The organism is Solirubrobacter soli DSM 22325 (assembly GCF_000423665.1).
In the GTDB taxonomy this organism is placed as follows: domain Bacteria; phylum Actinomycetota; class Thermoleophilia; order Solirubrobacterales; family Solirubrobacteraceae; genus Solirubrobacter; species Solirubrobacter soli.
Window position 1 is genome coordinate 1 of record NZ_AUIK01000036.1, and the last position, 54,379, is coordinate 54,379.

Annotated in this window: 59 protein-coding genes (1 of these 59 cut by a window edge); 37 read left to right on the plus strand and 22 right to left on the minus strand. The window is 71.1% G+C overall.

Annotated features, from left to right (window positions below; translation table 11 throughout):
• The 4 genes from G569_RS0126820 to G569_RS51820 form a co-directional block, all read left to right on the plus strand.
• The coding region (locus G569_RS0126820) for an extracellular solute-binding protein (protein ID WP_028065723.1) at positions 1-768 on the plus strand (768 nt) is incomplete at its 5' end.
• 63 nt (positions 769-831) lie between these two features.
• Complete coding sequence (locus tag G569_RS0126825) at positions 832-1,773, plus strand: carbohydrate ABC transporter permease (RefSeq protein ID WP_028065724.1); 942 nt, start codon at positions 832-834, stop codon at positions 1,771-1,773.
• On the plus strand, positions 1,770-2,699 hold the full coding sequence (locus G569_RS0126830) for a carbohydrate ABC transporter permease (RefSeq protein WP_028065725.1): 930 nt from the start codon (positions 1,770-1,772) through the stop codon (positions 2,697-2,699). The genes G569_RS0126825 and G569_RS0126830 overlap by 4 nt, the downstream gene beginning before the upstream one ends.
• On the plus strand, positions 2,696-3,523 hold the full coding sequence (locus tag G569_RS51820) for a carbohydrate ABC transporter permease (RefSeq protein WP_211233091.1): 828 nt from the start codon (positions 2,696-2,698) through the stop codon (positions 3,521-3,523). The genes G569_RS0126830 and G569_RS51820 overlap by 4 nt, the downstream gene beginning before the upstream one ends.
• Here G569_RS51820 and G569_RS51825 read toward each other — a convergent pair.
• On the minus strand, positions 3,520-4,371 hold the full coding sequence (locus G569_RS51825; RefSeq protein WP_053227028.1) for a phytanoyl-CoA dioxygenase family protein: 852 nt from the start codon (positions 4,369-4,371) through the stop codon (positions 3,520-3,522). The two genes, G569_RS51820 and G569_RS51825, sit on opposite strands and share 4 nt — an antisense overlap.
• Here G569_RS51825 and G569_RS0126845 point away from each other — a divergent pair.
• From G569_RS0126845 to tatC, 7 genes are all read left to right on the plus strand, one after another.
• The gene (locus G569_RS0126845) at positions 4,370-5,170 is read left to right on the plus strand and encodes an IolE/MocC family protein (RefSeq protein WP_028065726.1); all 801 of its coding nucleotides are present in this window, start codon (positions 4,370-4,372) and stop codon (positions 5,168-5,170) included. The two genes, G569_RS51825 and G569_RS0126845, sit on opposite strands and share 2 nt — an antisense overlap.
• Positions 5,170-6,075, plus strand: coding sequence for a hydroxyacid dehydrogenase (locus G569_RS0126850; protein WP_037499486.1), 906 nt, complete (start codon positions 5,170-5,172; stop codon positions 6,073-6,075). Before G569_RS0126845 ends, G569_RS0126850 begins: the two co-directional genes overlap by 1 nt.
• Before the next feature lie 29 nt (positions 6,076-6,104).
• Positions 6,105-6,332 (plus strand): hypothetical protein, encoded by a 228-nt coding sequence (locus G569_RS51830; RefSeq protein WP_037499436.1) that lies wholly within the window; start codon positions 6,105-6,107, stop codon positions 6,330-6,332.
• Between the two features lie 131 nt (positions 6,333-6,463).
• Positions 6,464-7,138, plus strand: a complete 675-nt coding sequence (locus tag G569_RS51835; protein WP_053227029.1) for a ferritin-like domain-containing protein — start codon at positions 6,464-6,466, stop codon at positions 7,136-7,138.
• A gap of 13 nt (positions 7,139-7,151) precedes the next feature.
• On the plus strand, positions 7,152-7,802 hold the full coding sequence (locus tag G569_RS51840; RefSeq protein ID WP_053227030.1) for a ferritin-like domain-containing protein: 651 nt from the start codon (positions 7,152-7,154) through the stop codon (positions 7,800-7,802).
• 20 nt (positions 7,803-7,822) lie between these two features.
• Positions 7,823-8,002 carry a twin-arginine translocase TatA/TatE family subunit gene (locus tag G569_RS0126870; protein ID WP_245602564.1) on the plus strand — a complete coding sequence of 60 codons (180 nt, stop codon included), beginning with the start codon at positions 7,823-7,825 and terminating at the stop codon, positions 8,000-8,002.
• Between the two features lie 4 nt (positions 8,003-8,006).
• Positions 8,007-8,912: a twin-arginine translocase subunit TatC gene (gene tatC, locus G569_RS58985; protein WP_053227031.1), complete on the plus strand. Its 906-nt coding sequence runs from the start codon at positions 8,007-8,009 to the stop codon at positions 8,910-8,912.
• Here tatC and G569_RS0126880 read toward each other — a convergent pair.
• Genes G569_RS0126880 through G569_RS0126890 form a run of 3 tightly spaced genes read right to left on the minus strand, consistent with a single transcriptional unit; the run spans position 8,900 to position 11,060 of the window.
• Complete coding sequence (locus G569_RS0126880; protein WP_028065729.1) at positions 8,900-10,117, minus strand: RNA polymerase sigma factor; 1,218 nt, start codon at positions 10,115-10,117, stop codon at positions 8,900-8,902. The genes tatC and G569_RS0126880 overlap by 13 nt on opposite strands.
• A complete protein-coding gene (locus G569_RS0126885; RefSeq protein ID WP_028065730.1) occupies positions 10,114-10,437 on the minus strand; it encodes a YciI family protein in 324 nt (107 codons plus the stop codon). The genes G569_RS0126880 and G569_RS0126885 overlap by 4 nt, the downstream gene beginning before the upstream one ends.
• Positions 10,438-10,439: 2 nt before the next feature.
• Positions 10,440-11,060 carry a dihydrofolate reductase family protein gene (locus G569_RS0126890; RefSeq protein WP_028065731.1) on the minus strand — a complete coding sequence of 207 codons (621 nt, stop codon included), beginning with the start codon at positions 11,058-11,060 and terminating at the stop codon, positions 10,440-10,442.
• A 115-nt stretch (positions 11,061-11,175) separates the two neighbouring features.
• On the opposite strand from G569_RS0126890, the gene G569_RS0126895 reads away from it, so the two are divergent.
• Positions 11,176-11,916: an aminoglycoside phosphotransferase family protein gene (locus tag G569_RS0126895; RefSeq protein ID WP_028065732.1), complete on the plus strand. Its 741-nt coding sequence runs from the start codon at positions 11,176-11,178 to the stop codon at positions 11,914-11,916.
• Between the two features lie 10 nt (positions 11,917-11,926).
• Here the strand turns inward: G569_RS0126895 and G569_RS58990 are convergent, their stop codons facing one another.
• The gene (locus G569_RS58990) at positions 11,927-12,613 is read right to left on the minus strand and encodes a YciC family protein (protein ID WP_053227032.1); all 687 of its coding nucleotides are present in this window, start codon (positions 12,611-12,613) and stop codon (positions 11,927-11,929) included.
• Positions 12,614-12,677: 64 nt separating this feature from the next.
• Between G569_RS58990 and G569_RS0126905 the strand changes: the two genes are divergently transcribed.
• Positions 12,678-13,235 carry a dihydrofolate reductase family protein gene (locus G569_RS0126905; protein ID WP_037499439.1) on the plus strand — a complete coding sequence of 186 codons (558 nt, stop codon included), beginning with the start codon at positions 12,678-12,680 and terminating at the stop codon, positions 13,233-13,235.
• 131 nt (positions 13,236-13,366) lie between these two features.
• On the opposite strand, the gene G569_RS0126910 is transcribed toward G569_RS0126905, so the two are convergent.
• Together G569_RS0126910 and G569_RS51855 are read right to left on the minus strand one after the other, a co-directional pair.
• On the minus strand, positions 13,367-14,938 hold the full coding sequence (locus G569_RS0126910; RefSeq protein ID WP_028065734.1) for a hypothetical protein: 1,572 nt from the start codon (positions 14,936-14,938) through the stop codon (positions 13,367-13,369).
• Positions 14,931-15,662: an ABC transporter ATP-binding protein gene (locus tag G569_RS51855; RefSeq protein WP_211233094.1), complete on the minus strand. Its 732-nt coding sequence runs from the start codon at positions 15,660-15,662 to the stop codon at positions 14,931-14,933. The genes G569_RS0126910 and G569_RS51855 overlap by 8 nt, the downstream gene beginning before the upstream one ends.
• A gap of 114 nt (positions 15,663-15,776) precedes the next feature.
• On the opposite strand from G569_RS51855, the gene G569_RS51860 reads away from it, so the two are divergent.
• From G569_RS51860 to G569_RS0126930, 3 genes are all read left to right on the plus strand, one after another.
• Positions 15,777-16,394, plus strand: coding sequence for a hypothetical protein (locus G569_RS51860; RefSeq protein WP_064750460.1), 618 nt, complete (start codon positions 15,777-15,779; stop codon positions 16,392-16,394).
• Between the two features lie 42 nt (positions 16,395-16,436).
• Positions 16,437-18,017 (plus strand): HD domain-containing phosphohydrolase, encoded by a 1,581-nt coding sequence (locus G569_RS0126925; RefSeq protein WP_028065735.1) that lies wholly within the window; start codon positions 16,437-16,439, stop codon positions 18,015-18,017.
• A gap of 93 nt (positions 18,018-18,110) precedes the next feature.
• The gene (locus G569_RS0126930; RefSeq protein WP_037499446.1) at positions 18,111-18,971 is read left to right on the plus strand and encodes an alpha/beta fold hydrolase; all 861 of its coding nucleotides are present in this window, start codon (positions 18,111-18,113) and stop codon (positions 18,969-18,971) included.
• 3 nt (positions 18,972-18,974) lie between these two features.
• Here the strand turns inward: G569_RS0126930 and G569_RS0126935 are convergent, their stop codons facing one another.
• The 4 genes from G569_RS0126935 to G569_RS51865 are packed head-to-tail and all read right to left on the minus strand — an operon-like array spanning position 18,975 to position 22,738.
• A complete protein-coding gene (locus G569_RS0126935) occupies positions 18,975-19,997 on the minus strand; it encodes a hypothetical protein (protein WP_028065737.1) in 1,023 nt (340 codons plus the stop codon).
• A 37-nt stretch (positions 19,998-20,034) separates the two neighbouring features.
• A complete protein-coding gene (locus G569_RS0126940) occupies positions 20,035-20,904 on the minus strand; it encodes a DUF1963 domain-containing protein (RefSeq protein ID WP_028065738.1) in 870 nt (289 codons plus the stop codon).
• A 26-nt stretch (positions 20,905-20,930) separates the two neighbouring features.
• Positions 20,931-21,590 carry a response regulator gene (locus G569_RS0126945; protein WP_037499506.1) on the minus strand — a complete coding sequence of 220 codons (660 nt, stop codon included), beginning with the start codon at positions 21,588-21,590 and terminating at the stop codon, positions 20,931-20,933.
• The gene (locus G569_RS51865) at positions 21,587-22,738 is read right to left on the minus strand and encodes a sensor histidine kinase (RefSeq protein WP_053227034.1); all 1,152 of its coding nucleotides are present in this window, start codon (positions 22,736-22,738) and stop codon (positions 21,587-21,589) included. Before G569_RS51865 ends, G569_RS0126945 begins: the two co-directional genes overlap by 4 nt.
• A gap of 100 nt (positions 22,739-22,838) precedes the next feature.
• On the opposite strand from G569_RS51865, the gene G569_RS0126955 reads away from it, so the two are divergent.
• Both G569_RS0126955 and G569_RS0126960 read left to right on the plus strand, forming a co-directional pair.
• Positions 22,839-23,444, plus strand: coding sequence for a hypothetical protein (locus G569_RS0126955; protein WP_157592336.1), 606 nt, complete (start codon positions 22,839-22,841; stop codon positions 23,442-23,444).
• Positions 23,445-23,491: 47 nt separating this feature from the next.
• The gene (locus G569_RS0126960) at positions 23,492-24,022 is read left to right on the plus strand and encodes a cysteine hydrolase family protein (protein ID WP_028065741.1); all 531 of its coding nucleotides are present in this window, start codon (positions 23,492-23,494) and stop codon (positions 24,020-24,022) included.
• Positions 24,023-24,049: 27 nt separating this feature from the next.
• On the opposite strand, the gene G569_RS0126965 is transcribed toward G569_RS0126960, so the two are convergent.
• The 3 genes from G569_RS0126965 to G569_RS0126975 all read right to left on the minus strand — a co-directional run bounded on the left by G569_RS0126965 (position 24,050) and on the right by G569_RS0126975 (position 25,479).
• On the minus strand, positions 24,050-24,604 hold the full coding sequence (locus G569_RS0126965) for a P-loop nucleotide/nucleoside kinase family protein (RefSeq protein WP_037499450.1): 555 nt from the start codon (positions 24,602-24,604) through the stop codon (positions 24,050-24,052).
• 87 nt (positions 24,605-24,691) lie between these two features.
• Positions 24,692-25,189, minus strand: coding sequence for a GNAT family N-acetyltransferase (locus G569_RS0126970; protein WP_028065743.1), 498 nt, complete (start codon positions 25,187-25,189; stop codon positions 24,692-24,694).
• Between the two features lie 8 nt (positions 25,190-25,197).
• Positions 25,198-25,479: a YciI family protein gene (locus G569_RS0126975; protein ID WP_028065744.1), complete on the minus strand. Its 282-nt coding sequence runs from the start codon at positions 25,477-25,479 to the stop codon at positions 25,198-25,200.
• A gap of 56 nt (positions 25,480-25,535) precedes the next feature.
• Here G569_RS0126975 and G569_RS0126980 point away from each other — a divergent pair, with 56 nt between their 5' ends.
• Positions 25,536-26,105, plus strand: a complete 570-nt coding sequence (locus G569_RS0126980) for a hypothetical protein (protein ID WP_028065745.1) — start codon at positions 25,536-25,538, stop codon at positions 26,103-26,105.
• 1 nt (position 26,106) lies between these two features.
• Here the strand turns inward: G569_RS0126980 and G569_RS0126985 are convergent, their stop codons facing one another.
• The gene (locus G569_RS0126985) at positions 26,107-26,547 is read right to left on the minus strand and encodes a hypothetical protein (RefSeq protein ID WP_028065746.1); all 441 of its coding nucleotides are present in this window, start codon (positions 26,545-26,547) and stop codon (positions 26,107-26,109) included.
• Positions 26,548-26,664: 117 nt separating this feature from the next.
• Between G569_RS0126985 and G569_RS0126990 the strand changes: the two genes are divergently transcribed.
• Complete coding sequence (locus G569_RS0126990) at positions 26,665-27,765, plus strand: PKD domain-containing protein (RefSeq protein WP_084285620.1); 1,101 nt, start codon at positions 26,665-26,667, stop codon at positions 27,763-27,765.
• Here the strand turns inward: G569_RS0126990 and G569_RS0126995 are convergent.
• Positions 27,758-28,594, minus strand: coding sequence for a sugar phosphate isomerase/epimerase family protein (locus tag G569_RS0126995; RefSeq protein WP_028065748.1), 837 nt, complete (start codon positions 28,592-28,594; stop codon positions 27,758-27,760). The genes G569_RS0126990 and G569_RS0126995 overlap by 8 nt on opposite strands.
• Before the next feature lie 33 nt (positions 28,595-28,627).
• On the opposite strand from G569_RS0126995, the gene G569_RS0127000 reads away from it, so the two are divergent.
• Complete coding sequence (locus tag G569_RS0127000) at positions 28,628-29,548, plus strand: aldo/keto reductase (protein WP_028065749.1); 921 nt, start codon at positions 28,628-28,630, stop codon at positions 29,546-29,548.
• A complete protein-coding gene (locus tag G569_RS0127005; RefSeq protein WP_037499454.1) occupies positions 29,545-30,864 on the plus strand; it encodes a GH1 family beta-glucosidase in 1,320 nt (439 codons plus the stop codon). The genes G569_RS0127000 and G569_RS0127005 overlap by 4 nt, the downstream gene beginning before the upstream one ends.
• Here the strand turns inward: G569_RS0127005 and G569_RS51870 are convergent.
• Entirely contained in the window at positions 30,836-33,118 is a 2,283-nt protein-coding gene (locus tag G569_RS51870; protein WP_037499457.1) for a glycoside hydrolase family 3 N-terminal domain-containing protein, read from the minus strand. The two genes, G569_RS0127005 and G569_RS51870, sit on opposite strands and share 29 nt — an antisense overlap.
• Here G569_RS51870 and G569_RS0127015 point away from each other — a divergent pair.
• Genes G569_RS0127015 through G569_RS0127040 form a run of 6 tightly spaced genes read left to right on the plus strand, consistent with a single transcriptional unit; the run spans position 33,117 to position 40,475 of the window.
• Complete coding sequence (locus G569_RS0127015; RefSeq protein WP_037499460.1) at positions 33,117-34,550, plus strand: alpha-N-arabinofuranosidase; 1,434 nt, start codon at positions 33,117-33,119, stop codon at positions 34,548-34,550. The two genes, G569_RS51870 and G569_RS0127015, sit on opposite strands and share 2 nt — an antisense overlap.
• Complete coding sequence (locus G569_RS0127020; RefSeq protein WP_028065752.1) at positions 34,526-35,494, plus strand: U32 family peptidase; 969 nt, start codon at positions 34,526-34,528, stop codon at positions 35,492-35,494. Before G569_RS0127015 ends, G569_RS0127020 begins: the two co-directional genes overlap by 25 nt.
• Complete coding sequence (locus G569_RS0127025) at positions 35,491-36,639, plus strand: mandelate racemase/muconate lactonizing enzyme family protein (protein ID WP_028065753.1); 1,149 nt, start codon at positions 35,491-35,493, stop codon at positions 36,637-36,639. The genes G569_RS0127020 and G569_RS0127025 overlap by 4 nt, the downstream gene beginning before the upstream one ends.
• Complete coding sequence (locus G569_RS0127030) at positions 36,640-37,713, plus strand: zinc-dependent alcohol dehydrogenase (protein WP_028065754.1); 1,074 nt, start codon at positions 36,640-36,642, stop codon at positions 37,711-37,713.
• Positions 37,710-39,599, plus strand: coding sequence for a GMC oxidoreductase (locus G569_RS0127035; RefSeq protein ID WP_028065755.1), 1,890 nt, complete (start codon positions 37,710-37,712; stop codon positions 39,597-39,599). The genes G569_RS0127030 and G569_RS0127035 overlap by 4 nt, the downstream gene beginning before the upstream one ends.
• A gap of 60 nt (positions 39,600-39,659) precedes the next feature.
• Positions 39,660-40,475 carry a hypothetical protein gene (locus tag G569_RS0127040; protein WP_028065756.1) on the plus strand — a complete coding sequence of 272 codons (816 nt, stop codon included), beginning with the start codon at positions 39,660-39,662 and terminating at the stop codon, positions 40,473-40,475.
• A 9-nt stretch (positions 40,476-40,484) separates the two neighbouring features.
• Here G569_RS0127040 and G569_RS64760 read toward each other — a convergent pair whose 3' ends face one another.
• Complete coding sequence (locus G569_RS64760; protein WP_053227035.1) at positions 40,485-40,769, minus strand: MFS transporter; 285 nt, start codon at positions 40,767-40,769, stop codon at positions 40,485-40,487.
• A 2-nt stretch (positions 40,770-40,771) separates the two neighbouring features.
• Positions 40,772-41,413 (minus strand): MFS transporter, encoded by a 642-nt coding sequence (locus tag G569_RS61525; RefSeq protein WP_211233096.1) that lies wholly within the window; start codon positions 41,411-41,413, stop codon positions 40,772-40,774.
• Positions 41,414-41,568: 155 nt separating this feature from the next.
• Here G569_RS61525 and G569_RS0127050 point away from each other — a divergent pair, with 155 nt between their 5' ends.
• From G569_RS0127050 to G569_RS51890, 5 genes are read left to right on the plus strand one after another with little or no spacing between them, the layout of a single operon-like run.
• A complete protein-coding gene (locus G569_RS0127050; protein WP_028065757.1) occupies positions 41,569-45,201 on the plus strand; it encodes a nitrate reductase subunit alpha in 3,633 nt (1,210 codons plus the stop codon).
• Positions 45,201-46,769: a nitrate reductase subunit beta gene (gene narH / locus G569_RS51880; protein WP_084285623.1), complete on the plus strand. Its 1,569-nt coding sequence runs from the start codon at positions 45,201-45,203 to the stop codon at positions 46,767-46,769. Before G569_RS0127050 ends, narH begins: the two co-directional genes overlap by 1 nt.
• A complete protein-coding gene (narJ, locus tag G569_RS51885) occupies positions 46,766-47,383 on the plus strand; it encodes a nitrate reductase molybdenum cofactor assembly chaperone (RefSeq protein WP_037499466.1) in 618 nt (205 codons plus the stop codon). The genes narH and narJ overlap by 4 nt, the downstream gene beginning before the upstream one ends.
• Positions 47,380-48,075, plus strand: a complete 696-nt coding sequence (narI, locus tag G569_RS0127065; RefSeq protein WP_028065758.1) for a respiratory nitrate reductase subunit gamma — start codon at positions 47,380-47,382, stop codon at positions 48,073-48,075. The genes narJ and narI overlap by 4 nt, the downstream gene beginning before the upstream one ends.
• Positions 48,072-49,208, plus strand: coding sequence for an MFS transporter (locus tag G569_RS51890; protein WP_037499470.1), 1,137 nt, complete (start codon positions 48,072-48,074; stop codon positions 49,206-49,208). The genes narI and G569_RS51890 overlap by 4 nt, the downstream gene beginning before the upstream one ends.
• Here G569_RS51890 and G569_RS64055 read toward each other — a convergent pair.
• Positions 49,133-49,672, minus strand: coding sequence for a hypothetical protein (locus tag G569_RS64055; RefSeq protein ID WP_169542251.1), 540 nt, complete (start codon positions 49,670-49,672; stop codon positions 49,133-49,135). The genes G569_RS51890 and G569_RS64055 overlap by 76 nt on opposite strands.
• A gap of 10 nt (positions 49,673-49,682) precedes the next feature.
• Between G569_RS64055 and G569_RS0127080 the strand changes: the two genes are divergently transcribed.
• Positions 49,683-50,591, plus strand: coding sequence for a DMT family transporter (locus G569_RS0127080; protein WP_169542252.1), 909 nt, complete (start codon positions 49,683-49,685; stop codon positions 50,589-50,591).
• Here the strand turns inward: G569_RS0127080 and G569_RS0127085 are convergent.
• Together G569_RS0127085 and G569_RS51895 are read right to left on the minus strand one after the other, a co-directional pair.
• Positions 50,542-51,219, minus strand: coding sequence for a hypothetical protein (locus G569_RS0127085; protein WP_028065761.1), 678 nt, complete (start codon positions 51,217-51,219; stop codon positions 50,542-50,544). The genes G569_RS0127080 and G569_RS0127085 overlap by 50 nt on opposite strands.
• A 72-nt stretch (positions 51,220-51,291) precedes the next feature.
• Positions 51,292-53,349 carry an ATP-binding protein gene (locus G569_RS51895; protein WP_053227037.1) on the minus strand — a complete coding sequence of 686 codons (2,058 nt, stop codon included), beginning with the start codon at positions 53,347-53,349 and terminating at the stop codon, positions 51,292-51,294.
• A gap of 53 nt (positions 53,350-53,402) precedes the next feature.
• On the opposite strand from G569_RS51895, the gene G569_RS0127095 reads away from it, so the two are divergent.
• The 3 genes in view from G569_RS0127095 to G569_RS51900 are tightly spaced (each overlapping or abutting the next) and all read left to right on the plus strand, a layout consistent with a single transcriptional unit that may run on beyond the window.
• Entirely contained in the window at positions 53,403-53,684 is a 282-nt protein-coding gene (locus tag G569_RS0127095) for a hypothetical protein (RefSeq protein WP_028065762.1), read from the plus strand.
• The gene (locus G569_RS0127100; protein ID WP_028065763.1) at positions 53,681-54,328 is read left to right on the plus strand and encodes a DUF4386 family protein; all 648 of its coding nucleotides are present in this window, start codon (positions 53,681-53,683) and stop codon (positions 54,326-54,328) included. Before G569_RS0127095 ends, G569_RS0127100 begins: the two co-directional genes overlap by 4 nt.
• On the plus strand, positions 54,325-54,379 hold the 5' portion of the coding sequence (locus G569_RS51900) for an MFS transporter (protein WP_037499474.1). Its footprint extends 1,358 nt past the window's final position; only the first 55 of its 1,413 coding nucleotides appear in the window; the start codon lies at positions 54,325-54,327; its stop codon lies off the right edge, out of view. Before G569_RS0127100 ends, G569_RS51900 begins: the two co-directional genes overlap by 4 nt.

Consider the following 54,379-nt stretch of genomic DNA (forward strand, 5'->3'; position numbering starts at 1 on the left):
TTCCCGAAGTCCTACCTGGTCAACATGCCGGGCGGGCAGACGGGCCAGTGGATGGGCCTGTTCTGGCAGGCGGGGGCGCGGCCCTTCACGTCTGATCCCAACAACATGACGGTCAACCTGACCGATCCGAAGATCAAGCAGGTCACGGAGTTCTGGGACAAGCTGTATGCCAACGGCTCGATCTCGCACGACGCCGACTTCAACGACGCCTGGTATCAGGGCTTCTCGAAGGGCAAGTACGCGGGCTGGCTGTCGGCCGCGTGGGGCCCGATCTTCCTGCAGGACTACACCAAGTCCTCCAAGGGCGAATGGGTCGCGCAGCAGCTGCCGCAGTGGGAAGAGGGCAAGACCGTCTCCGGCAACTGGGGCGGCTCGACCCTCGCCGTCCTGAAGGACTCGCCGAACAAGGCCGCCGCGGTCGAGTTCGCACGCTGGATCTTGACCGAGAAGCAGCCGGTCGAGATGTTCTCCTATGACCGGTTCCTGTTCCCGCCGCAGAACAGCATGCTCACCAACGACACCTGGCTGACCAAGAAGTATCCGTTCTACGGCGGCCAGGCGGTCAACAAGACCTACGCACTGATGGCCAACGCCGTCGACAAGAACTGGCAGTGGCCGCCGATCCTCGAGTACGTCGCCACCCAGGGCGACGACATCAAGGGCAAGTCGGTCGATCAGGGCAAGGGCGCCACCGCGGCACTGCAGCCGTGGCAGGACGCCGTTGTCAAATACGCACAGGAGCAGGGCATCAAGGTCGCAGGGCAATAGCGGAACTCCCGGCCCGCCCGCGCGCCGCGCGGGCGGGCCCTCCGCGCGGACTGAACCTCACACATGGCTCAAGCAACGGTCACGAGTTCGTCGGCGGCACGCATCCCCGGCGGTCGCCGGAAGGGCAAGTCGCTCAATCGCCACGGCTTCGCGGGCTTCGCGTTCACGCTGCCGTTCATGGTGCTGTTCCTCGCACTGTTCATCGCACCATTGATCTACGCGCTGTACCTCAGCCTCTACCGCGAGCAGCTCGTCGGCGGCAACTCGTTCGTCGGCCTGGACAACTACAAGGACGGCCTGTCGGACACGGCCTTCACCGACGGCGTCAAGCGGGTGGCGCTGTTCATGATCGTGCAGGTACCGATCATGCTCGCGCTGGCGCTGATCTTCGCGCTGATCATCGACTCTGGGAAGGTCATCTTCGCCCGCCTGTACCGCGTCGGGTTCTTCGTGCCGTACGCCGTGCCGACGGTGATCGCCGCGCTGATGTGGGGCTTCCTGTATGGGCGCGACTTCGGCCCGATCGCCGACGTCGCCAACAAGATCGGCGCGAACCCACCGAACTTCCTCTCCGACCAGTTGATGTTGTGGTCGATCGCGAACGTCTCGACGTGGACGTACACGGGCTACAACATGATCATCTTCTACGCCGCGCTGCGCGCGATCCCGGCGGAGCTCTACGAAGCCGCCGCGGTGGATGGTGCCGGCGCGTTCAGAACGGCGCTCTACGTGAAGCTGCCGCTGTTGCGCCCGGCGATCCTGCTCTGCACGATCTTCTCGGTGATCGGCTCGTTCCAGCTGTTCGCCGAGCCGCGCGTGTTCTATGACATCGCTCCGCAGGTGATCGGCAAGTCGTACACACCGAACCTCTACGTGTACAACCTCGCGTTCGCCGACCAGCGGCTCAACTACGCGGCCGCGCTCTCGTTCATGCTCGGAGCCGTGGTGTTCGTCGTCTCGTTCGTGGTCATGCGGATCTCGACTCGTCAGGGGCAGCAGCTATGAGCGTCCCGACCGTCGCGCCTGACGTCGGCGCCCCCACCAAGACCCGCGTCCGGCGCCGCGCCATGGCGCAGCGCAAGCCCGGCCAGAGCGGCGGGTTGGTCTTCCCGTCCATCTTCATGGTCGCGTTCCTCGTCTACTTCCTGATGCCGCTGTTCTGGCTGGTCGTGGCGTCGACGAAGTCGCTCGACGACCTCTTCAGCTCGTTCGGGCTCTGGTTCGCGGACTTCAACTTCATCCAGAACGTCAAGGACACGTTCGCGCAGGACAACGGCGTGTTCTGGGACTGGCTGCGCAACACGTTCATGTACTCGATCGTGAGCGCGGTCGGCGCGGCGCTGCTGGCGGCGCTCGCCGGCTACGGGTTCGCCAAGTTCTCCTTCCGCGGCAAGAACCTGCTGTTCTGGTTCGTGCTCGGTTCGGTGATGGTGCCGACGACGGCGTTGGCGATCCCGACGTACCTGATGTTCTCCAAGCTCGGGTTCACCAACAACCCGCTCTCGGTCATCCTGCCGTCGCTGGTCTCGCCGTTCGGGATCTACCTGATGCGCATCTACGCGGAGGCCGCGGTGCCGTCGGACCTGATCGAGGCGGCGCGCATCGACGGCGCGGGCGAGTTCCGGATCTTCCGGCAGATCGCCTTCCGCCTGTTGGCACCGGGCTTCGTGACGGTGCTGTTGTTCACGTTCGTCGCGACCTGGAACAACTACTTCCTGCCACTGGTGATGCTGTCCCAGCCGAAGTGGTATCCGCTCACCGTCGGCCTGCAGCAGTGGAATTCGCAGGCCACCGCCGGCGGCGGCGCGACCTCGGCCTTCAACATCGTCATCACCGGGTCGCTGATCTCGATCATCCCGCTGATCCTCGCCTTCGTCTTCCTGCAGCGCTACTGGCAGAGCGGCCTCGGTAGCGGCGGCGTCAAGGGGTGAGACGCAGCTCTGGGCGTGGAGGCGGCACGTTCGCCTCCACGCTCTTCATGCTGGCCTTCCTGGTCTACTTCGCGCTGCCGTTGTTCTGGCTGGTGGTGGCGTCGACGAAGCAGACCAGCGACCTCTTCAACGGCTTCGGCTTGTGGTTCGCGTCCGAGAACCACTTCGTCGACAACGTGCGGCGGTTGTTCGAGATCCGGACGTTGGACGGCGGCACCTACGTGGTGTGGCTGCGCAACTCGTTCTTCTACTCGGTGACGAGCGCGGTCATCGCGGGCCTGTCCGCCGCTCTGGCGGGCTACGGGTTCGCCAAGTACTCGTTCCGTGGGCGCGGGGCGTTGTTCTGGCTGATCCTCGGGTGCGTGATGGTGCCGACGCAGGCCTTGGCCGTCCCGACCTGGCTGATGTTCGCCGAGATCGACCTGACCAACAGCCCGCTGTCGGTGATCCTGCCGTGCTCGGTCTCGCCGTTCGGGGTGTATCTGATGCGGATCTACGCCGAGCGGGCGATCGACTCGGCGCTGATCGAGGCGGCCCGCTTGGACGGTGCGGGCGAGTGGCGGATCTTCCGCTCGATCGCCTTCCGCCTGCTCGCCCCGGGGATGGTCACCGTGATGCTGTTCGCGTTCGTGCAGACGTGGAACAACTACCTGCTGCCGTTGCTGATGCTTTCGGAGTCGAAGTGGTATCCGCTGACGATCGGGCTGACGCAGATCGGCTACGAGTCGATCGTGGGCTCACTGATCGCGATCGTACCGATGATCGCGGCGTTCGTGCTCCTGCAGAAGTTCTGGCAGAGCGGGCTCGCCGCCGGGTCCAGCTAGCAGATGCGGCCTTCTTTGGCCTGCAGGCCGTGACCGATCGGGTCTTCGCCGACCCACCTCGGATCGATCGGCTGGTTCGCCGGTTGGTAGCGGGAGTCGGTCGAGAGGCGCAGCGGGTCGAGCTCGTTGTCGGTGCCGGCGTGGACGGTGCGCATGGTGAAGATCAGGACGTCGCCCATGCGGTAGTGCGCGGTCAGCCAGCGGGTGCTCCAGTCGTCGGCGAGCTGGTGCGGGTCCTCGGTGATCTCGCCGTTCCAGTCGGTCTGGTCGCGCCAGTGCTCCCACCTCATGGCGCCGCTCGTGACCTTGTCGGCGTTGGGGCCGTTCTCGCAGTAGCTGTCGACGTCCTGCCGGAGGTAGTCGGCGAGCCGTTCCTGCGAGAGCTTGTGGCTGTTCTCGAGGACCATCAGCCCGCCGGCGCGGATCGGGAGGTCGCCGAACGGGATCCAGGCGGTGAGGACGTCGGGGGTGCCGCGGCCCATGAAGACCGTGTCGCAGTGCGGCGGGATGCCGTGACTCGGCGGCTGGTGGCGCAGCCAGATGAAGTCGTAGCTGCGGGCCTCGGTCGCGAAGAGGTCGTCGAAGAAGCCCATGATGCGCGGGCCGTGGATGACCTGCTGCATCGCCGCGCTGCGCATCGGATAGGTCTGCGTGAGCTCGGGCTGCGCGAGCAGGTCCTCGCGGCCCCTGATGACCTCGTCGCGGTCGAGCAGGCCGCGGATGAAGAGATAGCCGTCTCTCTTGAGGTTGGCGTCGAGGTCGTCGTGCGGGCTCGACTCGGTGAGGAGCCCGAAGTCGGTGAGCCGGCGCCCGCGGGCGGCCGGGCCTAGGCTGTCGATGACCGCCATGCCGACACCGTACCTCAGCCTCGGTCTCTGCTCGGTGACGCTGCGCGCATGTTCGATCGACGAGGTCGTGGCGGTCGCTTCGGGCGCGGGGTTGGAGTGCATCGAGTGGGGCGGCGACGTGCACGTCCCGCCGGGCGATCTGGACGCCGCGCGGCGGGCGCGCTCGGCCACGCTGGCGGCGGGTCTCCGGGTCGCGTCCTACGGCTCCTACTGGCGCTGCGCGGGCGATTTCGCGCCGGTGCTCGCGTCCGCGCGAGCGTTGGGCGCCCCGCGGGTGCGGATCTGGGCGGGACAGACCGCGTCCGCAGACGCCTCACCGACGCAGCGCGACGAGATCGCCGCGGCTGCGCGCGCCGCCGCGGCGCTGGCCGCCGCCACGCCGCCGCCAGCCGCCGCCACGCCGCCGCCCGCCGCGGCCACGCCGCCCGCCCCCGCGGCCTCGCCGCCCGCCCCCATCGCCCTCGCGTTCGAGCTCCACGGCGGCACGCTCACCGACACCTTCGACTCCGCGCTCGCCCTCGTGGAGGCGTCGGGGGTTCCCTGCTACTGGCAGCCGCCGCAATCGATGCCCGACGACTCGGCGCTCGCCGGGCTGCGCGCGCTGCCGGGCGTCCCGGCGGTGCACGTCTTCTCGTGGTGGCCGGGCAGCACGCGGCTGCGGCTGCGCGAACGCGCCGCGTTGTGGCGCGCGGTCTTCGAGATCTTCAGGAGCGGCGACGCGCTGCTCGAGTTCGTGCCCGATGACGATCCGGCGCTGGTCGCGGAGGAGGCGGAGGCGTGTCGCGCGTTGCTGTCGTGATGATGATGCGGGCGGACCTGCCCGCGCGGCTCTTCGACGAGGCGCGGCTCGCCGCCGTCGCCGACCTGGTCGCCTTGGAGCACGCCGAGGTCGTGCTGAGCGGGTGGGGCTGCCCGCCGCTGGACGCGATGTTGCTGGCGCAGGCGCCGGAACTGCGGGCGATCGTCCACGCCGCCGGCGGCGTCAAGGGCCATGTCACCGACGCCTGCTGGGACCGCGGGCTGCTCGTCTCGACCGCCGCGGGGGCGAACGCCGAGCCCGTCGCCGAGTACACGCTCGCCCGCATCCTGCTCGCCAACAAGGCCACCGACCGGCTGGCCCGCGAGTACCGCGCCCGCCGCTCCTCGATCGACCTGATCGGCGAGTTCCCCGGCATCGGCAACCTCGGCAAGACGGTCGGCATCATCGGCCTCTCGCGGATCGGGGCGAGGGTCGTCGAGCTGCTCCGCCCGTTCGACCTCGAGGTCCTGGTCAGCGACCCGTACGTCGAGGGCAGCGTCGAGCTCGACGACCTGCTGCGCGCGAGCGACGTCGTCAGCCTCCACGCCCCGAGCCTCCCGGAGACCCGCCACATGCTCGACGCCCGCCGCCTCTCGCTGATGCGCGACGGCGCCACCCTCATCAACACCGCCCGCGGTGCCTTGATCGACCAGGACGCCCTCGTCGCCGAGCTCGTGACCGGCCGCATCGACGCTGTCATCGACGTGACAGAACCCGAAGTCCTCCCCGCGGAGTCGCCCCTGTACGACCTCCCGAACGTCGTCCTCACCCCCCACGTCGCGGGCGCGATGGGCGTCGAGGTCAGCCGCCTCGGCAACTCCGCCCTCGCCGAGCTCGAGCGCTACGCCCGCGGCGAGCCCTTCGCCCACCCGGTCACCCGCGCCGACCTCGCCCGCATCGCCTAGCGGCGCGGCAATCGGGCACACTTCGACGCATGACCATGCGAACCCTTGATCTGCAGCGACGTGCGGCGGGCGAGCGAGCGGATGAGTTGCTCGATCGCCTGCAGATCTCGGTTCCGGAGGACCGGCGCGTGCGGTGGAACGAGTCGGGCCATGCGCGAATCGAGCTGCCGCACGAGCGTGACGACGCGCGTGAGTACCTCGCCGCCCAACTCGCCGCGCTCGGTGACGACTGGGCGGAGCACATCGTGATCCTCTGACGCTCAGTCGAGGGCGCGCGGTACCCCTCTTGCGCGACGGTTGAAACGTCGCCGCACCGCTCGGTGTCGTGGAACCGACGTTCTCATTTGCAGGGTGATCCGGTCGTCGTGGTCGGGGCGCAGCACCCGGCATGTCAGATGAACTCAACATCGTCGACTTCGATGGCGATGAGGCCGTGGCAGAGGCCGTGGCGGGGTTGGACGAGCACGCGAGCACGCGCTCGGGGCTGTTGAAGGCGGGCGCCGGAGCGCTGGCCGGGCTGGGCGCGGTCTCGCTGTTGCGTCCGGGTTCCGCGGCGGCGCGCTCAGGCGGCTCGAAGGCCAACGACATCAAGATCCTCAACTACGCGCTGACGCTCGAGTACCTCGAGGCGGCGTTCTACGCCGAGGCGCTGCGCGTCGGCGGCTACACGGGGGCGGTGGGGACGTTCGCGTCCACGGTCGCGGCGCACGAGGCCACGCACGTGGCGACGATCAAGGGCGTCCTCGGGGCCAAGGCCGTGAAGAGCCCGAACTTCGACTTCAAGGGCACGACGCGCAAGTGGAGCACGTTCCTGCGCACCGCGAAGGTGCTCGAGGACACGGGTGTCGCCGCCTATCAGGGGCAGGCGCCGCTGATCCATCAGAACGCGGTGCTGGCGCCGGCGGGCGCGATCCTCGCGGTCGAGGCCCGGCACGCGGCGTGGGTGCGGGACCTGCTCTACGCCGGCAAGTCGGTCAAGCCCGCGCCGGAGGCGTTCAGCACGCCGATGTCGATGTCACAGGTCCTCAGCGCGGTCAAGAAGACCGGCTTCATCAAGGCCTAAGCGGAGGAATCTCATGGCACGAATCGATCTCACCGATGTGGTCGCCTTCGACACCGACGGGGCGCTGCAGGAGACGGCCGAGCGCGCGGAGCGACACTCCCGGCGCGGGTTCCTGAAGGGCACGGGGCTCGCTCTCGGCGGCGCAGTCGCCGCGGGCGCGGGCTTCCCGGCGCTTGCCGGCGCGGCGTCCAAGGGCGACGTCGCGATCCTGAACTTCGCGTTGACGCTGGAGTACCTGGAGTCCAACTTCTACGCGTCGGCGCTCAAGCACGCCGGCCTGAGCGGCGAGCTGGAACGCTTCGCCCGGCTCGTGCACCAGCACGAGGTCGCGCACGTGGCGGCGCTCAAGAAGGCGCTCGGCAGCGCAGCGGTCAAGCACCCGACGTTCGACTTCGGCGCGACGACGCGCAGCCCTGGCGCGTTCACGGCGACCTCGATCAAGCTCGAGGACACGGGCGTGATGGCCTACCAGGGCCAGGCGCCGTTCATCAAGAGCCAGGACGTGTTCAAGGCGGCGATCTCGATCCACCCGGTCGAGGCGCGCCACGCGGCCTGGATCCGCCAGATCGCGCACCAGTCCCCGGCGCCCGCGTCGTTCAATCCGGCCCTGACCAAGAGCCAGGTGCTCGCGGCGGTCAAGGCAACCGGCTTCATCAAGGGCTGACCATGCCGAACATCGGACCGATGGAGCTGATCGTCGTGCTGGCGATCGCGCTGATGGTGCTCGGCCCCAAGCGACTGCCGCAGGCCGGCAAGTCGCTCGGCCGCGGGATTCGCGAGTTCAAGGGCGCGATCACCAGCGACGACCGCGACCACGACGAGGACGAGGACGAGGCCAAGCCTGAGCGCGAGCGGGTCGCCTGACGCGATGTCCGCGTTCCCGCTACGCCCGGTCGCCTTTGGCGACGAGCTGTCGCTCACGGACCACCTGAGCGAGCTGCGCACACGTCTGTTCGTGTGCGTGGCCGCGCTGGTGGTCCTGTTCGGCGGCTGCCTGTGGCAGAGCCGAGCGCTGCTGACGGTGCTCGACCGGCCGTTGGCGTCGATTGACACCCCCACGCCCGCTCAGGCCCCGTTGCGGACCGCCCTGGACCGCAGCGCGCGGGCGTTCTCGGCACTGTCGCACGCGCAGACCCTGAACCCCACCGACCGCCGCGCCGTCGTCGTCGCCGCGCAGTCGCTGAGCAGCGCGACTCGCTCGCTCGGCGAGCGCAAGCCGATCACGATCGGGCTCGGCGAGCCGTTCTCAACCTCGGTGACAGTGGCGTTCGCGTTCGCGCTGATGCTGGCCTCGCCGCTGCTGTTGTGGCAGCTGTGGGCGTTCATCGCCCCCGCGGTCGCGCCGGAGGACCGACGCGCGGTCCGACCGCTCCTCGCGCTGGCACCGGCGCTGCTGATCGGCGGCGTGGTGTTCGCGTACGAGCTCGTGCTCCCGCCGGCCGTTCGTTTCCTGCAGGGCTTCAACAGCGGCGCCTTCGACGCGCTCGTGCAGGCCAAGGACTACTACCACTTCGAGCTGTTGACGATGCTCGCGCTCGGCGCGATCTTCCAACTGCCCGTGGTCATGCTCGTCCTCGGACGAGCCGGGCTGCTCAGCGCGCAGACCCTGCGCACCCAGCGCCGCTACGCGATCGTGGGCCTCGCGGCACTCGCCGCGGCGCTGCCCGGTACCGACCCGGTCACGACGATGCTCGAGATCGTCCCGCTGATCGGGCTGTACGAGCTCAGCATCGTCCTGCTGCGCATCAGCGAACGGCGACGCTACGGCAGCTGATCGCGGCGGCGGGTCAGGGAAGCGGTCTCGGCGGTGTTGCCCGCGAGCTCGATGGCTCTGTCGTAGGCCGCGCGCGACTCATGCCCGCGGCCCAGCCGGCGCAGCAGGTCGGCGCGGGTGGCGTGGTAGGCGTGATAGCCGGCCAGCTTGTCCTCGAGACGGTCGACGTCCGCCAGTGCCACCTGCGGGCCGTCGAGCTCGGCGACCGCGATGGCCCGGTTGAGGGCGATGATCGGCGAGGGGTCGAGGCGGACGAGCTGGTCGTAGAGGGCGAGGACCTGCGACCAGTCGGTGTCACGCATGTCGCGGGCGGACGTGTGCACGGCGTTGATCGCGGCGAGGATCTGGTAGCGGCCCGGTGCCACCCCGGCGGCGAGGCGCTCGCGTACCAGCCGATGCCCCTCGGCGATCAGCTCGACGTCCCACGCCCCGCGGTCCTGCTCGTCGAGGGCGACGAGCTCGCCGCCGGCCGACACCCGGGCGGGGCGGCGGGCCTCGGTGAGGAGCATCAGCGCCAGGAGCCCGGCGGCCTCACCGTCGTCCGGCAGGAGCGCACGGACCAGGCGGGTGAGCCGGATCGCCTCGGCGGTCAGGTCGTGACGCACGGGATCGGTGTCCGGGCCGGTCGCCAGGTAGCCCTCGTTGAACACGAGAAAGAGGACGGCGAGGACGCCGGAGACGCGTGCCGGGAGATCCTCGGCGTCCGGCACGCGATAGGGGATCCGAGCCGCTTTGATCTTGGCCTTCGCGCGGGTGATCCGCTGCCCCATGGCGGCCTCGGTCACCAGGAACGCGCGGGCGATCTCAGGCATCGTGAGCCCGCCGACCATGCGCAATGTCAGCGCCAGGCGGGCATCCATCGCCAGCGCCGGGTGACAGCAGGTGAAGATCAGCCGGAGCCGGTCGTCGTCGATCGGGCCGAGCGGTTCGGGCGGGTCGTCGTCGTGCACCATCCGAGCCTCCCTGTGCTTGTCGTCGCGCTTGTTCTCGCGCCGGATCCGGTCGATGGCCTTGTTGTTGGCGGTTGTGGTCAGCCACGCGCCGGGATTGGGCGGCACCCCGGCGGCCGGCCACCGCTCGACGGCGGTCGCGAACGCCTCGGCCGCCGCCTCCTCGGCGATGTCGAGGTCACCGAATCGTCTCGCCAGGGCGGCGACGACCCGGGCCCACTCCTCCTGGTGGGCCCGGGTGATCGCCTCGCTCACAGGAACGGCCGCACCTCGACCTTGCGATTGCAGGCCTTCGACCCCTCGGTGGCGAGCTTGAGCGCCACGTCGAGGTCGGGGGCCTCGATGACCCAGAAGCCGGCGAGGTACTCCTTGGACTCCAGGAACGGCCCGTCGGTGACCACTGCCTCCCCACCCCGGTTGTCGATGACGGTGGCCGTGTCGGGGAAGGCGAGGCCGCCGGCGAAGACCCAGTGGCCGTCGGCCTGGAGCCGGTCGTTGAAGACGTCGATCGACGCCATCTCCTCCTCGGTGCCGAGTGACGTCTGGTCGTGGATCACGCTGAGCAGGTATTGCATCGTCACACCTTTGCGTACTGCGGGCGGCCGGCGGGCCGGAAGACCTGCATCACCACGCCCTGCGAGTCGACGCGCGACCCGACGAGCTCGAGCGCGAGGTCCGGGCCGGTCTCCGGGAACAGCCGCGCGCCCTGGCCGACGACCACGGGAACGACCATCAGCGTCAGCTCGTCGACCAGGTCGTTCTCGAGCAGCCACCGGATCAGCGTGCCACTGCCGTGCACCTGCAGCTCACCCCCCGGCTTGGCCTTCAGCTCCGCGATGGCGGTCGCCAGGTCGCCCGACAGGACGGTGGTGCCCGCCCACGCGGGGTCGGCGAGCGTGGTCGATGCCACGTACTTCGGCCGCGTGTTCAACGCGTCCAGGACGGGCTCCCAGCCGGGCACATCCGCGGCCGTCCAGGATCCCCACGAGCCGGCGAACAGCTCGTAGGTCCGCCGGCCGAACAGGAAGGCGTCGGCGCGCGCGTAGGTCTCCTTGATGTACGTGTGGGTGTTGTCGTCACCGGCACCGAGCGCCCACCCGCCGCGCTCGAATCCGTTCCTGCGGTCCTCTTCCGACGCACCGCCATTGCCCTGCACCACGCCGTCGATGGTGATCTGGGTCATGGTGGTCAGCTTCATGATCGTGGCTCCTTGTGCGGTGGCGCCGCCCTCTCGTGGGCGGCCTCACCCCTGCAACGAACGCCCTCGCCCCGATCCGACAACCCTTCCGAATTTCTTTTGAAATGATCGCCGCGTGGATGAGGTCAGAGTCCTCGTCGCCCACAGCGAGCGGGCGACCCTGCGCGTCGGCGACGTATTCCTGAAGATCGATGCCGATCAGACGCACATCGACGTCGAGGTCGAGGCGATGGCCCTCGCGCCGGTCCCGACGCCGGCGGTCCTCTGGAGCAAGCCGCCCGTGCTCGCGCTCGCGGCCGTTGAAGGAACGGCGCTCGGCCGCCTCGGCGAGCCGTCCCCCGCGTCGCCGGCGGCGTGGGCGGCGGCGGGTGCCGCGGTGCGGCGGCTTCACGACGCGCCGCTGCCGCCGTGGCCAGGCCGCACCCGTGAGGAGCTGGAGGCGGACCTCGATCGCGAATGCGCGTGGCTGATCGCCGAGGACGTCCTCCCCACCGACCTCGTGACGCGCAACCGTGAGGTCGCCGCGGCCGCGCTCCGGCCGTGGACGCCCGTGTTCATCCACGGCGACCTGCAGATCACGCATGTGTTCGTCGACGGCGACGACGCGGTCACCGGCGTGATCGACTGGTCCGAGGCGAGCCGGGGCGACGCCCTCTTCGATCTCGCGATCTTGACGCTCGGACACGAGGAGCACCTGGACGACGTCCTCGCCGGCTACGGCACGGAGGTCGACCGCGACGTGATCCGCGGGTGGTGGTCGCTGCGGAGCCTGTCGGTGATCCGCTGGCTGGTCGAGCACGGGTTCGACCCGTCCGCGCCCGGCTGCGAGGTCGACGTGCTCCGCGCCCGGATGTGAGCCGACCCTTCTACGGCAATGGCGTCTCGGCCGCGCCGCGCACCTGCAGGAGCGCGAAGTAGAGCACCGAGGTCGTGAGCGCCGCCACCGGTTGCGTGAGCGCGCTGAAGATCCAGCCCAGGAGGGCGCGGCCGGCGTCCCCGAGCACCACCCCGAGCAGTGCTGCCGCGACCGTGGCCGCGACGACGAGCAGGAACACGAGCACGATCGCGCCGAAGACGGGCCACGCATTGCCGCGCACCAGTTCCCAGCTGCGGCCGAAGGCGCTGAACACGCCCGGCCGCTCGATCACGGTCACGGGCGCCACCACGGACCAGAACGTCAGCAGGAACAGGCCCGGGACGATGCACAGCACGAAGCCGATGCCGATCCCGATACCCGCGAGGATCGAGACGCCGATCAGCGGCAGCAGCACCGGCGACACACTGCCGAACAGCTCTCCCACCGAGCTGTCGCGCCGGCCGTCCTGCACGTCGCGAACCAGCTGCACGACCATGCCGTTGTAGAGCGTCGCGAGCACGAGCGAGACCACGGCCGAGACCAGCGCCAACAGGCCATGGTCGAACACCCAGCTCACGACGGCGTCGATGGCGAACACGACCAAGGCGGCCGGCACCAGGACGCCGAACTGGTCGCGGTAGATCTGAAACGCCCGGCCGATGATTTCGAAAGGCGATATCGCGCGCACGAGCCACACGCTACAGGGCGTGGGGGACGCCGCGTGCCGATGAGTTCACGCGAGCGGGTAGGTCTGTACCGACATGAGCGATCGAAAAGTGGTTCTCAAGATGGTCGTGTCCCTCGACGGGTTCGCCACCAGCCCCGACGGGACCCATGGATGGATGTTCGAGTTCTTCGGCGACGACTCGGGTGAGTGGAACCTCCGGGCGCTCGAGGAGGCCGGCGTTCACGCGATGGGCCGCCGCAGCTACGAGATCATGGGCCCGCACTGGGCCGCGTCCGAAGGGCCGATCGCGTCCGCGATGAACGAGAAGCCGAAGGCCGTCTTCTCGCGGACCCTGGAGAAGGCGGACTGGGGACCGGTCGAGATCTTCGGCGACGACCTTGCCGCGGCGATCGCGGACCTCAAGGCCCGCGACGACGCGGGGACGATCCTGGTCCACGGCGGCCCGGGCTTCGCCCAGTCGCTGACCCGCCTGGGCCTCGTCGACGAGTACCAGCTGATGACGGTCCCGATCGCGATCGGCGCGGGGCGCAGCCCGTTCGCCGAGCTAGGAGAGCATCTGAAGCTGGACGTCGTCAAAGAGGAACGCTTCAAGAGCGGCGCCCTCGGGCAGATCCTGGTGCCGAAGCGATGAGCAGGCGCGGCTGCGCCGGTCGTCGATCGGATCCCAGATCGCGAACAGGAGCAGGCTCAGGTCGCCATGTCCCCGGGCCGCGAACCAGGCGGCCCACTCCTCTGCGCTCATTCTGAAATCGCGTTCGAGCATCACGGAGCGAACTTCTGGGCGGCCAGGCCACGGGCGAGCACGCTCGGCAGGAGCACCAACACGATGACGAACGTCGGCACTGAAGACGGGCCGTCGTTGACGACGATGCCGATCGTCGCCGCACAGGTGACAGCCGCAACCAGCGGCCAGAGAATGATCCACCCGAAGATCAGACCGACGCTCATGCCACTCGTGTCGCCGTAGGTGGCCGCGAGCAGGCTCGGCGGGAGCCGGCCGCCGCGGCGGCTCGAGAGTGCCGCGCACAGCGTGATCGTGGGGGTGGCGAGCACGGCCAGGACCACAGCGGCGCCACCGTGGTCGGGCAGCGCGCCCGCCGCGGCGCAACCGGCGACCGCCAGCAGCGCACCGACCACGACGACCGCCAGCGGGACGAGCGCGTGTTGGACGAGCACCTTGCCGATCGGTGCGCGGAGCAGCACGCGGACGCGTCCGGGCTTGTCGACCTCCGCCCGCAGCGGCTCGAGGAGCCGCGAGGCGCCGGCGTAGATCGCCAGCGCACCGGCGCCGACGGCCACGGGATGGGCGCCGTTGACCAGGCAGACCGCGGTCCCGCCCGCGGCCAGCACGAGCGCCTCGGCGAGCCGTTGCGGGACGGCCAGCGCGGCGACCGCGTCGCGCCAGGCGATCGTCAGGCGCGATGAACGTGGCGGCTTGAGACGATTGGCGCCGCGTGCCGCGACCGGCCCGGTGCTCACCGCCGTGAGGCTTCGCCGGACGTAGCGGGCGTTCATGGAGTAGATCGCCGCGACCGCGCCGCCGCGAGCTTCGGCGCGCACGAGGTGACGCTCGGTCGGCGTCGCGCCGCGGCGGCGGACGGCGAGCGTGGTGATCGCCGCGGTGAGCGCGGCCAACAGCACGACGGCGACCGGCCACGCGGCGGCGGTCCCGGCCAGCGGCTGGACGGCCCACCCCCACGGTCCCGACCACAGCGCGATGTGACGGCCGGTGGTCGAGGAGTCCGCGAGCACGACCAACCCGCCCGCGATCACGACCGCGGGCCAGGCGGCGCGACGCGTGGCGCGATCGACCCGCTCGGAGCCCGCCACGAGCGCCGCGCCGACGACGCCGAGCAGACCGAAGATCGCGCTCGCGACCACGAAGCCCGCCGCGCGCACGGCGTCGATCCCGCGATGGTCACCGGCGACGCCGACCAGGACGAGCCCGCCGACGACCGCAGCCGCGCCCGTCCACGCCAGCAGCCCTCGGATCAGGCGCCCCAGGACCAACTCCGCGCGGCGCAGCGGCGCGCCGAGCAGGTGGGTGATGTCGGCGACGCTGAAGACCACCGGGCCCTGGACCGCGCCCCAGCGCACGACCGCCAGCAGCGCGACGAGCGCGATCGACGGTCCCCAGATGCCGACCGCGTGCGGCGTCGCGACCTCGGACAGCGCCGTGCTCACCGTCCCGTAGACCAACGGTCCGCCGATCGCCAGCGTGATGAACACGTAGTACGCGGGCTCCAGTCGCTTGAGCAGCGTCGGCGGCGCCTGCACGACGTGCCAGAAGCGACGGATGTCACTGACGCGCGTTCGGGCGACGAGCTCAGGCATCGGCGGGAAGCCAACCGCGCTCGGCGGCCCGCTTGCGAACCGCGGCCCACGGGCCGTGGTCGAGCACCTCGCCCTCGCCGAGGACGATCGCCCGATCGGCGACACCATCGGCGAACGCCATCTGGTGCGTCGTCAGCAGGACCGCGGTGCCGCTCGCCTTGGCCTCGAGCAGCAGCTCGACCAGCAGCGCCTGCGACGGCGGATCGAGCCCGACCACGGGCTCGTCCAGAACCAGCAGCTTCGCGGGCCGGATCAGCGCACACGCCAAGCCGGTCTTCTGCTTGAGGCCGCGCGACAGCTCGGCGGGCAGGAAGTCCGCGCGATGCGAGAGACCGAGACGTTGGAGCAACCCGTCGATCCGCTCCTCGATCCCGTCGTCGCTCACGCCGTGCGCGAGCGCGACCAGCGACAGGTGCTGCCGGACCGTGAGGTCGTCATAGAGCATCGGCGTGTCGGGGACGAGCGCGAGCGCGGCGCGAGCGGCTTCGGCGTCCGGCTCGCTGTGCGGGTCGTGGCCGCAGACACGCACCGTGCCCTCGGTCGGCTCCAACAGCCCGGAGATCGTCCGGACCGCGGTGGACTTCCCCGAGCCATTGGCGCCGATCAGCGCCACGCACTGGCCCGACTTGAGCTCGAGGTCGAAATGGGCGAGGCCGACGAGGCGACCGTAGTGGCGCGCCAGCCCGGTGACCTGCAACGGGATCGCGACGGGGGCGGCAGACACTCGCACCAGTCTGACGACGGCTGCGCCCGACACGATCGCCGTCTCTCATCTTGAGCGAGATCCTCCGAGTCGGGTGATGGCGACAAGGCCCCCCACGCGAGATGCTGCGTGGCGATGACGGCCATCCACCCCGACCGCACACCACCCGTCGCTTCGAGCCGGCGCCGCGAGCGCTGGATGGCGGCCCTGTTCGCGATCGGATCGACGTGCTTCCTCGTCGGGCCCTTCCCGGGCTACGTCGGACTCGTCGGACCAGAGGCCGACGCGGTGACGTTCTTCGTCGGCTCGATCTTCTTCACCGGCGGCGGGGCGCTGCAGTCCTGGCTGGCGTTCCCCGACCGTCGCGGCGCGGGCCGCGCCGCATGGTGGGCGGCGATCATCCAGTCCGCGGGCACGCTGTTCTTCAACGTCACGACGTTCCTGGCCCTGAGCACGACGCTGTCGAATCCCGAATACGACCGGCTCGTCTGGCGCCCGGACGCCTTCGGCTCGATCTGTTTCCTCGTCTCGGGCGCGATCGCGTTCAAGGCCGCCGACCGCCGCTGGTGGCAGCCGGCGATCAACCTGCTCGGGTGCGTGTTCTTCGGTGTGTCGGCGATCGCCGGCTACGCCGTGCCGGACACAGGCTCCGAGATCGACCTGGCCGCCGCGAACTGGAACACCGCTGCCGGCGCCGCGTGCTTCCTCGCGTGTGCGGTCGCGGGACTGCGAGGGCGGAGCGGCGACGCTTGAGGCGGGCGTCGGGTCTCGCCGTGGCCATAGGCTGCTCGTGACATGTCCTCGGTGGCACGGGACAGGGTTGGTCTGGCGGAACTCGTCGCGTTGCTGTCGCTGGGCACCGACCTGGGGCTCGGGCAGCCGATGGAGCACATGATCCGCGCATGTCTGATCGCGCTGCGGCTGGGCGAGCGGCTGGGTCTGACGGAGTCAGAGCGAGGCGTGGTCTACTACTCGGGACTGCTGGCGTGGGTCGGGTGTCACACCGATGCGTATGAGCAGGCGAAGTGGTTCGGGGACGACACCACGCTCAAGCGCGACGCGCACTACCTCTACGACATGGGCAGGGTCGGGCCGGCGATCTCGTTCGTTCTCACGCATGTCGGCGGGCCTGAGCGATCGCCGGCGGCGCGCACCCGGGTCGGGATGGCGTTCATCGCCGAGGGGCGGCGCGCGATGCGGGCACTCGCGGAGAACCACTACCGCGCGACCGACGAGCTGGTCGAGCGTCTCGACCTCGGCGAGGACGTGCGCAAGAGCCTCAGGCAGACCTACGAGCGCTGGGACGGCCGGGGCGCATACGGGATGAGGGGCGAGGAGATCGCGCTCAGCTCGCGGCTGATCAATCTCGCCGACGTCGTCGAGGTGTTCGCGCGCGCCGGCGGCGTCGAGGCGGCGATCACCGTGGCCAGAGAGCGCAGCGGCACGCAGTTCGATCCGGAGTTGGTCGACGCGTTCTGCGATCAGGCGCCGATCGTTCTGGCCGAGCTCGATCACGCGCCGAGCTGGGAAGCCGTGATCGCGGCCGAGCCGGCGCTGGGGAGGGAGATCGCGGGCGAGGAGCTCGACCGCGCGCTCGAGTCGATCGGCGAGTTCGCCGAGTTGAAGTCGCCCGACATCATGGGTCACGTCCACGCCGTCCGAGGCTTGGTCACCGAAGCGGCGACGAGCTTCGGCCTCCCGGACGCCGACCTGGCCGATCTGCGGCGAGCGGCCTGCGTCTATGACCTCGGTCGGCTGGGCGTGCCGAACACGGTCTGGGACAAGCCGGGGCCGCTGACCCGTTCGGAGCTGGAACGGGTGCGCACGCATCCGTACCTGGGTGAGCGGATGCTCGCGTTCGCGCCATCGCTGGACGGCCTCGGCAGGATCGCGGTCCAGCATCACGAGCGACTCGACGGCTCCGGCTATCCCCGTGGCCTGTCCGGCGATCAGATCGAGCCGACCGTGCGGTTGCTGGCCGCGGCGGACGTCTACCAGGCGCTGCGCGAGCCGCGTCCGCACCGGCCGGCTCGCGCCGCGCAGGACGCGGCAGGCGAGCTGCGCCGAGAGGTCACCGCCGGACGGCTCGACGGCGACGCGGTCGACAGCGTCCTGCGGGCCGCGGGCCACAAGGTCGGGCGTCGGCGCGAGTGGCCCGCGGGCCTGACGACGCGCGAACTCGAAGTACTCAGGCTGTTGGCCCGAGGACTGTCGAACAAACAGATCGCCGCGGAGCTGGTGATCTCACCGAAGACCGCCGGCAGCCACGTCGAACACATCTACCGCAAGATCGACGCGTCCAACCGCGCCCAGGCCAGCCTGTTCGCGCTGCGCCACGGACTGATGCGCGGCGCGCCCGCACCGGACGACGCATAGACCCGCCTCCAAAGATCGGGCGAATGCCCGATGCCGTCTACGCGCCCGGTTGCGAGCCTGCCCGCATCGCACCACACCAGCTCGGAGGACACCATGAGCACCACGCAGAGCACGCCGGCGTCGCAGGGTCAGCGCGTTCACGCCAACGGCATCGACATCCACTACCTCGACCAGGGTCGGGGTGAGCCACTCGTGTTGCTGCACGGCGGCGTCGTGTCGACCAACCCGATCTGGGCGGGCGTGCCGGTGGCGTACGCCGGCCACATGGACCGGCTCGCCGAGCACTTCCGGGTGATCGCGCCGGACACGCGCGGCTGCGGCAAGACCGCTCACACGGACGGGCCGATCAGCTTCGACCTGCTCGCCGACGACGTCGCGGCCCTGATCGACGCGCTCGACCTCGAGCGACCGTTGGTCGTCGGCTTCAGCGAGGGCGCGGTCACCGCGACCGTGCTCGGGATCCGGCACCCCGACGCCATCCGCGCGCTCGTCAACCACGCCGGCTTCGACGCGTTCGACCCGCAGGCACCGACGATCGCGATGATGCGCCAGATCCTCGGCGGCACCCCCGACGCGACCGCACCCGACCCGGACGCCGCGGCGCGCGGGTTCGAGGCCTCAGAGCAGATGCGGCCGATGCTCGAGCTGATGAAGCGCGACCAGGACAGCGGCCAAGGGCAGGGACACTGGCGCACGTACCTGCGCCTCTGCTGGGACCGCTGCACCCGGCCTCCCGGCTACACCCACGCCGATCTCGCGGAGATCACCGTTCCGACTCTGATCCTCGTCGGCGACCGCGACGACTTCTGCACCGTCGAGCAGGCCGTCACCGCCTACCGGGCGCTCTCGGACGGCGAGCTCGCGATCCTGCCCGGCCACGGCCACTACATCCCGCCGGCCGCGATCGACACGACCGTCGAGTTCCTCTCGCGCCGGCCCGCCGCCGGATCGTGACGGCTACTCGGGCTTGCCGTAACTGGCGAAGTAGGTCTTGTCGTCGCTGACGCAGTAGACCGTCGGGCTGTCCGTTCCGCTCGTGTCGAGGCGCTTGCATTCGTAGCCGGTGTCGAGCTCGGCCTCGCCGTCGATGGGAGCGTCCAGCAGTTCGTCGCCGTATTTCTCGAGCTCGTCCTCGACCTCGTCGCAGCCGACGCCCTTCGCCGTGATCGCGTCCCAGTCATCGGTGTTGGCGCACGGTTCGACCGTGTCGTCCTCGGCCGCGTCGCCGGGCTCTCCGACGTAGGTGGCGTGGAAGTTCGCATCGCCGCTCACGCACCGCACCGTCGGGTCCGTGGCCTCGCTCGTGTCCACGCGCGTGCACCTGAAGTTGCTGCTGAGCCTGACGGTCGCGCCGCTTCTGGCTCTCGTGAGCCGGTCCGTGTAGGTCTTGAGGTCGCCCTTGACTTCGGGGCAGTCGACATTCGTCACCGTGATCGCGTCCCAGCCGGCCGTCTTCGTGCACACACCGACGACCTTCACCGGGTCTCGGTCCCGGTCTCGGCCCTGTGACCCGGGTGGTGCCGGAGCCGGACGCGTGTCGAGGCTGAAGCGGACCGTCGCATCGCCCTTGGTGCAGCGGATCGTCACGTCCCGGGAGGTCCTGTCGACCCGCGCGCAGGAGTAGCGGTCGACGTCGGACTCGCTCGAACCCAGGCGCTCCCAGCGAGAGGCGCCGCTCGTGAGCAGCTCGTTCGCCTCGGCGCAGGTCGCGATTCGCGCGGTGATGTCGAAGAACTTCTCCACGGGGGCGCAATACCGGACCGCCCGCGACACTCTCGGGGTGGGCGTCTCCGTCGCGGTCTCGGTCGCTGTCGCCGTCCCGGTCGGCACCGCAGGGCCCTTGACCGGCCCTGGCGTCCGCGTCGGGACCGCGGGCCCCTTGACGGGGCCGCCGCCGGCGACATCGTCACTGCCGTTGCGGCAACCGCCAAGCGCGAACGTCAAGACGACCAACAGCACGGATGCGCGCGTCGCGAACATCCGCGCACCCTGTCAGACGACGCCGCAGAGCGTCGGATCACGTGGTGTTGAACAGGCTGCAGACGCGGTCGAAGCGGCCCGCCCTGAGATCGGCCGGTGAAATGGCGATCTGCAGCCAGCCGCCGTCGGGTATGTCGAAGCCGAGCTCTTGGTCGTAGTCGATGGTGAACAGGTGCCGCCATGGCGAGCGCATTCGATCGGTTCGGCTCGCGCATGGGTCCGGGTTCAGCGGCGTGCCCAGATATCCGAGCAGGTAGTGGTCGCGCTCATCGCGTCCGCCTCGAAGCGCGTCATGAAACTCGAACCAACGCTCGTAGTCGGTGACCTTGACGCGGCGCAGCGGGGCCATCAGCCGATCAGCGTCGACGGCCAGGCCGGGCACGTCGGGGTGCACTTCGAACCGGAGCCGCGCGGGCTTGAGTTCGATGATGTCCTGCGCCGGCGAGATGCGTTCGAGCGGCGCGCCTGCTTTTGCGTGCACGACCGCTGAGCACAGACCAGGCCAGACGTCGTAACGGTCCTCGTCATCGGCTGACCCGTTGACGGTGAAGAAGAGCAGCGAGCCGCCGAGGCGTCGCAGCTCTTTCGCCTCCTTGGGAAGGTCGCGCACCCGGATCTGGCCCAGGAACGACTGTTGCAGGCCGCGACAGCGCGGCCACGCCGTTCCGACCGGTAGGTCGGGGCGCCCACCGAGTCGCGTCGTGCCTCTTTCGCGCGGCTCACGCCTGAGCACCTGACGGTCGATCATCACCGCCGGACGCGAGGCTGCAGACACCTGGTCGGCGATCGTCTCGAAACCCGCGGCGTCCAGCGCTCTGCGTACCTCCGCCGCCCGGAATCCACCGGCTTGCGCGGACGGCGCGGCGACCAGGAGCGCCAACAGGAGCGAGGCGAAAGCGCGCATCATCGGCGTGGCATCGTACTGGCGCGTTCTCAGGAACTGCCGCGCTGCGCGTCCTGGACGAGGAGGGCGATCTGCACGCGGTTGTCGAGCGAGAGCTTCGTCAGCAGGGCGGACACGTGACCCTTCACCGTCGCCAGGCTGAGGTGGAGTTGGGCGGCGATCACGGCGTTGGAGCTCCCCTGCGCGACGGCGAATGCGATCTCTCGCTCTCGCGGTGAGAGCGCGTCCAGTCGGGCGGCGGCCTCCACATTCCGGCGCTCGGCCTCGCGGTCGCCAGAGAGGCGATCGATCAGCCGGCGCGTGACCGTCGGCGACAGCATGCTCTCCCCGGCCGCGACGAGCTCGATCGCGCGGATGATCTCGGTCGGCGGCGTGTCCTTGACGAGGAATCCGGCCGCGCCACGGCGTAGCGCGCGCAGCACGGCCTCGTCGGTGTCGAAGGTCGTCAACACGACGACCGCCGGCGGGTTGGGCTGCGTGCGCAGCAGGTCGAGCACCGCGAGGCCGTCGAGCCGTGGCATTCGCAGGTCGAGCAGGATCACATCCGGGTGATGGCGATCGAGCGCGCCCAGCACCTCGGTGCCGTCGGCGGCCTCGCCGACCACCTCGATGCCACTCGCGCTGAAGAGCATCAGCCGGATTCCGGCGCGGACCAGCGCATCGTCGTCGACGAGCAGCACGCGGATCACGGCGGCCACGGAATCGTCGCGGTCAATCGGAAGCCGCCACCGGCCGGCGCTTCGTGCTCGAGCGCGCCCCCGGTGAGCAACAAGCGCTCCGCGAGCCCGATCAGGCCCGTCCCCGCGCCCACGTGCTCACCGGAACGGCCGCCGCCGCCATTGACGACCTCGACCCGGATCTGCTCCCCGGGCGCGCCGGCGAGCGAGATCGAGACCGGCTGCCCGGCCGCGTGCTTGCGCGCGTTGGTCAGCGCCTCTTGCAGGACCCGGTAGACGGTCCGGCCGGCCAGCGTGGGCACGGGCCGGTCTCCAAGCTCGTCGAGCAGGGTCACGTCCATCCCGGCCTCCCGGTTCTGCGCGACGAGGTCGCCGACGTCGGCGATCGTGGGCTGCGGCGGCTGCGCCGCGCGGCCGCCCGGGTCGGCGCGCAGTATGCCGAGCACCTCGCGCAGCTCCTCCTGCGCGGCTCGCGCGCTGGTCCGGATCACGCTCGCCGCCCGGACGATCTCCTCGCGCGGCGCGTCGGGGCTGACCTCGAGCGCGCCCGCGTGGACGCTGAGCAACGAGATCCGGTGGGCGAGCACGTCGTGCATCTCGCGCGCGATCCGCGCCCGCTCGGTCAGTCGCGCGTCACGCACCCGCAACTGCTGCTCGGCGTGCAGGCGATCGACGAGCTCGCGCCGCGCGCGAACGAACGAGCCGAGCGCCAGCGCCACGATCGCGTACGTGGACCACACGGCGAAGAAGCCCGCGTCGAGGTAGATCGCCGACGCAACGGCCGTGGCGGCGATCGCGCCTACCGTCGCCTCCAGCGCGCGGCGCGGCCGTGCGTGGATCGCCGCCGAGAAGATCGCCACGTGGGCCGCGTGCACCGACGCGCTGCTGGCCGCCGACAACGCCACCGTCAACCACGCCACGGCGACCGGATGTCGCCTGCGAGCCCACAACGACAGGCACGCGGGGACCGACAGCGCAACGTTGAGCGCGACGAGCTCGTCGGGGTGGGTGATCGCCGTGCTCGCGGCGGCGAACACCGCGAACGCGAACATCAGCGAGTCCACCAGCCGGTCCCGTGCCGGACCACCGGATCCCAGCTCCAGCCCCAACAGCAGCCGTTCCCAGCGCGGGAGCGAGCCGTCAAGTTCCGCGGTGTCCATTGCCGTTCAACGTAGGGCATCCAGCCCCGACTTAAGTCGGGATCGGCGCGGTCCCATCAGCCGTGGTGGGCGCTACCGCATGGCACCGATCATGCGGCCCGTGACCGCTACCGAACTTCCCACGACGCTCCAGCACCTGTTGCAGGCGAACGCCGACTCCAACCCGGCGTTCGACGCGCTCCTCCACGACTACGCCAAGTACCACGCGGTGCTGGCGGTGCTCGGCGGGCTCGTGACGAGCGGCCTCGTGCTGCTGACCGTCCGGGCATGGAGACGATCGCGCGCGCTCGCCGTGGCGAGCGCCGCGCTGGGCCTGCTGACGGCGTTGATCGTGTTCGCGAACGCCGGCAACGCCCTCAACCCCCGGCACGGCCTCGAAGGCACCATCCCGATGCTGCGCGCGACGCAGCCCGGGACGGAGCCGGCGCGGGTGCAACAGGCCACGAACGCGTGGCTGCGCTCCGGCAGCGCCGACGAGCCGCGGTTGCTTCAGGACAAGATCGACGCCCGCCTGTCATGGCAGCGTCCCAAGGCGATCATCACCAGCGTCCTGTTCGCCGCCTTCGTCGGTCTCTGCATCCGGGTCCGGCGCCGGCGGATCGTGACCGCGGTCGCGCTGCTCTGCACCCTCGCGCTGCTGGTGATGGCCGTGGCGAACACGCAGGCGTCATTCGCGCCCATGTTCCTGACGGTGCTCTACGGCTAGTGCCCTGACCGCTGGCGGGTTCACGCGGCGACGAGTACGGTCGGTGGATGACCCGAGCCCTCGTCATCGTCGACATCCAGCGCGACTACTTCCCCGGCGGCAAGATGCCGCTGCACGAGCCGGAAGCCGCGTCGGAGAAGGCCGCGCAGGTTCTCGAGGCGTTTCGCGCCGCCGGCGACCCCGTGATCCACGTGCAGCACCTCAGCCCCGTCGGTGACGGGTTCCTGGAAGAAGGGACCGAAGGCGCCGAGATCGTGCTCTCGCCTCGGGAGGGCGAGAGGCTGATCACCAAGCGAACGCCGAATTCGTTTCTCGGCACCGACCTCGAACAGACGCTGCGCGGCCTCGACGTCGAGGAGGTCGTGGTGACCGGGATGATGACCAGCATGTGCGTCGACGCGACCACACGCGCCGGCGCGGACCTCGGGTTCAAGATGACGCTCGTTCCGGACGCCTGCGCCGCTCCCGACCTCGAGTTCGGCGGGCGCAAGGTGGACGCGCGGGACGTGCACGCGTCGTTCGTCGCCGCTCTCGGCCAGTTCTACGCCACCGTGACGCCCGCGGACGAGATCTGCTGAACACTCGCGACGCGACACCGAAGTGCGTCAAGAGATCGACGGCGGCCAGCGATGTCCGCGCCACTCGTCCCATGTCGCGAATCCAGCGGGCGGGTCATCGATGGGCTCAGTGCCGTGGAGTTCGCCTGGCGTCGGGATGTCGAATCCGGCGGCCCACTCGGCAAGTTCCTCGTCGGACATGGGCCACGTCGTGTGTGGCGCCACGGCTTGGCGTTGGTCGACTCGTCTCCGCTGCTCCGCCGGTGCGAGTTCGAGGTAGCGCATCTCGACCGTCGCTCCGCGGTCTGCTGCTGCCTGCCGCAGAGCCGAGCGCTCGTCCCGGCTCCAGAGGCCGTAGTCGATCACCACGTTGATGCCGAGCTCAAGTGCGCGCAGCCCGATCTGAATGAGCCGTCCTTCGATCACTTCCTGAGCCGACGGCGGGTTCTCATGCCCGTACAGCGCCTTCACCCACTCGTCCTTGGTGAGACGGAGGGCCTTGTGCTCGACCTCGATACGCCGCGCGGCAGTCGTCTTCCCGGTGCTTGGAAGTCCCACCATGAGAAACAGGGTTGTCGTCAACAGACGGTCCTTCGCTTGCATGGGGGTGGGCAGGAAAACCTTCCTATGAGTCAAGTTTCCCTTGCCACCCCCGGGGCGCGGCGGTACCGCCGCGGTCCAGATGCCTGCTCAGGCGAGCCGGCGGTGCATGACGTGGAGCCCCACGAGCCCGTGTTCCGGGTGGTCGAACGCCTCCGGCACCGTGCCCACGATCGTGAACCCGAGCGACTCGTACAACGCGACCGCGCCGGTGTTCGTGGCCGCGACCGCGTTGAACTGCATCGCCTGGAACCCTGCCGCACCCGCCCATGCGAGCGCGTCCGAGACCAGTGCCCGGCCGAACCCGCGACCACGAGCCGACGCGGCCACCATGAAGCTCGCGCTCGCGACGTGCGCGCCCGGGCCCGCGCGGTTGGCGTACATGTTCGCTGTCCCGACGATCGTGTCGCTCGCGTCGATCGCCACCGTCGTGCGACCCGGCGGGCCGACCATCCACATCGCTCGCGCCACGTCCTCGGTCATCGCCGGGTCGTAGGTGAACGTGTCAGCGGCGACGACGACCTCGCGGACGATCCGCCAGATCGCCGGCCAGTCACCCGCCGTCGCATCGCGAATTCCCGACGTCATGCCACCCCTCAGGTCAGGTCGAGCCCCGGAGCGGTCTGGGAGGCGCGGAACTGGATGACCTCGACGGTCGCGACGCCGCCGCGCACGAACGGGTCCTGCGCCGCCAAGGCCTCGATCTCGACACGGTCATCGCCGCGGGCGAGGATGACGCCGCCCGTGCGCGGGATCTGGCGGCCCGAGACGACGAAACGCCCCGCGGCGTACTGCTCGTTGAGCCACTTCATGTGCGGGCGCATCAGCGCGTCGACCTCGTCGAGCGGCTTCGTGTAGGTGAGCAGCAGCACGAACATGCCCACGCAAGCTAGCTGCTGGACCTCGCGCGGGGGCGTGCTCGTATCTCTCAGCGATGCGGATCTGGATCACGCTCGCCCTGCTGTTGTCGATGGCGTCGTGCGGTGCCGACGAGGTCGAGCAGAGACGCCCGGCGGCGGTCGCGGAAGGCGCGCGCGGCGTCAGCGTCGAGCTGGCCGCCGGCTGGCAGGCCGCGCCCGCCAGCCTCACGCCCAACCTGACCGATCCCCGCGAGGTCCTCGCGGTCGGCACGTACCCGCTGCGGTTCCGCGAGACCGCGTGCGCCCACATGCCCGGCAGCGCACTCGAGGACCTCGGACCGACCGACGCCCTCGTCACGGTGCAGGAGCGAGGCGTGGACCCCGGCTCCTCGTGGTCGGACTTCCCGGCGCGGCCCGCCCACTTCGGCCCGGAGCTCGGCGCCGCCTCCGAGGCCTCGGCCTGCGCGCCCGGAACCCGCTTCACCGACCACTGGTTCCGCTTCAGTCAAGGCGACCGCCACTTCCACGTGCTGGTCGCGTTCGGCCCGCAAGCATCTCCCGCCGTGCAGGCCCAGGCGTGGGCGACCCTCGATCGCCTCAGGATCGACCCGGCCATGACCCCCGACTGGCGGTCGAGCGGGTGAGCTAACAGATCGCGGCCACGTCGAAGGACACGTTGGTCAGGAAGGGCGTGATCTTGTTGTCGCCGAACGGGAGCAGGCGGGTGGACTCGACGAAGATGCGGGCGCCGCCGAGGCGTTGGACGTCGACGTCGGCGGCGACCTCCTCGGGCTTGGAGGCGGTCTCCACGCGCGGGGTGGCGACGATCGCGCAGCGCTCGAGGTCCAAGGGCAGCTTGCCGCCCGCCGGACCCGCGTCGAACGTGATGTCGTAGATGCCGACGCCGGCCTTCTTGACCGTGCCGTCGTTGTCGGTGCCGATCAGCTTGCCGTCCTTGGTGACGCGCAGCTTCAACACGGTCTCGGGGGTATCGGAGGACGTGGCGACCTGGGCGATGGCGCTGCCGCCCAAGGCGACGACGAGGGCGGTGACGGCGACCGCGAACGAGGGGGTGAGGAGCTTCATGCCCACAAGGACGCCTCGACGCGACGGCGCCAACGGGGGTTCCCCCCGCCGATCCCCTGGGTGAAATCGACACCTGGGTGATGCGCGCTCACCCACCCTGCCGAGAAGGTCGCCCGCATGTTGCGTCATCTACTTGCGGCCGGAGTGGCCGCGCTGATCCTTCCGACGGCGACGGCCTCGGCCCAGAGCTTCGACATCCACGCGAGCTCGCAGTGGATGAAGCTCGGCGGCTACACCGTCTCCGGCGGCGACGACCAGAACCTCGCCAAGCTCAACGTCACCGTCACCGCCGAAGCGCAGTGGACGGCCGACCTCAAGACGATGGTCGGCTGGAACTCCGACCAGGTGCGCCAAGGCGGCGAGCTCTACATCACCCGCTCCGTTCCGCTGCCCAGCGGCCAGCTGCAGGTCGTGTGGACGATCAAGGGCAGCACCACGCCGGGCGGGACCTTCTCGACCAAGACCGTCAAGACCACCGCGACCTGCATCCCGAAGCTCCTGGACGGCGCCGCCCCGTACAGGTGCACCGTGACCGCACCCAACGTCACCCTCGCCCAGACGGTCGGCCTCCCGGGCAGCACGTACATCAACTTCCAGCCGCGGGCGCGCTTCACGATCCAGCCCCGCAGCGCCGACATCACGCGCGAGCTGACCCTCGACGGCGGCACGGGCACCAAGAACCTGTCGCTCTCGCAGCTCCCGCAGAGCGACTACGACTACCTGTCGTGCTCGGGGTCGCCCGCGCAGATGGTCACGTATGAGCTGGGCCACTTCCAGTACTACCCCGACGTGAAGGTGGAGCAGCAGCCGCTCGTCCAGGTCGGGAAGATGGACCCGGTCATGGGCCTGGTCGAGACCGACGCGCTGATCAACGGCGTGTTCGGGCCCAAGTACGTCTCCGACCCGTTCTTCGTCCTGCTGGGCGGCGGGAAGACGATGAACCTCGGGCTGCTCAAGCCCAACCTGACCCCGCCGGACATCCACCCGCTCCCCGTCTTCACCGGCGACGCGGGCTCCACCATCTACTTCGAGGGCTACGCCTCGAGCCCGTGCGCCCTCGACCTGACCTATCGCTGGGACTTCGGCGACGGCGAGACCTCGTCCACGCAGTTCCCGCACCACGTGTACGCCACTCCGGGCATCCACGGCGGCACGCTGACCGTCAAGGACCCGAGCGGGCTCAAGAGCACGCGCTCGTTCAGCGTCTTCGTCAAGTAGCGACGCCGAGCTCGTCCGCCACGGCGCGGACGTGCGCGACCGCCAGGACGTACTCCTCGTCGCTCGGCAGGTGCTCGACCAGGAACGGCGTGTCCGGGTCGAGCCCCTGCATCAGCTCGAGGAAGACGCGGTAGTCGACGATGCCGGTCCCCGGGCGGCGCTCGGGCATGTCCAGCGTCAGCGACGAGGTGATGTCCATGTCCTTCGCGTGCACCGCGCGCACGTGCGGGCCGAGCTTCTCGAAGCACTCGCGCAAGAAGCCCGCGTTGTCGTAGAGCTTGGCCGGCGTGTTGATCATGTTCACCGGGTCCAGGTGGACGGCGAAGCGATCCCGGTCCACGGCCTCCAACAACGCCAGGTAGGAGTCCGGGGAGTCCGGCAGCAGGTACGGCATCGGCTCGAGCGTGTAGTAGGTGCGCTCGGGCGCGACCGCATCGATGATCTCGCGCACGCTGTCGACGATCAGCGCGAACGTGTCCGCGCTGAGCGCCTCGACGTGCGGCCCGTCCCAGGTCTCCGAGAACGAGCCGGCGATGTTGACGCAGCAACGCGCGTTGACGCGGTCGGCGAGCGCGAGCCGCTCCTGGCAGCGCGCCACGCCCGCGGCCCGCACAGCGTCGTCGCGGCTCAATGGGTTCGCCAGCCACGCGCCGATCTCGGCGATCGAGATCCCCGCGGCCTCGGCGGCGGCCGCGTACGCGTCGGCCTCGTCCAACCCAGCGTCATCGGGCAGCGGCCAGTACGCGGTGCGGAACCCGCGCGAGCGCAGCAGCTCGATCCAGCCCTCAGGCGAGTCGAAGGAGCTCGGAAGTGGCGCACCTAGACGCATGATCCGGACGCATCGTCCCATATGCTGCGGCGCATGGTCCGATATGGAGGAGAGGGCCTTGCGTTCCGCACGCTTGGCCGGACCGGGTTGGAGGTCACACCGCTGTGCGTCGGCAGCGCGCCACTCGGCAACACGCCCCTGCCCTACAAGCAGGAGGTCCCGCTCGAGGACGCCCTGGCCACGGTGCGACGGGTCTTCGAGGGCCCGATCAACTTCCTCGACACGTCGAACAACTACGGCGACGCGGAGCGCCGGATCGGGCTCGTCATCCGCGAGCGCGGCGGCCTCCCCGACGGCTTCGTGCTCGAGACCAAGGTCGACCGCGACATGGACACGGGCGACTTCTCAGGCGATCGCGTGAAGCTGTCGGTCGAGGAGTCGCTCGAGCGGCTGGGCCTCGACCGCCTCGGGCTCGTGCACTTCCACGACCCCGAGAACATCACGTTCGAGGAGGGCGTCGCCAAGGGCGGTCCGCTGGAGGCGCTGCAAAAGCTCAAGGAGGAGGGCGTGATCGCCCACCTCGGCGTCGCGGGCGGCCCGATCGACCTGATGCAGCGATACATCCGCACCGGCGCGTTCGACGTCGTCCTCACCCACAACCGCTTCAACCTCGTCGACCGCTCCGCCGAGCCGCTGCTCGACGAGGCGAAGGAGCTCGGTGTGGCGGTGCTCAATGCGGCGCCGTTCGGCGGCGGCATCCTGACGGGCGCCAAGCCGGCGCAGGGCTACTTCGCCTACCACGAGGTGGGCGAGGAGATCCTCAAGCGGATCGAGGACCTGCACGCGCTCGCCGCGAAGTACGACGTCCCGCTCGCCGCGGTCGCCATCCAGTTCCCGATGCGCGAGCCGCGCATCACCGCCACGCTCGCCGGGTGCGTCCTCCCCTCCGAGGTCGACCGCCTGCTCGAGAACGCGCGCCACGAGATCCCCGACGCACTGTGGGAGGAACTATGAGCTTTCCGGACGGATTCGCCTGGGGTACGGCGACCGCCAGCTACCAGATCGAGGGTGCCGTCGCCGAAGGCGGCCGGTCGAAATCGATTTGGGACACCTTCTCGCACACGCCGGGCAAGGTGGACAACGGCGACACGGGCGATGTCGCCGACGACCACTACCACCGCTACGCCGAGGACATCGGGCACATGGTCGACATGGGCATCGGCTGGTACCGCTTCTCGCTCGCCTGGCCGCGCATCCAGCCCGCCGGCCGCGGCGCGCTCAACCAGCAAGGCCTGGACTTCTACGCCCGCCTGATCGAGGCCCTGCTCGAGAAGGACATCCGCCCGTGGGTGACGCTCTATCACTGGGACCTCCCCCAGGTGCTCGAGGACGCGGGCGGCTGGCCCAACCGCGATACCGCGGAGCGCTTCGCCGAGTACGCCGCGGCCACGCATGAAGCGCTGGGCGACCGCGTCCAGCACTGGACGACGCTGAACGAGCCGTGGTGCTCGTCGATCCTCGGCTACGGCGCCGGCGCCCACGCGCCCGGCCGGACGAACGACGACGACGCGATCAAGGCCTCGCACCACCTCCTGCTCGGCCACGGCCTGGCGGTGGCCGCGATGCGCGCCCAGGAGCCGTCCCACGCCTACGGCATAACCCTCAACCTGAGCCCTACGGATCCGGCCTCGGACGACCCGAAGGACGTCGACGCGGCCCGGCGGGCGGACGGGATCGCGAACCGGCACTTCCTCGACCCGCTGTTCAAGGGCAGCTACCCGGACGACCTCGGGTTCCCCACCGGTCACGTCCTGGAAGGCGATCTCGACACGATCAGCGCCGACCTCGACTTCTTCGGCGTCAACTACTACTTCCGGACCGTCGTGACCAGCGGCGAGGCGAAGCCGCACTCGATCTGGCCGTTCAACCACGACATCGAGCCGGTCGAGCGCGGCCTCCCCACGACCGACATGGGGTGGGAGATCGACGCCCCCGGGCTGTACGACCTGCTCACGCGGGTCGCACGTGACTACCCGGGCGTCCCGCTGTACGTGACCGAGAACGGCGCGGCGTTCGACACCGGCGTCCACGACACCGACCGGGTCGAGTACCTGCGCGACCACTTCGCCGCCGCCGAGCGGGCGATCGCCGACGGCGTCGACCTCCGCGGCTATTTCGTCTGGTCGCTGCTGGACAACTTCGAGTGGGCGTACGGCTACAGCAAGCGCTTCGGCCTCATCCACGTCGACTACGAGACGCTGGAGCGCACGCCGAAGGACAGCGCGGTGTTCTACGCGGCGGTCACGCGGGCGAACGGACTGCCGGCGTAGTCAGCACGCGATTGTGGCCGACCTCGCGTTCCTCGCCGACGAGCTGGAGCGTGAGGCGGCCGCGGATGTCCGCGGCCGAGGCGCCGATCGCCACCCCGATCTCCCCCGCCTGCACGATCCGCCGCAGGTCCACACCGGTGAACGCCGTGCGGTCGGCGTGCAGGGTGAACGTCACCCGCGCGGCCTCGCCGGGCTCCAGGTCGACGCGCAGGAACCCCGCGAGCCACGTCACGGGTCGCGTGACCGGCGCGACCGGATCGCTGAGGTAGAGCTGCACGACCTCCGCGCCCGCCCGCTCGCCGCTGTTGCGCACGACGCAAGAGATGTCGACCGAGCCGTCGGTCCCGATCTCGGTCGAGGACAGCCCGAACGCGCCGTACTCGAACGTCGTGTAGGAAAGCCCGTGGCCGAACGCGAACGCCGGATCGGTGTCGATGTTGCTGACGCCGCCGCTGGTGCCGCCGAGCGGTGGGTGCAGGTAGGTGCTCGGCTGCGCGCCGGGGTGAGCGGGCACCTGCACCGGCAGCCGCCCGGTCGGCATCACGTCGCCCGTCAGCACGCCCGCGATCGCCGCCGCGCCCTCCTCCCCCGGCAGGAACGCCTGGACGATCGCGGCGACCCGGTCCACGTAGCGCCCGAGCGCGTACGGCCGGCCCGACACCACCACGAGCACGACCGGCGTCCCCGTCTCGAGCACCGCCTCGACCAGCTCGTCCTGGATGCCCGGCAGCGCGACGTCCTCGGCGTCGCACCCCTCGCCCGAGGTCCCGCGGCCGAACAGGCCGGGGTGATCGCCGACCGCGACGACGCACAACTCGGCGGCCCCGGCGGCCTCGACCGCGGCCGGCAGGCGCGTCGGGTCGTCGTCCTGGACGTCGCAGCCCTGCGCGTAGATCGCGTGCGGGAGCGCGTCCAGCAACGTCGGCACCTCGATCCCGATCGGCATGTCCGGGTGATGGGCCATCACGCCGTGGTTCGGGTACGAGTAGCAACCGAGGAACGGCAGCGGGTCCGCCGCGCACGGTCCGACGAGCGCGAGCTGCCCCGAGCGCAGCGGCAGCGTGCCGTCGTTGGCCAGCAGCACGATGGAGCGGTCGGCGAGCTCACGCGCGATCGCTCGATGCTCCGGCGGGTCGATGTCGAGCGAGCCCTCCGGCACGGTCGACGTCCAGCCCGGGTCGAGCAGGCCGAGCTCGCCCTTCTGGACCAGCACCCGTCGCGCGGCGCGGTCGACCAGCGCCTCCGGCACGACCCCGGAGCGCACCGCGGCCGCGAGCGGCTCGCCGTAGCAGCGCACGTGGGGCAGCTCGACGTCGATCCCCGCCGCTAGCGACAGCGCACCCGCCTCGGCCGGGGTCGACGCGACCCGGTGCATGTTGAGCAGGAAGACGACCGACCAGTAGTCGCTGACGACGGTCCCCTCGAAGCCCCACTCGTCGCGCAGGATGCCGGTCAGCAGGCCGGCGTCGGCGGCGACCGGCAGCCCGTCGATCTCCGTGTAGGAGTTCATGACCGAGCGCGCGCCACCCTCGCGGATCGCCATCTCGAACGGCACCAGCATCACGTCGCGCAGCACCCGCGGCCCCATCATCACCGGCGCGTGGTTGCGCGCCGCGACCGACGCGCTGTAGCCGGCGAAGTGCTTCAAAGTCGCGACCAGGCCGGTCGACTCGAGCCCGCGCACGTAGGCCGCGCCCATCATCCCGACCAGGTACGGGTCCTCGCCGAAGGTCTCCTCGACGCGGCCCCAGCGGTAGTCGCGGACGACGTCCATCACCGGCGAGAGCCCCTGGTGGGCGCCGGTGGCGCGCATCGACTCGCCGATCGCGACGGTCATCCGCTCCACGAGCGCCGGGTCGAAGGTCGCGGCGAGTCCGAGCGGCGTCGGGAACACGGTCGCGCCGTAGGTGGTGAAGCCGGTCAGGCACTCCTCGTGGGCGATCGCCGGGATCTTCAGCCGCGTGCGCGCGACGAGATCCGCCTGCAGCTCGGCGAGCTTGCGGGCGCCCTCGGCGGGATCGACCGGGCTGGTGCCGAGTGGACGGGTGATGTGGCCCATGCCGTGCGCGCTGGCCCGCGGCCACGGCGCCGGGTCCTCGAACGCCTCCGCCAGCGGCGCGACGTCGCCCGAGCTGAGCTCCGCCCCGACCCACACACTGGCGAGCTGCGCGAGCTTCTCGTCGAGTGTCATCTCGGCCAGGAGCGTCTCGACGCGCTCGGCCAGCGGGCGTTCGGTGTCCGTCCACGGCATCATGGCGGGGAAGCTACTCCGGAGGAGACGAGTGCGGATCGTGATCGACCCGGCCTTCGCGGTCGGCGAGGTGGATGAGCGGCTGTTCGGCTCGTTCGTCGAGCACATGGGACGGGCGGTCTACGGCGGGATCTACGAGCCGGGCCACCCCACCGCGGACGCCGACGGGTTCCGCGGCGACGTGCTGGACCTCGTGCGCGAGCTGGGCGTCTCGCTCGTGCGCTACCCAGGTGGGAACTTCGTGAGCGGCTACGACTGGGAGGACGGCGTCGGGCCCGAGCGGCCGAGACGGCTGGACCTCGCGTGGCACTCGATCGAGCCGAACACGTTCGGCACCGACGAGTTCATGCGCTGGGCGGCGGCGGCCGGCGTCGAGCCGCTGCTGGCGGTCAACCTCGGCACCCGCGGGATCGATGCCGCCCGGGCGCTGCTCGAGTACGTCAACCTGCCGCGCGGCACGAAGTGGGCGGACATGCGCCCGCGCGACGAGCCGTATGGCGTCAAGCTCTGGTGCCTGGGCAACGAGATGGACGGGCCGTGGCAGATCGGCCAGAAGACCGCGGTCGAGTACGGCCGTCTCGCCGCCGAGACGGGCAAGGTCATGAAATGGGTCGACCCCACGATCGAGCTGTGCGTCGCGGGCTCCTCCAACTCCTCGATGCCGACGTTCGGGCACTGGGAGGACACGGTGCTCGACCTCGCGTGGGACGTCGCCGACTACGTCTCGCTGCACACCTACTACGACCCGCTGAAGTTCGAGACCGTCGACGACTACCTGCGCTGCTCGCAGGACCTCGACGGCATGATCGACACGATCGTCGCGACCGCCGACGCGGTGGCGGGCCGAAAACGCTCACGCAAGCGGCTGAAGATCAGCGTGGATGAGTGGAACGTGTGGCATCAGACGGCCAATCCGCACCACGTCGGCCACGACGGCCCGTTCAAGCACGCGCCGGCGCTGGCCGAGGACGAGCACACGATCGCCGACGCACTGGTCGTCGGCTGCTTGGCGATCACGCTGCTGCGCCACGCCGACCGGGTGAAGATCGGCTGCCTGGCGCAGCTGGTCAACGTGATCCCGCCGATCCGGACGCTCGACGGCGGGCCTGCCTGGCGTCAGACGACCTTCCACCCGTTCGCCCACGCCGCGCGGTTCGGGCGCGGGACCGTGCTGCGCGTGGAGCCGGACGACGACGTGCTCGAGGCGACCGCGGTGCTCGGCGACGGACTGACGGTCTTCGCGGTCAACCGCGGCGAGACCGAGCTGGCACTCGACCTCGTGGTGCGCGACCTGGACGTCACATTGAGCGAGCACCTGGTGCTCGACGGCGACCTCGCGCTCTCGAACACGGCGACGCAGGAGCGGGTGCGGCCGAGGCGTGTCGCCGGCGAGGCGCTGCCCGCGCGATCATGGAACGTGCTGCGGTTCACATGAAGGAGGAAACCGTGCAACCACTGCCAGGAGAGGCGGCGCTGGCCCGGCTCGGACTGGACGTCACGCAACCGCGCCCGGTGACGTCGGAGAAGCGCTTCCCCGACGGCGGGGCCTGGCGGGTCGAGATCCCGTCGGTCGAGGGGCCGCACGCGCTCGAGGCGGTGCTGGAGGAGGCGCAGGACCTCGGCGTCACGATGCACCGGGTCAGCCAGGGCAGCGGCGTGATGATGCTCACCGACGCCGAGATCAAGGCGATGCTCGACCTAGCGGGCCACATCGAGCTCTCGCTGTTCCTCGGACCGCGCGGGACGTGGGACATCGGTGCGGCGACGCGCTCGCTGAGCGGAGGCTCCGGCCCGCGGGCGCGCGGCCGTGACCAGCTCGGGCAATGCCTCGTGGATTGCGCGCGGGCCGCGGAGCTGGGCGTGCGCAACGTGCTCGTCGCCGACGAGGGCGTGCTGTGGGCGGCGCATCAGCTGCGCGAGGCGGGTGAGCTGCCGGCGGACATGCGCTTCAAGGTGAGCGTGCTCACCGGGCCGACGAACCCCGCCGCGTTCCGGGTCTGGGCGGGTCTGGGCGCCGACTCGATCAACGTGCCGTCGGACCTGACCGTCTCCCAGATCGCGGAGCTGCGTGCGGCGAGCGACGCCACGCTGGACCTGTACGTCGAGGCGCCGGACGACGTCGGCGGGTTCGTGCGTCTCTACGACACGACCGAGCTGATCCGCGTCGCCGCGCCGGTCTACATCAAGTTCGGGCTGCGGCTGGCGCCGGGGATCTATCCCGTCGGGCGGCATCTGCGGGCGGTCGCGGCCGACACGGGGCGCGAACGCGTGCGGCGGGCGCGGCTGGCGTTGGACATCGTCGAGCGCGGGGGCGGCGCGCCGCTGCCGATGTCACCGATCGGGGAGCCCGCGCTGCCGGTCCCGGAGCGGTTCTCGTGAAGATCACGTCGATCACGACGCACGTGTTGGGGACGCCGTGGCGCGACCTCACGTTCGTCCAGGTCCACACCGACGAGGGACTGACCGGCGTCGGCGAGACCCGCATGCTCGGCCACACGCAGGCGCTGCTCGGCTACCTCGCCGAGGCCGAGCGCAACCACATCGTGGGCAGCGACCCGTTCGCGATCGAGTCGCTCGTCCAGCGGATGAAGTACGGCGACTACGGCCGCGCGGGCGAGATCGTGATGTCCGGCATCGGGTGCGTCGAGGTCGCGTGCTGGGACATCATGGGCCAGGCGCTCGGGGTCCCCGTCTACAAGCTGCTCGGCGGGGCGGTGAACGACCGGGTGAAGGCGTACGCGAACGGCTGGTACACGGTCGAGCGCACGCCGGAGGAGTTCCACACGGCGGCGCGGCGGGTGGTCGAGCTCGGCTACCGGGCGCTGAAGTTCGACCCGTTCGGCGAGGGGCGCTTCGAGCTGACCTACGAGGAGCGGGTGCGCTCCGTGGGTCTCGTCGAGGCGGTGCGCGACGCCGTCGGCCCCGAGGTCGAGATCCTGGTCGAGATGCACGGGCGCTTCGCCGCGCATGAGGCGATCCGGGTGGCGGGGATGATCGAGCGCTTCGAGCCCTCGTGGATCGAGGAGCCCGTGCCGCCGGAGAACCTCGCTGCGCTGCGGTCGGTCGCCGAGCACACGCCGCTGCCGATCGCGACCGGCGAGCGCATCCACGACCGGATCGAGTTCCGCGAGCTCTTCGAGCACCGCTCGGTGAACATCATCCAGCCGGACATCGGCCACATCGGCGGCCTGTTGGAGACCCGCAAGCTGGCGGCGACGGCCGAGACCCACTACGTGCTGATCGCGCCGCACAACGTGGGCGGGCCGGTTCTGACGGCGGCCAACCTGCACCTCGCGGCGTGCACGCCGAACTTCAAGATCCAGGAGCACTTCAACGACTTCGCCGACCACGAGGTCCTCCAGGCCGCGCCCGGCCTGCCGCCGGTGGTCGACGGCTACTTCGCGCTCCCGGACGCGCCCGGCCTGGGCGTGACGCTCGACGTGGACTTCGTCGCCGAGCGCCCGTCGACCGGCGCCCACTTCGACCTCTTCCAGCACGACTGGCACTTCCGGGGGACGAAGTAGATGGCGGTGCAGATCTCCGCGCCGGGCGTGATCGAGCAGGTCGACGTCGACGTGGGCCCGCCCGGCCCGGGCGACGCGGTCGTGCGGATCGCGTACGCGGGGATCTGCGGCTCGGACCGGGAGATCCTGGAAGGTGGGCGGCCGGCCGAGTTCGTCCGCTATCCGGTCGTGCCGGGCCACGAGTGGTCCGGCGTCGTCGAGGCCGTCGGCGCGGGCGCGGACCCGCGGCTGATCGGCCGCAAGGTCGTCGGCGAGGGCTTTCGCAACTGCCAGGCGTGCGATGCCTGCCGCACCGGGCAGACGACCCTCTGCGAGGCCCCCTACGAGGAGACCGGCTTCACCCAGCCAGGCGCGTGGAACGAGCGGTTGAAGCTGCCGGCGCGCCTGCTGCACGTGCTGCCCGAGGACGCCGACCTGCGCGTGGCTGCGCTGCTGGAGCCCGCCGCGTGCGTCGCGGAGGCGTGCCTGCTGGCCGCGCCGGTGCCGGGCGAACGAGTCGCGGTCGTGGGCGGCGGGACCCTGGGCCTGCTGAGCGCACAGCTGCTGCGGGCGTCGTCGCCGCGCGAGCTCGTCGTGGTGGCACGCCGAACGGAGCGGGCGCCACTGGCGCAGCGGATGGGTGCCGACGCGCTGGTCGCGCCGGACGAGCTGGTGCCGCGAGGCGACGCGGCGGCGGGCGGCGACGCGGGCGCCGGCGGCGCCGGCTCGCAGGGCGCCTCCACGCCGCGACGCGCGGCCGGCTTCGACGTCGTCGTCGAGGCCGCGGGGACGCCCGGGTCCGCCCAGCTCGCGGTCGACATCGCGCGGCGCGGCGGGCGGGTCGTCCTCACGGGCATCCCGACCGACCGCGCGGACGGCGTCTCCGCGCAAGGCCTCGTCACGCAGGCCGTGACGGTCTTCAACGTGTTCGGCGCGCCGTCGCGGGCGTGGGTGCACACGGTGCGCGCGTTCGCCGCCGGGCTGCTGGACCCCACGCCGCTGATCACCCATGAGTTGCCGCTCACCGAGATCGAGGAGGCGTTCCGCGTGATGACCTCCGATCCGAAGGTCGGCAAGATCCTGTTGCGGCCATGAAAGACCTCGTCGATCAGGTCATCCCTCCTGACGCGTGGCCGGGCGGGTGGGACGGGGGCGTCGCCGACCTGCTCGAACGCGAGCCGCTGCGCTGGGCGCGGCCGCTGCTCGCCCGCGCCGCGGCGTTCGCCGACGTCGCGAGCCTCCGACGCCACGACCCCGAGGCCTTCGCCGCGCTCCTGCGCGTCTGCTTCGAAGGCTTCTACGCCGCGCGCGCCGGCTTCACCCCGCCGGCCTGGGACATGCTCGGCTTCCCGGTCACGCCGACGGTCGAACCGGAGCCGGTCCCGGTGATCGCACAGCCGCGCGACGCGTACGACGTCATCGTGATCGGCGCCGGCGCGGGCGGCGGCGTCACCGCGCACGTGCTCGCCCAGGCGGGCGCGCGGGTCCTGCTGGTCGAACGCGCTCGCCGCCACACGCAGGCCGAGCTCACGAGCGATCACCTGCACGGCAAGCGCGCACAGCTCTATGACCCGGTCGCCGGGCCGGGACGGGGCCACCCGCGCGTGCTCGACGGCCGAGGCGTGATCGACGTGCTCGACGACCCGCCCGCCTGGGGGCTGAACGCGATGGCCGTCGGCGGCGGCACCCGCGTCTGGCAGGGGATGGCGTGGCGCTTCCTGCCCGAGGACTTCGAGATGGCGACCCGCTACGGCGTGCCCGCCGACAGCACGCTGTCCGACTGGCCGATCACCTATGACGAGCTCGCGCCGTACTACGACCGCGTCGAGTGGGAGATCGGCGTGTCCGGAGCGTCGGACGGGCCGCTCGCCGACCGCTTCGTGCGCGAGCGCGGGTACCCGATGCCACCGCTGCGCGACGACGCGATCCGGCTCGCGTTCGCCGCGGCCGCGGACCGCCTCGGCTGGGGCTCGGGCCCGGTCCCGTTCGCGATCAACAGCATCCCGCGCGACGGCCGCGCGGCGTGCGTGCACTGCTCGCAGTGCCTCGGCCACGCCTCCCCCGTCAACGCCAAGAACGGCACGCACAACACGGTCATCCCGCGGGCCGTCGCCTCCGGGAACTGCGACCTGCTCGTGCGCGCGCAGGTCGTCGCGATCGAGCCCGGCGGCGTCCGCCTCGTCCTCGACGCCGAAGAGCGGACCGTGCGCTGCGACCGCGTCGTCGTCTGCGCGGGCGCGGTCGAGACCCCGCGGCTCCTGCTCGCCTCCGGCCTCGGCAACGCCGTCGTCGGCACCAACCTGCACAACCACTCGTTCGTGATGCTCTACGGCCATGCCGACGAGCCGCTCGAGCGCTTCGAAGGCCCGGGCCACTCGGTCGCGACGCTCGACTTCGTCCACCGCGATGGCGAGGCGTGGGGCGGCGGCGTGCTCTTCGACGCGCCGTCCCTGCTGCCGGTCGTCGCCGCGGGCATCGCGCCCCAGCTCGGCCACGCCGCGTACGGCGCGGGCCACAAGGCGTGGATGCGCGACGGCCTGCGGCACGTGATCGGCGGCATGGGCATCGGCCAGGAGATCCCCTCCGCACACGCCCGCGTCACGCTCGACCCGGCCGTCCGCGACGTCCACGGCATGCCCGTCGCCCGCCTGCACGGCGCCATCCATCCCGCCACGCTCGAGGTCCGCGACTACATGGAGCGCCACCTCAACACCTGGCTCGACGAGGTCGGCATCGCGGACCGGTTCGTCTACGGCTCCGGTCGCACACCCGCCGCCGCCGGCGAGCACTCCGCCGGCACCTGCCGGATGGGCGACGACCCTGCCACTTCGGCCTGCGACCGTTTCGGCCGCGTGCACGGCACCGAGCGCGTCTACGTCGCCGACGCCTCGCTGCTGAACACCAACGGCGGCGTCAACCCGTGCGAGACGACGATGGCCAACGCCTGGCGCGTCGCCGACGCCCTCGTGACCAAACCCTAGGGTCCTCGTCTCGGGGTCACCCCATTTCGCCGTCCGGCCGATGGCGGGAGGGTCGTGACCATGAGAACACGATCCACACGCTCGGGGCTCGAGGAGCGCCGGCGCGACGAGGGCGACGCGGCGCGCCGGAGGCCCGAGGCCGCGATCCTCGCTCTGCAGCGCAGCGCCGGCAACCAGGCGGTGGCCCGCGTCCTGCAACGGCGGTCGCTTCAGCGCTTGCAGGAGATGGACGTTCCGCGGGAAGAGAAGAAGGAATACGAACGCGTCAAGAAGCTCTACGCGGACAGCTTCAATGACGGCAAGCCCTTCGCGGCCTATGAGACGAAGGGAACGTGGGTTGCACTCCGCAACGCGGCGCAGAACGTTGCGGAGCTCGTCCAGACGATCGACACGCTCGTCGCGCAGGCGAAGGCCGCGATGCCGCAGGCCGCGAAGACGGCCGCGCCGGAGCCGAAGGCGCCACAGAAGCGCTCGGGCCGGGGCACCAAGACGATCCAGGTCGGCACGCTCGACGAGTACGTCCTCAATGAGGGCAAAGACCCGGCCGACGTCGCGAAACCCGTCGACAGCCTCCCTCCCCACCTCGCGAACGTCCAGCGAGCGCTCGACAACTGGGGCGTGGACGGCCATGCCGGAATGGGCCAGGAGACCGTGCGCCTGGACCGCGACGACGTGATCCTGGTCTACCGGTACATCACCGCCAAGTGGGCGGCGACGCCGTTCAAGGGCCTTGGCTCGGGCCGACACGCGGGCGTGTACCAACTCAAGGTGAGCGACACGCGCAAGCACCCGGTGTCGCAGAAGCAGCTCACGTGGCACATGGACCTGTCGCAGGACACCTACGCGAACCTTCCGCCGTACATCAGAGAGCGGTAGTGCGAATGGTCAGAACGGGCTCGGCAGCGCGACCCGCGTCCGCACGGAGCGCCGGCGTCCGTCGAAGAGATGCAGCACGAACAGGCAGGCCAGCGCGACCACCGCGAGCAGGCAGAAGCCGAGCGCGTAGCCACCGGTCGCGGACTTCACGATGCCCATGACCAACGGCGGGAAGAAGCCGCCGAGCCCGCCCGCGGCGCCGACGACGCCGGTGACCGCGCCGACACGCTCCGGGAACCACTGCGGGACGAGCTTGAACACGGCGCCCGTGCCGAGGCCGAGGAAGACGCCCATGGTCAGACCCCGGTCAGCAGCTTCGGGAGGTACAGGAACATCGCGACGAACCCGCCGAAGGCGAGGAAGTAGAACAGCGTCAGCGCCCACGCACGCCCGCTCTCGCGGAACACCCGCAGCGAGGCGAGCATCGAGGCGCGCGGCGCGTTCGGGTCGGGAGCGGTCGCGTCTCGCGCGAGCACGGCGAAGAGCACCGCGGTCACGACGATCACGGCGGCGGCGATCCAGAACGGCGCGGCAAGGCCCCACGCCTTGGCGATCTTGGGGGCGGTGAACCCGGCGAGCACCGAGCCGATCATCCCCATCCCGTACACGCCCAGCGCCATGCCTTGGCGCTCCGGGCTGTACCAGCGGTTGACGAACGGCACGCCGACGGCGAACGACGCGCCCGCGAACCCGAGCAGGAGGCCGAACACCAGCATTCCGGCGTAGGAGTCATGCCACAGCGCCAGCGCCACCAGCGGCAACGGGGTGAACGCCAGCAGCGCGATGAAGACCCGGCGTCCACCGTGGCGCTCGGCGAGGATGCCGAGCGGGATCCGCATCACCGAGCCGAGCAGCACCGGCACGGCGACCATGACCGCCAGCTGGAACTCGGTGAGGCCGAGGTGGTCCTGGAGGTCGGGTCCGAGTGGACCGAGCAGGCTCCAGGCGAAGAAGCAGGCGGCGAACGCGAGCGTGGCGAGGGTGAGTGCCGGTGTGGGTGACCGGCGGGAGGGGGCGAACTACGGAGGCCATCGGCTCGCGTGCGGTGATAGCTTCGCGGCGCCACCTTCGCAGCGTGGAGAGGAGAGTCTTTGTGGCGTCACCACGGCTGACCGCGGCGCACGAGTTCTTCCGTAAAGGAGAGCCGAGCGCGGAGGGCTGGAGCATGCTGATCGCCCAGCGCCGCGGCTGGGAGTCGGCCTACCGCGACCGCTGGCGGCACGACAAGGTCGTGCGCTCCACCCACGGCGTCAACTGCACCGGCTCGTGCTCGTGGAACGTGTACGTCAAGGACGGGCTGATCACCTGGGAGAGCCAGGCGGTCGACTATCCGCGGACCGATCCCGGGCGGCCGAACCATGAGCCCCGCGGGTGTCCGCGCGGCGCGTCGTTCTCCTGGTACACGTACTCGCCGGTCCGGCTCAAGCACCCGTACGTCCGCGGCAGCCTGATCGAGCGCTGGCGCGCGGCGAAGGCCTCCTCGCCCGACCCGGTCGCGGCGTTCGCGCAGGTCGCGGCCGACGGCTCCCATCGCGGCGAGCGCGGCCGCGGCGGCTTCGTCCGCTGCAGTTGGGAGGAGGCGACGGAGCTGATCGCCGCGGCCACCGTGCACACGATCCGCGAGCACGGCCCCGACCGCGTCGGCGGGTTCACCCCGATCCCCGCGATGTCACCCGTCTCGTTCACCGCCGGAACCCGGTTCCTCTCGCTGATCGGCGGCCACACGACCACCTTCTACGACTGGTACGCGGACCTCCCGCCGGCATCGCCGCAGGTGTTCGGCGACCAGACCGACGTCCCGGAGTCGGCCGACTGGTGGGACGCGAGCTACCTGATCGTGTGGGGGACGAACCTCCCGATCACCCGCACGCCCGACGCCCACTTCATGACCGAGGCGCGCTACCGCGGCCAGAAGGTCGTCGTCGTCTCGCCCGACTACAGCGACCACGTCAAGTTCGCCGACGAGTGGCTGCCGGCGCAGCCCGGGACGGACGCGGCGCTGGCGATGGCCATGGGCCACGTGATGCTCAAGGAGTTCTGGGTCGACCGGCCCGTCGGGCGCTTCGAGGACTACGGCCGGCGCTTCACCGACCTGCCGCTGCTGGTGGCGCTCGAGGAACGCGACGACGGCACGCGGGTGCCGGGACGCTTCGTGATGGCGTCCGACATCGGCGACACGAGCGAGAACGCCGACTGGAAGCCTGTGCTGCTCGACGCCGCCACCGGCGAGCCGGCGGTCCCCAGCGGCTCGGTGGGCTTCCGCTACGGCGAGGAGGGCAAGGGGCGCTGGAACCTGCGGCTCGGCGACCTGGACCCCGTGCTGACGCTGTTCGGCCGCCACGAGGAGACCGTCGAGGTCGCGCTGCCCCGCTTCGACGTCGGCGACAACCCCGGCGGCGCGGTGATGCGCCGCGGCGTGCCGGCGATCCGCGTCGGCGGGCAGCTGGTGACGACCGTCCTCGACCTGATGCTCGCCACCTACGGCGTCGCCCGCGACGGGCTGCCGGGCGAGTGGCCGGAGGACTACGACGACGCGTCCGTGCCATACACGCCCGCGTGGCAGGAGGCGATCACCGGCGTCGACCGCAAGCTGGCCGTGAAGATCGCGCGCGAGTTCGCCCGCAACGCCGAGGTCAGCGGCGGGCGGTCGATGATCTGCATGGGCGCGGGCACCAACCACTGGTTCCACTCCGACGAGACGTACCGCGCGTTCATCGCCTTGCTGCTGCTCGGCGGCTGCGTGGGCATCAACGGCGGCGGCTGGGCGCACTACGTCGGGCAGGAGAAGATCCGCACGTTCGCAGGCTGGCAGCAGCTGGCGTTCGCGCTGGACTGGCGCCGACCTGGCCGGCAGGCCCAGGGCACCTCCTTCTACTACACGCACACCGAGCAGTGGCGGTACGACCGGATGCGCCCCGAGCTCTTCGCTTCGCCGCTCGGCGACGGCCGGTTCGCCGGGATGACGGCGATCGACGCGCACGCGAAGGCCGTGCGGATGGGCTGGATGCCCGCGTACCCGCAGTGGAACCGCAACCCGCTCGACGTCGCCGACGAGGGCGGCGAGGACCCGATCGCGCACGTCGTCGAAGAGCTCAAGGCGGGGAGGCTGCGCTACGCCGTCGAGGACCCGAGCGCGCCGGAGAGCTTCCCGCGCGTGTTCTTCGTCTGGCGCTCGAACCTGCTCGGCTCCTCCGGCAAGGGCCAGGAGTACTTCCTGCGCCATCTGCTCGGCTCGACGCACGACGGGCCGCCGGCCGAGCCGCTGCCCGAGGGCGAGCGGCCGTCGGAGGTGCGCTGGCGCGACGAGATCCCCAACGGCAAGCTCGACCTGCTGGTCAACGTCGACTTCCGCATGACCACGACCGGGCTCTACTCGGACATCGTGCTGCCCGCGGCGACGTGGTATGAGAAGTACGACCTGTCGATGACCGACATGCACCCGTTCGTGCATTCGTTCAACCAGGCCGTGCCGCCGCCGTGGGAGGCGCGCAGCGACTGGGACTGCTTCGGCGGCATCGCCCGCGCGTTCTCCGACCTCGCGCGCGAGCACCTCGGCGTGCGCCGGGACATCGTCTCCGGACCGGTGCAGCACGACACGCCGGGCGAGATCAGCCAGCCTCGCGGCGAGGTGCTCGACTGGCGCGCCGGCGAGTGCGAGGCGGTGCCGGGCAAGACGATGCCGGCACTGGCGGTGGTCGAGCGCGACTACGGCGCGGTCGCCGAGATGTGGGCGTCGCTCGGCCCGCTCGCGGAGGAACTCGGCTCGGTGGTCAAGAGCGCGTCGTTCAAGCCCGATCGCGAGGTGAAGCAGCTCGCCGCGCGCAACGGCGTCGCGCCCAACGGCCGCCCGTCGCTGGAGCGCCCCGAGCACGTCGCGGAGACGATGCTCGCGCTCTCGTGCGTCACGAACGGCCGCCTGTCGGTGGCGGGGTTCAAGTCGCTGGAGGAGCGCTGCGGGGTGCCGCTCGCCGACCTCGCCGAGGTCGCGGAGGAGACCCGCATCACCTTCCAGGACACGCAGGTGCAGCCGCGGCGGGTGATCACGTCGCCCGAGTGGTCGGGGATCGACGAGGAGGGCCGCGCCTACGCGGCGTTCACGATCAACGTCGAGCGCGACAAGCCGTGGCACACGCTGTCCGGCCGCATGCACCTCTACGTGGACCACGCGTGGATGCGCGAGCTCGGCGAGAGCCTGCCCGCCTTCCGCCCGCCGGTCGACCACCGGTTGATGCTCGCGGGCGCTCGGCCGGTCCCCAACGACGGCGTCCCGGAGGTGACGCTGCGATACCTCACACCGCACTCGAAGTGGTCGATCCACTCCGAGTACCAGGACAACCTGCACATGCTGACGCTGTTCCGCGGCGGCTCGGGCCTGTGGCTGAGCCCGCAGGACGCCGCCACGATCGGCGTGGCGGACAACGACTGGGTCGAGGCCCACAACCGCAACGGCATCGTCGTCACACGCGCGGTGGTCTCCCACCGCGTCCCGGAGGGCGTGTGCCTGATGTACCACTCCAAGGACCGCCAGATCGGCACGCCGCGATCGCAGATCGACGGCCGCCGCGGCGGCACCGAGAACGCGCTCACCACGATCGCGATGAAGCCGACGCACATGATCGGCGGCTACGCGCAGCTCTCGTGGGGACCGAATTACTACGGGCCGACCGGCTCCAACCGCGACTCGGTGACGATCGTCCGCCGCCGCAGCCAGGAGGTGAGGTACTAGTGCTCGTCAAGGCGCAGGTGGCGATGGTCATGAACCTCGACAAGTGCATCGGCTGCCACACCTGCTCGGTCACCTGCAAGCAGGTCTGGACGAACCGGCCGGGCACCGAGTACGTCTGGTTCAACAACGTCGAGACCGCCCCCGGGCAGGGCTATCCGCGCCAGTGGGCCGATCAGGCGCGCTGGAAGGGCGGCTGGATGCTGGACCGCAAGGGCCGGCTCAAGCTCCGCGCGGGCGGGCAGGTGAAGAAGCTGCTGACGATCTTCTCCAACCCCGATCTGCCCGCGATCGACGACTACTACGAGCCCTTCACGTACGACTACGAGACGCTCGTCGACGCGCCGCTCGGCGACTTGGACCCGGTCGCCCGCCCGCACTCGCAGCTCACGGGCAGGCCGATGGACGTCAAGTGGGGCCCGAACTGGGACGAAGGGCTGGCCGGCGGGCAGGAGTCCGCGCCGCTGGACCCCCACATCCGCGCCATGCAGGAGGAGGTCCGCCTGACCTACGAGCAGGCGTTCATGTTCTTCCTGCCGCGGATCTGCGAGCACTGCCTGAACCCGTCGTGCGTGGCCAGCTGCCCGTCGGGCGCGATGTACAAGCGCGACGAGGACGGCATCGTGCTCGTCGACCAGAACAAGTGCCGCGGCTGGCGCTACTGCGTCTCCGGCTGCCCGTACAAGAAGGTCTACTTCAACCACCGCACCGGCAAGGCCGAGAAGTGCACGCTCTGCTATCCGCGGATCGAGAACGGCCAGCCGACGATCTGCTCGGAGACCTGCGTCGGGCGCATCCGCTACCTCGGCCTCGTGCTCTATGACGCCGACCGGGTGCAGGCCGCCGCGTCGGTGCCGGACGAGCGCGACCTGCTGGCCGCCCAGCGCGACGTGTTCCTCGACCCCGAGAACCCGGAGGTCCGCGAGGCCGCGCGCCGTGAGGGCATCCCCGAGGACTGGCTCGACGCCGCGCGGCGCTCGCCGGTGTACGACCTCGCGATCCGCTGGGGCGTGGCGCTGCCGCTGCATCCGGAGTTCCGGACGCTGCCGATGGTCTGGTACGTGCCGCCGCTCTCCCCCGTCGTCTCGACCCTGGAGACCGACGGCTACGAGGCCGATCCCGACGACGTCTTCGGCGCGATCGATCACCTCCGCATCCCGCTCGAGTACCTGGCGAACCTGCTGACCGCGGGTGACACGGAGGCGATCCGGTTCGTCCTGCACCGGCTCGCCGCCATGCGGGCGTACATGCGCAAGCTCGAGGTGCTCGGGTCCTCCGACGAGGAGCTGCCCGCTCGGGTGGGCCTGAACGCGGTCGAATTGCGGCGCATGTACCGGCTGCTGGCGATCGCCAACTACGAGGACCGCTACGTGATCCCGCTCGCGCACGCCGAGCTCGGCGAGCGCCTGATGCAGGAGCAGGGCAGCTGCGGGCTGGACTTCGCGGGCGGCCCGGGCAACTGCGGCGCGGTCGATCCGCGCCCCGACACGTCCTCGCCGCACGTCCCCTACGACGGCGAGCGCTTCCACCTGATCGACATCCTCCAGCGCGAGGAGCGGCCGGGGCCATGAGACGTCGCGAAGCGCCGGCCCCCTGGGCCCTGCTGTCGTTCCTGCTGCGCTATCCGGACGAGGACGTGGCCGCCGCGCGGGAGGAGCTCGAGGCGGAGGTCGCGCAGCTGCCGTCAGGCGAGGTGCGCGCCGCGCTCCAGCGCTTCCTCGCGGACTGGACCGCCGACCCGGCGCACTTCGTCGAGACGTTCGACCTGCGCCGGCGCGCGAGCCTGCACCTGACCTACTACGCGCACGGCGACACGCGCGAGCGGGGGATGGCGCTGCTGCGGCTGCGCAAGCTCTACCGCGTCGCCGGGCTCCCGATGGAGTCGGCCGAGCTGCCCGACCACCTCACGGTGATGCTCGCGTTCGCGGCGCTCGCCCCGCCGGGCCACGGCGAGGCGCTGCTCGCCGAGCACCGGCCCGCGATCGAGCTGCTGCGGTTGTCGCTGCACGACCTCGGCAGCCCGTACGGCCACCTGCTGGACGCGGTCGCCGCGTGCCTGCCGGCGCTGAGCGTGTCCGAGCGCTCAGAGGTCGCGCGACTCGCCCACGACGGTCCCCCCGACGAAGCGGTCGGTCTCGAGCCCTACGGGCCGCCCGAAGCGATGCCGATCGGAGCCCGCCCATGACCGCCGGCGAAGTCCTGCTGTGGGTCATCTTCCCGTACGTCGCCGTCACCACGTTCGTCGTCGGCACCTGGTGGCGCTACCGCGCCGACCAGTTCGGGTGGACCAGCGGGTCGACCCAGATCTTCGAGCAGCGGATCCTCGGCTGGGCCGGGCCCGCCTTCCACTACGGCGCCATCGCGGCGATCGGCGGCCACGTGATCGGCCTGATGATCCCGAAGTCGTTCACCGAGGCGATCGGGATGTCGGAGCGCACGTACCGCTGGTTCTCCGCGATCGCGGGCGCGGTCGCGGGCGCCGTCTGCGTGGTCGGGTTCGTCGGCCTCGTCTACCGGCGCATCACCAACGTCCGCGTGCGCCGGACCACCTCGCGCACCGACCTGCTCGTCTACCTGCTGCTGGTGATCCTGATCGGGCTCGGCTGCTGGATGACGTTCGCGCACAACCTGATCACCTCGTCGCCGTACGACTACCGCGACTCGATCTCGGAGTGGTGGCGCTCGCTGTTCATCCTGCAGCCCGACGTCGCCGCGGCCGCCGGGGCCAACACCGTGTACCAGGTCCACGCGATCATCGCGTGGGCGTTCTGGGCGCTGTTCCCGTTCAGCCGGCTCGTGCACGTCTGGAGCATCCCGCTCCAATATCTGGGCCGCCCGTACATCCTCTACCGGCGGCGCTACGCGCAGCACCGGTGACCGGCAACACGCGGCAGCTCACGCTCGCGCTGGTCGCCTTCACGGTGACCTTCTACGGGTGGGCGCTGCTCGGGCCGCTCGGCCCGGACCTGCAGGACGACCTCGGCCTCACCGACGTGCAGCTCTCGATCGCCGTCGCCGTGCCGGTGCTGCTCGGCTCGCTGATGCGCATCCCGATGGGCGTGCTGAGCGAGCGCTTCGGCGGGCGACGCGTCTTCACGTGGCTGCTCGTCTACACGATTCTCCCGCTGGTCGCGCTCGGCTTCGTGCACGACTCGTTCGGGGCGATCATCGCGCTCGGCTTCCTGCTCGGGTTCGCGGGCGCGTCGTTCGCGATCGGCGTGCCGTTCGTCAACCGCTGGTACCCGCCCGAGCGCCAGGGCGCGGCACTGGGGATCTACGGCGCGGGCATGGGCGGCACCGTGCTCGCCGGGCTCACCGCGCCGCGCCTGGGCAGCGTCTCCGCGGCCTTCTTCCTCGCCGCCGGACTGGTCGCGATCGTGCTCGTGATCTGGGTGCTGTTCGCGCGCGACGCGCCCGGGCCGCCGAGCAACGCGTCGATGCGCGACCCGATCGCCGTGCTCGGCACCGGCGTCAGGGCGTGGGCGCTCGTCCTGTTCTACTTCCTCGCGTTCGGCGGCTTCGTCGCGATGTACCTGTACCTGCCGAAGCTGCTGACCGGGGTCCACGACCTCACGAAGACCGACGCGGGAGCGCGGGCGGCGGGCTTCGCCCTGCTCGCGGTGATCGGCCGCCCGCTCGGCGGTGTGCTTTCGGACCGGATCGGCGCCGAACGTGTGCTGCGCGTCTGCTTCGTCGGCGTCCTCGTGCTCGCCCTCGGCCTCGCCGCCGGCTACAAGTCGATCGTGCCGCTGACGATCTGCTGTCTCGTCATGGCGGCCGGCCTCGGCCTCGGGATGGGCGCCGTGTTCAAGCTCGTCCCGGTCTGGTACCCGGAGAACGTCGGTGCCGTCACCGGCGTCGTCGGCGCCGCCGGCGGGCTCGGCGGGTTCTTCCCACCGCTCGTCATGGGCTTCGTGAAGTCCGCCACCGGCGGCTACGCGCTCGGCTTCATCCTGCTCGCGCTCGTCGCGCTCGCCTGCCTGGTCATGCTCACCAGGCTCCGGGCCTGAGCGCGCAACGCCTCGCGGTTGCGCTCCTCGAGACCCGGGCGGGGCGTGACCGCCGCCGCGAGGCGCAGGAACCGGGTGAGCGCCCGCTCGGCGTGGAGGACCGGCTCGTACAAGCGCAGGTTCACCCATTCTGCGGGCTGCCACACGCAGACGCCGATGCAGAGTTGGGGCAGGTCCACGTTGCCGCAGCGGTCGCACCACCAGCCGACAACGACGTCCGGCTCGGGGAGCGCGTCCGCGACGACCGCGTCCCGTGCCTGTGCGCGCAGCATGTCGAACGGCTCGTCCGACTCCGCGAATCGCTCGACAAGCGCGATCCGCTCGCACACGACCTCGGCGAGGGCATCGAACTCCGCCGCCGCGACCAGCGGCAGCTTGTGCTCGGTGCACACGTCGCACTGCTCCTGCCGCCCCATCCCACCGCAGCCGATGCAGGTCAGGACGGTCACGCGGTCAGGCGTCATGCTCCCCAGCGTGGCGGATATCACCGCGACCCGCACGGGACGACTCAGCGCACTGACGCTCGGCGTGCTCGCCGTGGCGGGGCTGGTGGCCGCGTTCTCGCTCAGCTCGACGCTGGTCAAGCGCGCCGAGACGCCGGGAGTGCTGGTCGCGTTCTGGCGGATGCTCGCGGTCAGCGTGCTGTGGAACGCGCTGCTGTGGGGCACGGGCCGGGGGCGGGTGACGTTGGCCGACGTCCGTCAGGTGTGGCTCCCGGGCGTGTTCTTCGGCCTCAACCTCGCGGTGTTCTTCGCGGGCGCGACGCACAACAGCGTCGCCAACGCGGCGCTGATCGGGGCGCTCGCGCCCTTCCTGATCGTGCCTGTCGGCGCGTGGCGGTTCGGCGAGCACATCAGCCCGCGGGCGATCGGCTTCGCGGTGCTCGCGTTCGGCGGTGTCGTGCTGGTGCTGCTGTCGGCGCCCGCGGGCGGGGACGCGTCGCGCGAGGGCAACGTGTTCGGCGTGATCGCGATGCTGCTGCTGGTCGCCTACGTCACGTCGACGAAGCAGTTCCGAGGCGAGATGGACGTGACGCGGTTCATGGCGACGATCTGCCCGATCGCCGCGCTCGCGGTCCTGCCGATCGCGATCGCCCACGGGGGCGTGTTCGAGCTGTCCGCGAACGGGTGGCTGTTCACCGCGATCCTGACCTTGACCAGCGGGATCACCGCGCAGGCCCTGCTGGTCTATGCGCAGAAGTCGATCCAGATCGGCACGATCGGCATCGCCCAGCAGTTGCAGCCCGCGCTGGCGGTCGTGTGGTCGTTCCTGCTGCTCGGCGAGGTCATCAACGCACGCCAGGCGCTCGGCATCGCGGTCGTCGTCGCCGGGCTCACGGCGTTCGTGATCGTGCACGATCGGTCCGGTCGCGATCGCCGATGAAGTGCGACGCGTCGGCCATCCGCGCATCGGCTTCCTCGTAGCGGCCGAGCGCGTCGAGCGCGAACACCTCGACCGGCGCGTCGCCCGCGCTCGCCCGCAGCACCGCTTCGAGCCGCTCGCGGTCGCCGTCCAGCGCGGCGAGCAGGACGTCGCCGAGCCGTTCCTGCTCGCCGCCGCCGGCGGCGCGGTGGAAGTCGGCCGCGCGCTGGAGCGCCTCGCGCGCCTCCTGGTCGCGGCCGAGCGCCCGCAGCACCCGCCCGAGGTGGACGCGGCCGAGCGCCGCGAGCCGGACGTCGCCGGTCGCCTCGGCCTTGCCGATCCCGAGCGCGAGGGTCGCCGCGCCCGCCTCGTAGTCGCCCGCCTGGCACTGGGCGCGCCCGAGGCTCGTGGTCTGGTAGGCCTCGGTCTGGAGGAACCCGAGCCGGCCGGAGGTCTCGGCCGCGCGGGCGATGTGCGCGACCGCGGCGTCGAAACGGCGCTCGAGCCGCGCCAGCTCCCCGAGCATCGCCTCGCGGCGGGCGTGCAGCCAGGGGTCGTCGACGACATGCAGCCAGCGGTCGACCTGCTCGCGTGCCGCGTGCGCGCGCTCGATGTCACCCGCCGAGATCGCCGCGCGCGACGCGAACATGGCGTTCGCCGCCTGGTCCCACGGGTCCGCGAGCCGCTCGGCCGCGCGTGCGGTGAGCCGCAGCGCGTGCTCCTAGTCGCCGTGGTGGGAGACGACGTAGGCGAGGTAGTAGTCGCTGCGCGGGTCGTCGGCGAGCGCGTCGGCCTGCTCGATGTGCCGCCGGGCGGGCTCGAGGTCGCCGGCGGAGGCCTCGATCCACGACGCGAGCAGGAGCGCGGCCGCCCGGTCCGCGGCGGGCGCGGCTCGCGCGCACGCCAGCGCACTCAATAGCCGTTGCGCGCCGCGATGGTCGCCGAGCACGATCCAGGCCCAGCCGAACCCGGTTGCGATCGCCAGCGCGCGCTGCGGGTCGTTCGCCGCGCTCCATGCCAGCGCGGCGTCGATGTTGGTGCGCTCGATCCGGACGAAGTCCAGGTACTCGGCCTGGCCGGCACCGCGGACGCCGGCGGTGGACGCCGCGGCGCGCGTGGCGAACCACGCCGCGTTCGCGTCCAGCCCCTGCCCGGAGGACTCCTCCAGCGCGAACGCGCGGACGCTGTCGAGCAGCCGGAAGCGGTCGCCGTCGACGATCACGAGCGAGCGCGCAGCGAGGCGGCCCATGACGTCGATCGTCGCGGGCACGCCGAGCGCCGCCAGGACCGCCTCCACCGCGGGGAGGGACGCGCCGCCGGCGAACGTGGCCAGCGCCCACAGCCCGCGCTTGTCGTCCGGGAACAGCAGCTCGTAGCTCCAGCCGATCGTCGCCCGCAGCGCACGCCGGCGCTCGGGCTTGCGGCTCGCCGGGTCGCTCAACACGCTGAAGCGATCGTCGAGGCGGCGGGCGATCTCGTCGACCGACAACGTGCGCGTGCGCGCGGCGGCGAGCTCGATCGCGAGCGGCAGCCCGTCCAGCGCGCGGCACAGGTCGGTGGGGTCCTCGCCCGCGCGCGGCGCGCGGCGGGTGAACAGGCGCACGGCGTCCTCGACGCCGAGCGGCGCGAGCTCGAGCGCGGCCTCACCGTCGATGTCGAGCGCGACCTGGCTGGTGGCGAGCACCCGCAGCGACGGGACCGCGTCGAGCAGCCGCACGATCAAGTCCGCCGCGGCATCGCGCACGTGCTCGCAGTTGTCGAGGATCAGCAGCGTCCGCGACGCCCGCAACCGTTCGAGCAGCGCGGCCTCGCCGCCGGTCACGTTCAGCGCCGCGATCACGGCGTCGAGCACCTCGTCGGCGGTCGTCGCGCCTTCCAGGCGTGCGAGCCAGACGCTCCCCGGACGCAGCCGGCCCGCGGCGATCGCCAGCGCGGTCTTGCCGATGCCACCCGTGCCGAGGAGCACGACCAGGCGCTGCGCGTCGAGCAGCGCCTGCACTGTCGCCAGGTCCCCGTCGCGGCCGATCAGCTCGACCTGCAGCGACGGCAGATTGCCCGCCGGCGCGGCCCGCAGCAGCGGGTCCTGCTCCAGCACCTGGCGCTCGAGCTCGCGCAACCGCGGGCCCGGGTCGAGGCCCAGGTCGTCGGCGAGACGCACCCGCACGCGCTGATACGCCGCGAGCGCGTCGGCCTGGCGACCCGCGCGGTACAGCGCGGTGATGAGCAGCTCCCAGAGGCGCTCCTGGTAGGGCGCGGTCGCGACCGCCGCCTCGAGCTCCGCGATGACCGGCTCGCTCAGCCGCAGCCGCGCCGCGAAGTGCGTCTCGAGCAGCCGCGCCCGCGCCTCCTCGAGCTCCACCCGCCACGGTGCGGCCCAATCACCCGCCCCGGGGAGGAGATCCGCGCCGAAGCCGTCGAGCGCGGCGACGCTCAACGCGCGCGCCCCGTGCTCGTCCCCCGCCTCGAGGCGCCGCGCCGCCGCCGCGGCCGTGCTCAGCACGCGCAGCGCGTCGACCTGCGCGGGGTCGACCGCGAGCCGGTAGGCGCCCTCGATCGCTCCGGGGATCGCGCGGCGCAGCCGCGCGACCTTCGCCTGCAGCGTGTTGCGTTGCGTCGGCGCGCCGGCCCACAGGTCGTCGAGCAGCCGGTCCGCGCCCACCGTGCGCCCGGCGTCGAGCGCGAGCCGGACGAGCAGCTCGGCCGTCTTGCCGCCGGGGATCGTGACCGGCACGCCGTCGCGCCGGACCTCGACCGGCCCCATCACGGAGACCTCGATCACCGGGCGAGTCTACGTGTCAGCCAAGTGTCAGCCCTGGTCGCGAAGGTCGCGCCATGCACCTGTTCGGAGAGCTCGCCGTGGACCTCGCCGCGGCGCGCGAGAGCCGTGACCCGGCCTTGCTGGTGGCCGCCGCGCTGAGCGCGCCCGACGCCGACGCGCTGCTCGCCCGCGCGAGCGCGCTGGCGACGTCGGAGCGCGACCGCCAGCTCGTCGCCATCGCCGCGGCACACCTGCGCGGGGAGCGCGACCTGGTCGACGCCCTCGCCCGCGACCACCTCGTCGACTACCCGGACAGCGTGCTCGCCGCCTGGATCGCCCACAAGGAGCAACCATGAACCGCAGGCTCACGGCCGCATTGCTGATCGTCGCGGCGGTGCTCGCGAACGTCGCGTTCACCGCGCTCGGCTCGGTCTTCAACTACCCCGACGTGCTCGACGAGCCCGCCGGCGACGTGCTCGCCTCCTTCCGCGAGCACCAGGGCGCCGTCAGCGCCTGGTTCACCGTGCTGGCGCTGTCCGCCGCGCTGCTGGCACCGATCGCGATCGGCGTCGGCCGGCTCACGGAGCGGCGGCCGATGCGCCTCGCGGTGTGGGTCGGCATCGCGGCCGCGATCGTGCAGGTGATCGGGCTCGCGCGCTGGCCGATCCTCGTCCCCGGCTTCGCGGCCGACGACGACCGCGGCGCGTTCGACACCGCGAGTGACATCCTCGGCACCGCGCTCGGCGAGACCGTCGGCTACTTCCTCACCGCGCTCTGGACGGCGCTCGTGATCGCCGCGCTCGGCCGCGCGTTCGCGGGCCGCTGGTTCTCATGGCTCGGCGGTGCCGCGGCAGCGCTCGTGTTCACGGGCGTGTTCGCGCCGACCGGGGTCGAGCTCTTCGACCAGGCGAACTTCGTCGGATACGTCCTCTACAGCCTGTGGCTGATCGCGTTCGGGGTCGTGCTGGCGGTGCGCAAGCCCGTGGCGGTGACGCCGTGAGGTGGGTCGCGCTCGGCGTGCTGTGCACCAGCCTGCTGGTGATCGTCGTCG

Bases quoted from the DNA above. Each gene is read 5' to 3' on its own strand.
- G569_RS0127085 (WP_028065761.1), bottom strand. From the start codon at position 51,219: ATGTTCGCGTCGCGCGCGGCGATCTCGGCGGGTGACATCGAGCGCGCG.
- G569_RS64055 (WP_169542251.1), bottom strand. From the start codon at position 49,672: ATGACGCCTGACCGCGTGACCGTCCTGACCTGCATCGGCTGCGGTGGG.
- G569_RS0127030 (WP_028065754.1), top strand. From the start codon at position 36,640: ATGGCGGTGCAGATCTCCGCGCCGGGCGTGATCGAGCAGGTCGACGTC.
- G569_RS0126925 (WP_028065735.1), top strand. From the start codon at position 16,437: ATGTCCTCGGTGGCACGGGACAGGGTTGGTCTGGCGGAACTCGTCGCG.
- G569_RS0126980 (WP_028065745.1), top strand. From the start codon at position 25,536: ATGCGGATCTGGATCACGCTCGCCCTGCTGTTGTCGATGGCGTCGTGC.
- G569_RS0126965 (WP_037499450.1), bottom strand. From the start codon at position 24,604: ATGCAAGCGAAGGACCGTCTGTTGACGACAACCCTGTTTCTCATGGTG.
- G569_RS0127040 (WP_028065756.1), top strand. From the start codon at position 39,660: ATGAGAACACGATCCACACGCTCGGGGCTCGAGGAGCGCCGGCGCGAC.
- G569_RS0127000 (WP_028065749.1), top strand. From the start codon at position 28,628: ATGGTCCGATATGGAGGAGAGGGCCTTGCGTTCCGCACGCTTGGCCGG.
- G569_RS0126930 (WP_037499446.1), top strand. From the start codon at position 18,111: ATGAGCACCACGCAGAGCACGCCGGCGTCGCAGGGTCAGCGCGTTCAC.
- G569_RS51825 (WP_053227028.1), bottom strand. From the start codon at position 4,371: ATGGCGGTCATCGACAGCCTAGGCCCGGCCGCCCGCGGGCGCCGGCTC.
- G569_RS0126990 (WP_084285620.1), top strand. From the start codon at position 26,665: ATGTTGCGTCATCTACTTGCGGCCGGAGTGGCCGCGCTGATCCTTCCG.
- G569_RS0126935 (WP_028065737.1), bottom strand. From the start codon at position 19,997: ATGTTCGCGACGCGCGCATCCGTGCTGTTGGTCGTCTTGACGTTCGCG.
- narJ (WP_037499466.1), top strand. From the start codon at position 46,766: ATGAGACGTCGCGAAGCGCCGGCCCCCTGGGCCCTGCTGTCGTTCCTG.
- G569_RS0126975 (WP_028065744.1), bottom strand. From the start codon at position 25,479: ATGTTCGTGCTGCTGCTCACCTACACGAAGCCGCTCGACGAGGTCGAC.
- G569_RS0126970 (WP_028065743.1), bottom strand. From the start codon at position 25,189: ATGACGTCGGGAATTCGCGATGCGACGGCGGGTGACTGGCCGGCGATC.
- G569_RS0126910 (WP_028065734.1), bottom strand. From the start codon at position 14,938: ATGCCTGAGCTCGTCGCCCGAACGCGCGTCAGTGACATCCGTCGCTTC.
- G569_RS0126850 (WP_037499486.1), top strand. From the start codon at position 5,170: ATGATGATGCGGGCGGACCTGCCCGCGCGGCTCTTCGACGAGGCGCGG.
- G569_RS0127015 (WP_037499460.1), top strand. From the start codon at position 33,117: ATGGCGGGGAAGCTACTCCGGAGGAGACGAGTGCGGATCGTGATCGAC.
- G569_RS0127095 (WP_028065762.1), top strand. From the start codon at position 53,403: ATGCACCTGTTCGGAGAGCTCGCCGTGGACCTCGCCGCGGCGCGCGAG.
- G569_RS0126985 (WP_028065746.1), bottom strand. From the start codon at position 26,547: ATGAAGCTCCTCACCCCCTCGTTCGCGGTCGCCGTCACCGCCCTCGTC.
- G569_RS0126885 (WP_028065730.1), bottom strand. From the start codon at position 10,437: ATGCAATACCTGCTCAGCGTGATCCACGACCAGACGTCACTCGGCACC.
- G569_RS0126995 (WP_028065748.1), bottom strand. From the start codon at position 28,594: ATGCGTCTAGGTGCGCCACTTCCGAGCTCCTTCGACTCGCCTGAGGGC.
- G569_RS0126905 (WP_037499439.1), top strand. From the start codon at position 12,678: ATGAGCGATCGAAAAGTGGTTCTCAAGATGGTCGTGTCCCTCGACGGG.
- G569_RS51870 (WP_037499457.1), bottom strand. From the start codon at position 33,118: ATGATGCCGTGGACGGACACCGAACGCCCGCTGGCCGAGCGCGTCGAG.
- G569_RS0127005 (WP_037499454.1), top strand. From the start codon at position 29,545: ATGAGCTTTCCGGACGGATTCGCCTGGGGTACGGCGACCGCCAGCTAC.
- G569_RS0127020 (WP_028065752.1), top strand. From the start codon at position 34,526: ATGGAACGTGCTGCGGTTCACATGAAGGAGGAAACCGTGCAACCACTG.
- G569_RS0126960 (WP_028065741.1), top strand. From the start codon at position 23,492: ATGACCCGAGCCCTCGTCATCGTCGACATCCAGCGCGACTACTTCCCC.
- G569_RS51840 (WP_053227030.1), top strand. From the start codon at position 7,152: ATGGCACGAATCGATCTCACCGATGTGGTCGCCTTCGACACCGACGGG.
- G569_RS51860 (WP_064750460.1), top strand. From the start codon at position 15,777: ATGACGGCCATCCACCCCGACCGCACACCACCCGTCGCTTCGAGCCGG.
- G569_RS0126870 (WP_245602564.1), top strand. From the start codon at position 7,823: ATGGAGCTGATCGTCGTGCTGGCGATCGCGCTGATGGTGCTCGGCCCC.
- G569_RS0126940 (WP_028065738.1), bottom strand. From the start codon at position 20,904: ATGATGCGCGCTTTCGCCTCGCTCCTGTTGGCGCTCCTGGTCGCCGCG.
- G569_RS0126825 (WP_028065724.1), top strand. From the start codon at position 832: ATGGCTCAAGCAACGGTCACGAGTTCGTCGGCGGCACGCATCCCCGGC.
- G569_RS0126830 (WP_028065725.1), top strand. From the start codon at position 1,770: ATGAGCGTCCCGACCGTCGCGCCTGACGTCGGCGCCCCCACCAAGACC.
- G569_RS51830 (WP_037499436.1), top strand. From the start codon at position 6,105: ATGACCATGCGAACCCTTGATCTGCAGCGACGTGCGGCGGGCGAGCGA.
- narI (WP_028065758.1), top strand. From the start codon at position 47,380: ATGACCGCCGGCGAAGTCCTGCTGTGGGTCATCTTCCCGTACGTCGCC.
- G569_RS0127035 (WP_028065755.1), top strand. From the start codon at position 37,710: ATGAAAGACCTCGTCGATCAGGTCATCCCTCCTGACGCGTGGCCGGGC.
- G569_RS51835 (WP_053227029.1), top strand. From the start codon at position 6,464: ATGTCAGATGAACTCAACATCGTCGACTTCGATGGCGATGAGGCCGTG.
- G569_RS64760 (WP_053227035.1), bottom strand. From the start codon at position 40,769: ATGGGCGTCTTCCTCGGCCTCGGCACGGGCGCCGTGTTCAAGCTCGTC.
- tatC (WP_053227031.1), top strand. From the start codon at position 8,007: ATGTCCGCGTTCCCGCTACGCCCGGTCGCCTTTGGCGACGAGCTGTCG.
- G569_RS51865 (WP_053227034.1), bottom strand. From the start codon at position 22,738: ATGGACACCGCGGAACTTGACGGCTCGCTCCCGCGCTGGGAACGGCTG.
- G569_RS0126890 (WP_028065731.1), bottom strand. From the start codon at position 11,060: ATGAAGCTGACCACCATGACCCAGATCACCATCGACGGCGTGGTGCAG.
- G569_RS0127100 (WP_028065763.1), top strand. From the start codon at position 53,681: ATGAACCGCAGGCTCACGGCCGCATTGCTGATCGTCGCGGCGGTGCTC.
- G569_RS0126845 (WP_028065726.1), top strand. From the start codon at position 4,370: ATGCCGACACCGTACCTCAGCCTCGGTCTCTGCTCGGTGACGCTGCGC.